The organism is Abyssisolibacter fermentans (assembly GCF_001559865.1).
GTDB classification, from domain to species: Bacteria; Bacillota; Clostridia; order Tissierellales; family MCWD3; genus Abyssisolibacter; species Abyssisolibacter fermentans.
Map to the genome: position 1 here is coordinate 57,672 of NZ_LOHE01000060.1, position 54,687 is coordinate 112,358.

Consider the following 54,687-nt stretch of genomic DNA (forward strand, 5'->3'; position numbering starts at 1 on the left):
TTATCTAATAGTGTTTCATTCATTTCTTCAATTTTCATATATGCATTAATACCTAAATTTTGCTGAATTATATCCTTAACCTCCAGCTTAACATCTTCTCTATTTGGAATAAAGCTATTAATTGTTATCATATCTCCCTTCGTTATTCCAAGATACTTTGAAAGATTTTCTGTAATAACTATCCCTTTATCTGGCAAGTTAATTTTTTTATTGTTCATATTTTCAAAATTATAAAAGCTAGTATCTTCTTTTACACCAATTATATTAACTACTTTACTCTTCCAACCGTTTTTTACTTCAAATGGAAACTCAATCTTTGGTTCAATGTAATCTATATCTATTATTTGCTCAAGTTCTCTTACTACATCTTTGTTCATGGGTTTAGAAAAGTTAATATTATATTCCATTCTTTGAAAATCCCCATAATGCTTTTCAAACATATGAAAGAAAGCATTAAATTGACAAAATGTCAAAAACAACATTCCAAAGGTTAATGAAATACCAACTAATACAAATAAAAATCGCTTCTTACTTCTAAATATATTCCTCATTACCATTTTCCAACTAAAAGAGAACTTATTCCAAAGAAACTTTATCCTCTCAATTAAAATTCTCTTACCCGATTTAGGAGCTTCTGGTCTCATAGATTCAGCTGGAAGTATTTTTAATATTTTCTTGCTCCCATATAAACCTGCTACTATACAAAAAGCACTTGAAAGCAATATTGCAATTATGGTATATCTATAGTAAAAATTCACCTTAAGTATTGGTATGTTAAAATACTGTAGATACAATTTTGTCATAGCCCCAGCTAATAACGTCCCTAGATTTGTTCCAATAATAGCTCCTATAATACCAATAGCTAAAGAATATTTTGTATAATGCATGATAATATCTATGTTTTTATACCCCAATGCTTTCAAGACTCCAATTGAAATTCTGTCTTTTTTCACCATTCTCGATATCATTACAGCAATTATCAGGGCTGCAATGCCAAGAAAAATAACAGGTATAACCTTCGACATAGATTTAAGCTGCTTTATTTCTTCTGAAATCATTCTGTTACTTAGCTGATTTTCTTTTACTATAATCCTTTTGACACCATAATCCTTTAGAACCTTTTCTAGTTTATCCTTAATTTTATCTATATCCTTTTCATCTTTTACACTTATAGTTACTTCATTGTAGTTGTTTCCAAAACCAAAGCTTTGTCTTGCAAACTCATCGGCTACAAAAGCAACACCGAATTTTTCTGGAAGAGGCAAAAGACTTTGTTCATTTTCCATAAGATATATATACTCTGGGCTGGCTACTATACCTGCAACCCTTAAATTGTATTGTTTTGCATTTATTTGTAGTTTTAATGTATCCCCAACGGATATATTTCTTGCTGTAGCAAATTGTTGAATAACTAATATTTCCTTATTTTTATTTTTTATTTCCTCTCCCTGTATCAAATAAATATCGTTTATTCTTTCATTACTATTTGGTACAGACACAACCCTAACAGTTACCTTTTCGTTATTATTCTTAACCTTTAATGGAACATCAGAAATTACTCTTCCTTGAGCATTTGTAATTCCATATTTGTTTTTTAAATCGTCAACTGCCTTACTGGATATTTTAACCACTTCAGCATTTATATCCGCAAAGTTTGTCATTTCATAATATTCATTTAATGTACTTTCTAAATTTAATGCTGACATTTTCATAGCTGTGTATACCAATAATCCTACTGCTATAACAACTATTATTGCTATAAACTGCCCATATGAGCCTTTTATAAGTCTAATCAATCTTGTATTTATTTTTTTCATTACCATTCAATCCTTTCAGGATCCATTGGATTTTTATTTTCTTTATTCTCTACGATTTTTCCACTCCTCATTCTGATGACTCTATCTGCCATTTGAGCAATAGGAGCATTGTGAGTTATTACTAAGATTGTTTTTTTATAATCTCTGTTTATTTTGCTAAGCAGTGAAAGTATAGCTATTCCTGTTTTGTAATCCAATGCTCCAGTTGGTTCATCACATAAAAGAATGAGAGGATTTTTTGCAACTGCTCTGGCAATTGCTACTCTCTGCTGTTCTCCACCACTTAATTGAGATGGAAAATGATCTTTTCTTTCTCCTAAACCAACATTTACAAGAACTGTATCTATATCGAGAGCATCTTTACATATTTCTGTTGCTAGCTCCACATTTTCTTTAGAGGTTAAATTAGCCATGAGATTATAAAATTGAAATACAAATCCTATTTTTTCCCTTCGATAATATGTTAGCTGTTTTTCGCTATATCCAGTAATCTCTTTTTTCTCTAGAAAAACTGTCCCTTTTGTAGGTTTATCCATTCCACCAAGGATATTTAATAAGGTACTTTTACCCGATCCACTAGGTCCAAGTATGACAACGAATTCTCCTTCATTTATATCAAAGGATACTTCTTGTAATGCCTTTACAGTTACTTCTCCCATTTGATAATACTTACTAAGTTTTTCTACTCTTAATAGTACCTTTTGATCCATTATTTATTACCTCCCCCCTTATTAGTCTCACCTAATCCTCTCTCTAAAAAATCTACATAATTTTCATAATTTTGAGTGATTTTTTCTATATCTAAATCCTCATCATTTTTAACAAAGCAATTAAAAAAGTTTATCATCGAATCATTTAATAGCCTATTTATAAATTTTTTGGATAAATCTTGTCTAAAATCTTTTTTTCTAAATCCTTCTTCTATAAGAGGTCCAAAATAATCTTTCGCATGACCTTCTTTTATTAACTTTTGCATTTCTTCATCAATAATTTCTCTTACTTCAGGATTTTTTTCCTCATACATACTTCTCCAAAATTGATAATATTTTGGATATTTTGTGCAAATTTCGATTCCTATGCTGCCCTCAAGCTTTAATATCTCAAAAAAATTTAACTCTTCATAATTAATATTGTTTTGAAGTTTCCATTTATCAATGTATTCATGTTCTATATTATGTAGGTTTCTAAAAAGGTATAAATAAAGCTGCTTCTTATTATTAAAATGATAGTAAAAAGACCCTTTACTTATCTCTGCTCGTTTTAAAATATTATTTAGTGAAGCATTATTATACCCCTTATCAATAAATTCTTCTAAAGCAATTTTAAATAAATTTTCTTTTTTTATCATATTAATCTTATCTTGCAATCAATTTCACTCCTATAAAATAACAGTAGACCGCGCAGTCTAGTATATATGATTTCATTATATATCCATGAATTTTATTTGTCAATAGTGACGCTATGATAATGTCAACTAGAATAATTTCACAATAGAAAAAATTATTTCTATAATTCAATGTTCAGTTTTATATCAATTTCTGTTAGTCTATTAAATGTATGATTCTATGAATCTATAATATTCTTATGCCTTGAAATTATATATAGGCTTAATGATATCAATAATATCAACTGAATCTTTTATATTTTTAATAATTTCATCTATTGGTTTATAAGCCATTGGTGCTTCATCAATAGTAGATTCTTTTACTGATGTAGTATAAATATCTTTCATACTTTCTTTATACTCATCTAAGTTAATATTAGCTATAGCTTTTGATCTACTCATTAATCTACCAGCTCCATGAGGTGCTGAATAATTCCAATCTTCATTTCCTTTTCCTAATGCAATAATACTACCATCTCTCATATTAATTGGGATTATAACTTTTTCACCTTTATAAGCTGATATACTTCCTTTTCTAATAATATTATCTTTAAAATTTATATAATTGTGTATAGTTTGAAAATACTCAAAATCTTTTAATGCTTTTTTAAAAACTTTATTTAATATTATATCTGCCATTATTTCTCTATTTAGATTAGCATATTCTTGGCATATTTTCATATCATGTAAGTATTCATTTCTCCATTCTTTTATTAAAAAACATAGTTCTTTTGGATATTCTGGTTGTAACATATCATATCTCTTTTTTAGTTCTATCAATTCTTTTTGTATTTCTTTTCTTCTTCCTTCTCGTTTATAGTTCTTAATAATTTCATCTCTTTTAATATAAAAATCTTCTTTACCACTACACAAATCAATAGCGATTTTTTGATAATATTCAGCTACTTGTTTACCTAAATTTCTACTCCCTGAATGAATAACTAAATATAAATTATTATTTTTATCTTTATTTACTTCAATAAAATGATTTCCTCCACCTAAAGTACCAATACTTCTTTCAATTCTCTTTGTATTTTTTAGTTCTCTGTAACAATGTAATTCTTGTAATTTGTGAAATTTTACAATTCTTCCTTCATGTACATTTTGACCACACGGAATATTGTGGTTAATTATTTCATCTAATTGTTTTAAATCTATATGGGTTTTACCCAATTTAGCACATAACATTCCGCATCCAATATCTACTCCTACGATATTTGGAATAACTTTATCTCCCAAATTCGCGGTAAAACCTATAACGCAACCTTTGCCAGCATGCGTATCAGGCATAATTCTTATTTTACTATTTTCCACAAAAGGTTGATTACATAATTTTATAATTTGTGAAGTAGTTTCATCGTCAATATTATCAGTAAATACTTTGGCTGTAGTATATTTTCCTTTTAATTCAATCATGTTTTCCTCCTTTGATTTGTAGAACATCATCAGCTATTTTCCCAAAATCTACTACTATTTTTTTAAGCTTATCATATTGTATATATAAAATTCAATTATTTTTATAAGAATTACTCTCTCGTTTTTATTAAAATATTTTAATAAAATGAGTAGGAGATATTTTAATGTTATTAAGTGGTATTTTATTCGTTTTATATTTTATATGGTAATATTTATTATTGTAATATATTATGTAGTAGTCATCTTTTAATTGATTCGTACATTATAAATTGTTTCATTAATCTTAATGGAGGTATTACTATGGATAAATATATAGAAGATAATATTTGTTATATTGTTTTTTTTTTTTAGTAAAAGTGCAGATTCCTTACAATTAGTTATTATATTTTGTACTAGTATTTTAAGCGCATTTTGTATGGCTTTAATTAAGACTATTAATAATATTAATCATAAATAAATATTTATATTTTTTAATATGATAATAGGGTATTATACTTACTTATTTCATTATTTCTATAACTTTTTCGTCTTTATGACTAATAAACGGTGTAATCTCCATGAAGTTTACACCGTTTATTATACACTCTTAGCTAATATTTTAAGTATAAAATTTTAATCTTGAAACCTGTTAACTTTTATATTCTGTGAGTTTTTTACTCAATCAAATAAATAACTTTAACTAATAAAGGCAATAATAATTAGTTTTTACATAATCATAATTACCCTTATTTCTATTTCATTCGATTTTCATTTATTCGAACTTATTTTACATTCCTGCAGTACACGGTTTTATAGAGTTTAGTAACTCATCAAATTCTTTTCTTGCATATAGTCTATGTTCATCTGAAATATCCATTTTATTGATAATCTTACTATCATATGCTTGCCTTCAAATGAAAACTTATAATCTATGATTTCACCATCATACCTACAACTGCTGTTTTTGTTTTGTTTCCTTTTAAAAAATATCTATGGAGATTATTCACTTATTTAATTTTATACAATCTTGATATAATAAGCTCTTTATCCTTTATTTCTGTTACGCTAAGTCAAAATTTCTTTATAACATAACTGATATTTATAATTAATTTTGTCATGCACTAAAAAAAGTACATTTCTATTTTTAAGCTCTGTCCTTTTTTGTTATATAAGACTGTTTTACATTTCCTCGTAACCTCATTTTGGTATGCCATATTTTAATGTGCAAATATTAAAGATATAATGATAAATAATTAAATCTACTACCAAGATATTCTTTTGTATTAGTCAATAATTCATCAGTTGAAAGGCTTAAATGGTTTATTGTATTTGAGTTAGTTTTTAAAAATAAGGGATATAATAAATTTAGACACAATAAATAAAATACATCAAATTCAAATTTCAAACTTTTTCTTAACTCTTTTGGCATATCCATCAACCGATCGCCTAATCTTCTAAATTGGTAAAAATAAAATGCGAAATATTTCCATATTTTATCTGATACTTCTTTTAATGATTCTTCTTCAAGATCATAAAAATAACCCTTCATTAAACTTAATATAACATCATATTGCAATAAGACATCTAATTGATATACACTTATTGCCTTAGGATAATACAATTTGTTTACATATCGATATAAATTACTGATAAAATCTCTTAAACCTTGAATTGCCTTCATCTTATCTGGGATTATCTCTATTCGTTTTGTTGAATCAAGATCTGTTAAAAGAATATTTTTCCTTTGAAAACAAAACTGTATGTTCTCCCATCCGCCTGAATGTATAAACAACCCTGATTCTGTTAAACCACGTACAGCTCTACCAAATTGCTGTCCTATTATCTTAGATAATTCTAACTTTCCCTCTTGCTTTTCTAGTGAGCTTCCTATACCAAAAATTTCTTTTATTTCTTCATAAAAGCTTTGTAGTTTTGCATCAACATACTTATAGTTCCACCCCAATTGAAGAAATCTATATGGTTCAGACGATGTAGAAAGACTTATTGCTACTCCTAATTTTTTATTATGGAAGTATAAATCTGGATATTCAATTACCATATACGGTAAAATCGAATACACATTATTTTTTTGTAAAATTTGAGCATTTTCATATTCTTGAACTGCTCTATGATGACATATGCCACCGTAAGGTGCATCTTCTGAATGAATTAATTTTATTTTTCCATCAATATCAAATCCAAAATGGGGAGCCTCTCTTAAATATGTTTTATCCGTTGGTGGTATTGGCACAACTTCAGCTTTTTTTGCATGTCTCCCATCAGGATTCCACACTCCAACTCCTTTTAATTTCGCTGCCTTTACATAAACTCCCTCTCCTATATTTATTGGTTGCTTTAATTTGTACCAACCCGTCCTACCAGGGGTGAAAAAGCTAGGCGTCTTCTGCCAACTAACTTGAGCAATAATATCATTATAATCTTCTTTTGATAACTTTATATTCTCATTGATATGAGTAATTTTATAATTTAATCTCAAGAAATCTCCTCCTAATAAATTTATAGATATTTATCGTTTAGAAAAACATGTCGTTTGAATCATCATTTACACCTAGTTCTTTAAATGATTTTTCAAGTACTGGTCTATTTTTATAAATAATATTGTTAAGTTTTTCAACTCTTAATGAAAGAAAAGATCGTAACTCCTTTTTATAATTATTATATTGACATATATCTAACCCTTCTTGGTAAAATAAGTAGGCTGAATCATCTAAATGTTTTCTGATAGAACTTATAATTCCTTTTTCTCTTTGATCTCCTATATCATTTTTGTTAAGTATCTTTTCTATTACTCTGTATTTGTCCCTTTCATTTACATATATTTTGAAATAGTCGGAAAGCGTTCTGTAAAAACATGCAACTTTTTTATCTTTAAAATAATTTTCATTACTGAAATCTTTAAATTCATCTTTTATTATTTTATATACCTTTCTTTTGTTGTCAAATAATTCTAGTTTTTTAACTAGCTTCTTATAAGATAAATTATTATCATGAAAAAATTCCCCGGATTTACGTAAGCCTTTAATAGTTGATAGAGGATTAAAGTTTATATACCCATACCTAAATCTATATTTAGAATTAAAATCAGTAGAAAACCCCTCTTTTTTTAGAATTCTAAAACAATTATTAATAACATCAATTGTATAATTTCTCCCGTATATCTTTAAATCTTCTTGGTTTACAGATTCTATTCCAACGAATATTCGTCTTAGTCCAGCCTCTCTAAGAGTTGAAACAATTTGTGAATTTATATATTCAGGTCTACACTGCATGAAAAATGTAATTAAAAGCTTTCTATGTGATAACATATCTCTAAGTTTTCTTGCCTTTTGTAATGCTAAATCTTTATTCAATGGTAAAAAATTATCATCAACGAACTCAAAGTCAGTAGTATTATATTTTTTATATAAAAATTCTATTTCATCTACAATATTTTTTACCGAACGAACCCTATAATTTCTACCTTGCTGCATTTTTAAATAATCAGGAGTCGAACAAAAAGTACATGCCATGTAACATCCTCTGCTCCCTTGAATTTGAGGTGATATGTATGTGCTTTTATATTGGTCAACAAATTGCTTGTAAATACCTCTATCTGGAAAAGGCAATCTATCAAGATTATCTATCAATGGCCTTCTTTCATTATATTTACATTCTCCATCTGATGATTTATACCCTATTCCATTTATATTTCTCCAACATCCGTTTTCTTGTATTATTTTAGATAACTCAAAAAATGTTTCTTCTCCTTCTCCTATAATGATTGAATCAACATTTAATTGTAGAAATCTATTTGGATTTGTTGTTGGTCCATAACCACCTACAGTAATATGCTTTTTATAACCAATCTCTCGTATCTTATTGACTGTTAATTCAATGTCATCATGATAATAATCACAAGATGTAATCCCTAAAATATCATATTTTTGAATTCTATTTTTTAGATAATGAATTGTACTATCCAAATCAAGCTTATAAATACGTGGATCAAATAAATCCACATCAAAACCATTTTTTTTCAAATATGCTCCTATATAGCAAATACCTAGTGGTTCAGTAATTTTATAATTCTTATATGCTGGATGTAATAATAGTATTTTCATTTTAATAAATCCTCTCATGAAATTCACGTTGTAATCTTGCTGCTAAATCAAATGGAAATTGTGGCTGATCAAGTACTGGATAATATATGTACTCTTTATTAGCCTTTTCAAAATCATAATTATATCCACTCATAAATTCCTTTACCTTTTTACCAGCCACTAAAATGTCATTAAGAGCAGGTGATTTAATATATTTTATATATTGACGAATCTCATTATCCAATTCTAAACCTGGCCACGGTTGGAAAATATGTAGAAATACTTTCGTCGCTTTTAATTCTTGTATGAAATTCATTGTTCTATTAGCTGATTCTAACGTTTCATAAGCAAGACCTATCATTGCATTAAGTGACAATTTAATATCAACTTCTCTAAGTCTTTTACTAGCATTTATAAAATCTTCATCAGTATCTGCTTTGTGAAGTAATTTATTTCTTATAACTTCAGACCCTGTTTCTAGTCCCATCTTAACCTTATAGCATCCTGTTTTTTTTAACAACTGTGCAATTTCGTCATCAATTGAATTGGCTCTAAGATTGCAAATATATGGCAAAGCTATTTTTTTCGAATATTCTTTCAAAAACTCCTTAACATAACACCGTTCGCTTGGACCCATAAACAAAGGATCTCTGAAATGTATTTTAGAAGCTGAGGTTTTTTTAATTAGTTGTTGTAAATTTTCTATTGCAGTATTGACATCTTGTCTTGGCTTTGAGGATAATCCAGTTATTCTTCGAATTTCCTTATTACAGCAAAAAGAACAACCGTATTCACAAGTAAAACTTGTCCAATAATCTAATTTATTAATTTTTTTACTTGGTGGCATAGCTTCGATAAAAATATCATAGTCCATATCAGATATTGGTTCTTTCGACCAGTTCTCTATTTTATATTCATTAGGATTATCTTTAAAAATATAATTAGTAGCAGTTTTTTCACCATTAATGAATTGTAATAAACCATCTACTCCCTCGCCTATACAAATGGCATCTATGCCTTCAATACTTAGTGCTTCTTTACTTGACAAAATAGGAAAAACCCCACCTAATAATATTGGTACATTAGTTATTTGCTTTAAAAATTTTGCTAACTTCTTCACTTGGCTTACTGCCATATGTGTTGCTGATATACCAATTACATTAGGTTGGAATTCAGATAATGTTTTCTTAAAAATTTCTTCGTCATAATAAAAATATGGTTGTAACTTTGTTTTGTGTCCATGCTTTTTCAAAGCAGCAGATAATACTGCTACTCCCGGATGTATATCTATGTCGAATTTGTTATAAAATGAAAAAAATAATATTCTCATATTAACCGCACCGTTCCTTCCATAGCGTCAAGTTCAACGTATTTATTTAAATAATTCGTTATATCTTTACCTTTTAAAGATATTGCTGGAACTTTATTTTCTCTTAGAATTAACGATAAGTGACACAAAGTAGATGCATTTTTAAATACAAAACCCTTTACTAAATCCTTAAATGGTGCCAAAAATAAATATGGCAACTCACTGTAGATAATAACATCTTCCTGTCTTGTCCATTCTTCAATTAGCATTTTGATTTCATTAAATATATTTATTCTGCTAACGTCAAATTTTTGATCCACAACTGATATGGAGCTGAACATGCTTAACTCTTTTATCGTTTCTTCGTTAATAGCTGGAAGTTGACGAAGGCGTCCCTTTCCTTTTCCATTTGATATTGTTTTTCCTTCATTTCCACTATTTATCGTATTCAAAACTGACATATCCGCTGCATATACTACATCATCCCATATCCACCACTCTACACTACATCTATTAAAGAACTCTGTGAACTTTAAAGTTTTCTCCGCTATCTCCCTAATTAAGGTATCCTTTAATGTCACTTGTTCTTTCTTGTTTGATGGAAAAGAATCTATTTTGTTTTGATCAAAAATATATAAATCTTGCACAGTAATTTCCTTGTTTATTACGTTGAAATCTTTATCAAGTATATATATAGTTGGTTGGATTCCTCCAGTATTTAATAAGAACATTTTCCCATTTACGCATTCAATTCTAATCGTCCCATCTTCATTAAGTTGTGATATTGCTGCTTTTTGATTTGGTAAATACTCACGTATACTAATGCAATACTGATTGTCCTTATATAAATTAGTGTATTCCTCGAATTTTTCAGGGATATTTTCTATTTTGTCATAGTTAACTAATTGACCACTTAAATGATAACTGACATATTTGGAATGATAGTCATGGAAAATTTCATCATAATTAAAATTCTTTAAATGTTTTTTACTAAATGAAAACATTTTCCATTTATTTGTTAGTATTTTATTTTTTTCACAATAATCAAAAAATTTAGCTTTCTTTAACCACTTAGGATAACGAGACTGTAACGAACCTAATAATTGGTATGTCTCTTTTCCTAGCTTTGACATAGAAAAAATACTGTATTTATCATGCTCAGCTTTATCACATAGATTAGTAATTGGTCTACACTGCAAAATGGATAATTTCTCATCTTTATATGTCCATTCAATATCAACAGGGAATCCATAGTATTCTTCTGCTTTTAAAACATTCTTTTTTAAATCGGTTAACAATCTATGGTTCAGTTTTGTATCTTTTCTAATATCCCCTACTTTAGACATTATAACAGAATGGCTTTTTTTCAAACCAGAAACTAAATTATCTCCAAGACCTTCATATGCTTCTATCAATATAACGCTCCTGTCATTTGAAATTGGATCAGCTGAAAAAGCTACTCCACTCCATTGACCATCTACCATCTCTTGAAAAATCACACTCATATAATACTTATCTGGATGAAAATCTTGATCATGAAGAATTAAAGTAGAATTTATTGAATAAATAGAAGCTATGACTTTTTTTAATTCTTTATATATGTCATTTTTACATACATTTAACGCTGTGTAAAAAACACCAGCAGCAGAATTTCTATCACCATCTTCCGTTGAGGCTGACGACCTCACTGATAATGGAAACTTAAGATCTTTTACTAAGTCATCAATTTCTTCTTTAAGTTCTTCATCTAATTTGTAATTACTTATTAATTTATATAAATTTTTAAAACCATCATGTACCCACGCACTCTTTACACTTAACATTTGTGCTTTTTCATATATTCCTATATGAATCAGGAATCTGTCAAAAAAATCCTTGTCTGTGGATTTAAATTTTGGAATGTTAAATCCTAATTTTTCGAGTTCTTTTAATCTATTTGCTTTATTTCCACAATACATTTTGCTACCCACCTATAAATCATTTTTGTCAAATTCGGTATGCTAAAAACTAGAAATTCCCATATACTTATACATTAATTTGCGTGTAATAACACTATTTTTATCTTCAACATATTCCTTTTTGTTCCAATCTTCTAAATTTAGCCTTTTTAGTTCTTCAACTGACAAATCTTTAAGCTTGTAATACGGTGTATACGTTGATGGTCTAATGATAACTCCATATTTTCTAAGAATTTCAATAGTATAATCAATATCACTAATCTTTTGTCCTTCAATTCCAAGCATAACAAATCCCTTCCACATAATAGGTATTTTAGCTATCTGTTTCATTTTTTCTTCAAACTCGTTTACAGATATCTTAACACCTTTACCATCATCTTTATAGAAGGTTTCTATACCAAATCCTAATCCATAACATCCTGCCTTAGCACACAATTTAGCTATTTCTATATCTAAAGATTGTAGACAAACAGTTCCCTTCCATTTAATATTCAATTTTCTTCTCAATATTTCTTCACAAAATTTTACTATCCATTCCTTGTCTTTAAATAAATCTGCTGAATGCAACTTAAACCTATCAAATCTATCCTTATATTTATCAATAAAGTCAACAGTCTTTAAAACATCTCTTCTTCTATCTGTAAACCCTTCTCTTTTTCCACATAAACAGTATTGACACTTATTACTACAGCCTTTTGATACATATATAGAACATGTGTAATACCCATTTTTGTATACCCTAGCAAATTTTTTATATTCATCAATAGGCAATAGCTCTATAGGAGGATATGCCCACTCATCAGGATGTATTCTAATATCTCCATTATAATCAGTAAACGTGCCATCTTCATGAACAATACTAACACCCTTTAATAAAGATTCGTCACCTTTTCTTAAATATTCAATATAACGATATATAACTGCTTCCTGATCTCCACTAAGATGTACAGCATCTATCGGTTTTTCTTTAAAGAAAACAGGAATAGTAAGGGTTGCATCACCATAAACAAAAGCTTTAGAATTAGGTGAAATATATTTTAGAGCATTAGCTAACTTGATAGTAAGCTTAGAATCAGGTAAATCAGTATAGAGTATAACTAAATCATATTTCTTTTCAAACATTCTATATATACTTCTCAAAGTATAGTTTAATATTGCACAGTCAACTATATCAACTTTAACAGAGGAATCATCCGTATACCTTTCAATAATATACTGACCTGTTTCCCCAAAATCTGTACACCTATCATGTAAATTTCTGTCATAGACTACTCTTGGAATTGACATAAGTAGTATTTTAAAATCCTTTTTATCTATTACCATACTCCCCTCCCCCATATATTCTGCTTTAATAACTCATATTTATGGTTGTTTCTTTCTAGTATGTAAATACAACCATTCTTACATGAATACTCTTTGATATCATTATCAAGCAACTCATCTAACAATATCCTCATAAATCCTCCATGAGTTATTATCAAAGCAGTCTCTCCATCTAAACTAGATAATTGTTTTATAACTTCTTTAGCTCTTCTTTTAGAAGACATCAATGTTTCTCCGCAAAATATTGAATAATCATAATCGTTTTTCTTTAGAATTTCGAACTCATCTTTATATCTGCGCTTTACATAATCTTTATTTTTACCTTCTAATTTACCAAGATTCAACTCCTTAACTAGCTTACTTATATAATAAGTTTTAGCTTTCGGTAAAATTTCAAGTATACAATTAGCAGTCTCATAGGCTCTTTTCAATGGAGATGATATGACTATGCTAGGTTTATATTTTTTTATCCTTTCGCCAATAAAGTAAGACTGCTTTTTACCTTTTTCAGTCAAGCCATATTTATCAATTGATCCTTGATATATTCTCTTTAGGTTTCCATAACTTTCGCCATGTCTTACAATTATTAATCTAAATATCATTATTATACTCCTAGAGTGAGTTATAATTATTCTTGTGATTTTAAAGCATTAATTTATTATATAATCCAAGTTTGACCTGAAATATTCATGAAGCTTCACACTAATATGCTGGGATTTTCTTATTTGCAAAGCTTCATCTATTATGAATGTGAACTTGGTAACACGGTGAGTATTCTTCTAAATCTTGATTAGCTAACAACGTACTTTAGATTGTATGTCTACTGAATTCAATACAGTCATCATTTACTACCATTTTTTTATGTTTGCTGTATATCTTGTTTATATGTATTAATACAGCCGCTTTGGGTTCTATATTTTTCTTTCTACTTTGCACCCAAGATACATTGTCCTCAAATATTTTTCCTTCCTTGTGAATAGTAGCAATACCCTTTAGCTGAAATGATTTATTCGTTTCTTCATCATAAATTGCTATTGTTACATTCTTGTTTTTTAATAAATTTCTCTCTGTTTTGAAAAATTTATTATTTGATATCAATATTGTTTCATCATCATATACCTTTATAAATGATACATAAATCAAGTTAACTGTACAATTTCCATCCTCATCTAAGTCTGCATCACAAGTACCTATTGGAACAGGTCTTTGTTTTTCTAATAGCTGTTTAATTTCATCAGTCATTTTCAATGTAATCAATCCTTTCATTAAAATATAATTTTACATTTTTATCATTTTTTATGATTTAAACACTTTGACGCATTTATGTAATTATGGGAATATTTAATCTGATTTTTTTATGTTGTAATTTTACATTAATTTTATTATATTGTCAATTATATATTATTTTAAATTATTGTAATTATTTTCATTTTTTTAATATTTCTATCTTATTTCTTAATGCTAATTAAACTTACTAAAGTGAATGATTATAGTTATTACATTAATACATTAAATTTCTTGTATAAGTATATTATTACATTTTGTTCTTAAAAGTGGATGTTAATAAAAAATTTTTATTAATAATCTAATTCGATAAAATTTTTTTATTGACATGATTTACTATTAGAAGTAGAATTTAATTATTATTATATTCTATTACTTTTAACATAATGTTTAACATTTAAATATTAACGTCTAATAGGTGAATTGTTTCTTATTCACATTTAATAAAATCGTATACCAAGTATCAAACTCTTAGGCTATTCAGTAAATTGTAAAATCACAAAATGATGTAAGTTTCTTTCCCAAAATTATTATCATTGGTTATAAAACATCAAAACTGTTAATAGATTCGCTTAAATTAATTTTCATATGAATGTTCCTTTTAGAGAAAACGTATTGTAGTACTAGGAGAGTATAGAAAGAATTTATATTATATATTGAAAATTCTTTTAATAACAAAAAGATTATAATATTTATAATAGTTGTGTAGTTTTGCACTATTATAATAATACTTATGCAAAGGAGGGAGAATATGAAAAAATACAATGCACCTAAAGCTAAAAGAATAAGTTTACCTGCAGCTTTAGCATCTGACGTTTGCGTTATACGATAACATTTATTTTAAAGAATGGATAAGCAATAGCTTATCTATTCTTTAAATATAGTATTTAATTATTTAAATAGATAGGAGTTGATATTTTGTCTGATTTTATAGATATTAAGCAAAAAAATATCTCAATTGATAAAAGAGAAATCCTAAATATATTAGATTATGAGAAGGATGACATAATATATCTAGGAGGATCCTTAATAGAAAGTAAAGTTAATAAGTATTCTAAAGGAATGGGAAATAGATTATCTGATATAGATGTATTCATAATTTCTTCTAATTTTGAGAAAATAGAAAGAACAGATGTAGCTTATGATATAGGAAATGTAAAAACACAATTTAAAAGACTATATGGAATAAGTATTGATATAGAAATTTTTTCTAAGGATGTTTTTTTAAATTTAATTAATGAGCTGAGTAACTACGAATTTGATAGTAATACAAGAACATTCAATATATTAAGTCTACCTAACGGATTCGATTTATTTAAATTCACATCATTTATACATAGATTTCTAAATGGAATCCCAATTTATAACGAAAATTTATTTTATGCTATAAAAAAGGACTTCAATGAAAATAGTTATTATCAATTAATGACAAGGATATGTATAAATAATGTTGACGTTAAATATGAAGATGTTATTGGTAATATAGAAAGTAAACAAGCAGAAGTTGCTGTAACCACTGCTAGAACTGTATTATTAGAAACTATGAAAGCATATATTTTTCATAAAAAAACTTCTCTTGATAGAGATAAATGGATACCTATAAAATTAAAAAATTTGGCTGAATATGATAAAGAAGCTGAAAAAATTTATACAAGATTTAAAAAATTATATTTTCAAGAAGTTCTTGATAGTGAGAAAAGTTTAATAAATAATGCTGAAAAAATTATTGATTTTTCAAATCAAATAATATCAAAAATAGGACAAGCTGGAGGAATATAATTAGAACTAAAATATATCAATGTAATATAGTAGTATATAGAGTTTGAACAATTAATAAAAAGAATATTTTATTTGGAAATAATAAATGTTTTTAATTAAACAACACACCTACTAAAGTAGGTGGATTTAGGCATAAATGCCTAAGACTGAAAGTCTTTTTTAGGCTTAAGCCCACTTAAGTTTTTGAGCTTAAGCCCAATAAATTTACTATTCTTCAACCTTAAAATCACTTTTTGTAACTGGTATTTCTCAATTTTCTATATAATTTTTCACTATCTCTTCTGTTACATTACATACTGCCCGCAAAAAATATCCTCTTGCCCATAAATGTTGTCCCCAATACCTTTTTCTTAACTCTGGGTACTGTTCTTGTAATAATCTAGACGATCTTCCTTTCAATTACTGTACTGTTTTACTTGGTGATAAATTTGGTAGACATGATACTAACATATGAACATGGTCTTTTCCTACACTACCTTTTATTATCTTTATATTTCTTGCTTCACATCCTTGTATTATTAAGTCTCTTAGTCTTATTGAAATTGGTTTTACTAATACTTCATATCTGTATTTTGTAACCCATATTATATGGTACTTAATATTATATATACACATATCATTTTCATATTCCATACTAATCACCTCTTGGTTAGTATGGCTCAAATCATTAAGGTTTAAAGCGTATACCGTTTAAAGACGATGGATTTAGACCACGCACTTAGAAATTAAACTATATTTGTTATATTTAAGTATGCTAATACTTGCAATTCTATCTTGCCTCAAATAATAATATATGAAGTCATACTCTTTTTTAAGGTTACAATAATAGTATCAGTTAATAATGCTAAAAGGTATTTTACAGAGAAGTGTATCATAACATAAACTATTATAAGAAATAGTTGTATGTAATACCGTTTATATACTAATCACTGTATATTTTATTAATATTAAAACAAATGATTTTTTGTACTCGTGTATAGTGTGTGTTATTTATTAGTATGATTTTCATTTTACCTAAGTTCAATGAATGGAGATTAGTACCAATAATGAAGCATACTCAGTGAGTATTACTAAAACATTGACAATAGCTACTCTTATAGTATCTTTTGGATAATCAATTAATTTAAACTTTTAAGTCATTCTATCTTACATGTATTTTTCACGAAAAAAGTAGCTTGGTTTAAAAGCATAATGATATTCAATTATATGGATAAAAGAAGTGTTATGTTGAAAATTCAGAAATTTTCCATGTTTAAATATTTCGTTTTTTAAAAAGAATCCATTATATGAAGTCAACAAACCGCCATATTCGTTAAGAATATATTCTTCTATACTTTCCGATGAAAATTCTGCCATTGAGTAAGAAGCTGTATATCCTGATTGGGAAAAAATGATGTTCTATCAATTGAAGCCAATTTTAGGCATATGTTTTTTATAGTTTCCCATATTTCGTAATAATTACAAGTGAAATCATTTTGAATCATTTCTTCAAACTCAAAACAAGATAAATCCAATATATTAGTGAATTGTTATTAGTATACTAATGTAAATTATAATCTCATATATTCAATAGTTATAATATATTATTTATTTTCATATTTAATTTTTTTAGTTCAAATTGATTATTAGTAATATCTCTATCGGTATTTACTATTACTAACTCGGTTGAAATTTGTTCTATTAATTTTTCATATGTTTTCTTACACTTCATGAGGTTTAATTTATCTTCTTTGATTGAAAGCTCTTCAGCTCTTTTTACAATTCTACTATATGCAACCTCTATATCTGTATCTAAATATACTATTAAATCAGGTCTTTTAACTAAACTAATTATCTTCCGTATCATGTCTAAATTATTAGTAAATAATTCAGCACAAGCTAGACAACATAAATAGTGTCTATGTGTTATAATCACATCGTGATTTAAATTCACAATTTTATTCATGCTGTTTAGTAAATCTAGAGCATAAGTAATACTTACTAATTCAGGTGTATACTTTTCATACATGACTTTACTACTTTTACAACTCCCTCCTTGCCTTAAACTATTATTATAAATTCCATTCTTCATTGGATCAGCTACATGTACACTCTTATTTAAGCTTAAAAAATAAGTGCTAATATAATTAATATAAGTGCTTTTTCCTGAACCATCTATCCCACATAAAGCAATTATTTTACTCATAGTCATCTCCTCGCTTTACACTTAAAAATTACTAGCTATATACTGCTTTAATACAGTAAAGGATTCTTTTATAATTATATTTTCCTCCTCACATTCAAACCAATCAAAATTTTCCGAATAAATTACTGCATTATCATATGTCAATTTCTTGGAGTCTAACCCGTATTTTTTAGAATTATTATAAACATATGATCCTGGCAACGGCGTCCAACTAAATAAAGATACTCTATCTATATAGTTTTTGTTCCTCTCTAAAAATCCTATTGTTTCTTTTGTTGTTGTCCAATTTTCGCCTGGAAATCCGTGAATCATAAATAATTTAGCTTTTAATCCATATTTTTTACATAATTTCAATGTATTTTCAGCCTGAATAATTGTATTTCCTTTATTCATATTTTTTAGCATTGTATCACTACCTGATTCAAGTCCAAATTTCAATTCAATACATGAAGCTCTAGCAATTGATTCTACTATATTTTTATTAATAGTGTCTACTCTAGATAACGCAGACCACGGCATCTTTAAACTTGCTATTTTTTCACAAATATCTTTTACTTTGGTCTCGTTAATTATAAAATTTTCATCATTAATAACAAATCCTTCTATTTCATATACTTCTTTTAGCATTAATAATTCATCGTATATATTTTGAGGACTTCTGTACCTATGTATTTTATTCAATCCTCCACAAAAATAACAGTTAAAAGGACATCCTCTACTGGTAAGAATATGTGTCATATTCAAATTCATTCGAGATAATCTATCCGGAAATATAAAATCTTCAATCGGAATTAAATGTCTAGCAGGAAAAGGAATACTATCTAAATCTTTTATTGGTTCACTAAACCAATCATCACTATTTACAATTTGATTTCTAAATATTACTCCCTTAATTAATTGTTGCTTTCTATTCAACAATTCATTTATAGTCAGCGGTAATGTTACTTCTCCCTCACCTAAAATTGTTGCATCAGCACTAAAATCATTTAATGTCTGGTATGGATATAAAGAAGCATGTATCCCTCCGGTAATAACAATACATTCTTTCTTGAATAAACTATTATTTCTACTATTTAACATCATTCCATAAGTACACGATGATGATAAACTATATAATACAATGTCATATTCCCTTAAATCAAATTTTCTATTTTTTGTCGTAATTTTTTCTATTTTCATGTTTACACCTTGATTTTCTAATACTGATGCAAGATAAAGTACTCCAAAAGGTGGAAACTCTTTTCTTTTTTCTTTAAATCTAGCTATTTCATAAACCTCTGGATAAAATATAATTGCTTTCATTTTTACTCCTCCAAACCGATATTAAAATATCAAGCTTTCCATTCGTTCTTTTTCAAGCTGTATTCGTTCCATATTCTTACTACACATTTGTTTATGTATTGTAAATTTTATCTTTTTATTCGGTTTATCTATCTCCCACTGTCCTATACATTCTCCATTCATTAAAATAGTAGCGTAAACTTCACCAATTTTATTGAAATAAAGAGCATAATTTCCAGTATATAACTTTCTTGTTTCATAATATGCTTTTAATGCGCAATCTTCATAAGCTAAAAACTTACACTCGTTTACCATTTTTTTTATTTTAACTAAACTATCTAGATGTTCGTTAAAGATTAACATTTGGATATTGGAATTCTTACCATAAATTATAGTTAAAGATTTTTTAATACTTTCGATAGCTTTATTAATTTTACCTGAACTTATGCCTGTCCACCAAATGATATCTTTTTTTGAAACTGGACCAAATGCATAAATATAATACTTAATCAATTCATTTATATATTCTTGTTCACTCTGTTTACTCAGCTCTAAATCAAAGTTAAATGCTTTTTGAAAAAGTCCAAATACTCTTTTCTCTTTATTGAATTGTTTACTTAAATTTTTTAGATATAAAATTCCACTTTCCCATAGAAATTTATTTATTAATTTTGCATCTATTTTATCAACATTAAATTTTTTCATAAATTTTTCTTCTAAATCATTAGGATTGATAAATGTATTTACAATAAATAAATTTTTAGCAAAATCTTTAAATAACTCTAATTTCACTGCATTGAATTTTTTTATTTTTGGCGGTATTCTTAATCTACTAGTAGCATGATGCAGTACTTCTGCATTTCTAATATTTGTGATATGTAAGGTTTTGCGAACACACCGTATAGTTACATATTTATTCGAATTATTTATATATTCATATAGCTTATTAACATGGCATGTTACCCCTTTACTTAATAAAGATAGATATGGTTTTCCAATTCGTGCAGCATGTAATCCAATAAAACAATTTATTAATTTATCTAATTCATCATATGTTCTTATATCAACAGAATTGTAAATATTTAATTTATTAAATCTATAATTATTGATATTTTCTTCTGCAATTTTTATGTTAATCACACCTCATTCTTAGTAATTAAAAAGTTTTTTATCATCAAAGTTTTATCCATTTAAATCTATGTTAATAGTTTACTTAATATCTCATCTATTATTTCAATGTAAACTTAACTCACCAAACTTTTCTTGCACTTTTCCTTACAATTTGTCTATCCTCCTTCAAAAAAACAATTATTACATCTTCAAAATAGTTTATCTTTGGCAAATATTTAATTTTTAAGTTTCCTATTTGTTATTTTATCTAAGAAATTTAGATTAATAATAGTATTTCAAAGAATAGATAAGCTTTCGCCTATCTATTCTTTGAAACATTTGTTCTACATGCAAACATCTGCTGCTAAAGCTGCTGGTAAACTGATTTTTTTAGCTTTTGGAGCATTATATTTTTTCATGCATTCTCCCCCTTTACATATAATAGAGTAGTTACGGAAACTTTTAAACCGTATCTTCTCTTATTTTTTCATATTTGTTTATTTTTTTATAATCCTTTAGATTAGAAATAGTCCTAAAATTCCTTTACGTATAACTGAAGCAACATAAGATTAGCTGACTTCTTTTGATAGACGTTCTTTTCCTCATAAATTTTAGAAACTTTTTTATCGCTTTGTTCATCTATTGAATTATATCTTCTTGATAACATAATCTTACCATTGCTGACTACGATACCATTTTATGTATATTATTGTATTATTGATATTATTCCCCAGGTATATTTTAGCATATTTCAGTATTATTTACAATTGTTTTCGTTAAATTTTGTAATTTATCCCATGTGAATTTTGAATTATCCACTATGATAGATGTTGACCGTTCTATTTTTAATAGATATGAAAATAACCTAATCGAAGATTCTTTAAATATTAATAAAATGCTACAACCTCTTGTATGGATTCCTATCCATATATAGATTGTATAATCTCTAGCATTTACTGATAAGTTCTTATACAAAATTTATTTTTTGTATCAGATGTTGAAAATTCAGAAGTTTTCCATGTTTAAAAATATCGTTTTTTAAAAAGAATCCAGTATTTGATGTCAACAAACCGCCATGTTCATTAATAATATATTCTTTTATACTTTCCGATAAAAATTCTGCCATTAAATAAGAAGTAGTATAACCCGGCTCCGTTACAAAAAAATGATGATCTGTCCAATTGAAGCTATATTTAGGCATGTACTTTTCTCTTATGTTCTCCCATATTTTATCATAATTACAAGTAACATCATTATAAATCATCTCTTCAAACTCAAAACAACAAATAAGGATAGGAATAGACAGACATTCTTTTTTATTAATAGTAGGATAGTTTTGATTTAAGTATTTTTTAAACCACTCAGGTGACAAAATTATTTTTTCGAAGAAAATTGCAACTGCCTCATTTAATGCAGCATTATAGGGAGTTCTATAAAGATAATTTAAATTAGAATCTATGTAATTAAGATTAACAGCATGACCTATTTCATGCATTATACATACTACTAAATTTAAAAATACTTCTTTCGAGTTGACAATAACATGTATTTCTTCAGGGACTGTAATAGGAACAGCACATGCTCTTGATATTTTGTTAGGGTCAGGCTCTAGATAAAATTTTATTTGAGAAAAATTTAATTCAATTCCAATATCGTTAAGGGTATCTTGAGCTAATTGAAATTGTTGATTAACAGAAAAGGGTTGATTAGGCAAATTAGAAGCAGAATTAGAATTTATAAAATTTAAATATTTTTTTTGTACACCAAGCCTATGATAATTAATTTTAGAAATTAATATATTTTTATCTAAACCGTGTTCAAAATATTTCAATTCTAAATAATTTTCAAAACCTATTTCCTGAGCAAAATCATTTCTTAACATTATAAGTTCTTTTAATAATTTTTGGTATCTTTCTTGAGAAATAGTTTTTCTTATTTTTCTTAACTCAAATTCTAATGTAGTTATTTTTGAACTTAAATTAGAATTAGTATTATATATAAAGGATTTTTTATTAATTTCAGTCAATAAAGCTGTTTCTGTAGGAACAAGAGATTTGGACAAACAATTAATAGAGTTTTTAAATGTTGAACAATTAAATAAATTTCGTATTTTGTTCTTCGCTGAAAGATAATCTTTTTCATCTCCTGTTAGATTATATTTGGATTCTGATTTATTTAAAGATTCTTCATATTGCTGTATTAAATTAATGATTGAATTAAGTGAGTACATATGTTTAACTCCTTTCTGTTCAAAACAAATACCTTTTTTCATACTATTTTTTCTATATTATACCATATAACTTCCTTTTTCAATACCTCCTAAACTCATTAAGATAAACCATATTTAATACTTTAGAATCCCGCTTTTCTTGTTCTTATATATAATTTTTGATTGTTACCCCGTTTAGTCCTACTGTACTTACATAGTAAAGCTCTGCTCTAAAATATCTACTTTCCAAATTTATATTTTAAGTTTGCATATTTATTTAATAACATCAATGCACTTTTACCTTTCACATACCCAATAGAAATTAATATACTTATTTTAGGTAATACTTACTAACATATGTATATGAGGTATTAAATTAATAAAAGCTCTCAATATTTATCTATGAGAGCTTTATAATTTAATATTCATATTAATATGTCTATAAGCTATTTATGCTTTTTTTGAACGCAGATTTCTAGTTTTTACATCAAATATAACTGCTGCAACAAGTACCAGTCCGCGGATGATGTATTGGTATGAAACTCCTACATTCATTAAATCCATTCCTTTAGTCAATGATGCCATAACCAATGCCCCAATAATCGACCCTGTTATTTTACCTACACCACCTGATGCTGATGTACCACCTACAAATGCTCCTGCTATTGCATCAAGCTCAAACCCCATACCAGCTGTTGGAGTTGCTGATTGCAATCTAGCTGTAAATAAAAGACCTGACAATCCCGCTAGCATCCCCATTGATCCAAATACAACAAATGTAATAAATTTAACACTAATACCTGATAGCTCCGCAGCCTCTGGATTTCCTCCTACTGCATAAATATGACGACCTAATGTAGTATTTTTAGTTACAAAATTATATATAACTACAACTATTGCAACTATTACAGCTGTCCAAGAAAAACCTTTAAAACAAGCTAATTTCCAAATAAAATACATTACTATTGCTGATACAAATATAAGCTTTGCGACAAAGATTGGCAATGTACTTACATGTAAATTATATTCGATTTGTTTCCTACGGTTTTTGATTTCAATAAAGATAAATAAAAGAACAGCTGCTATTCCAATAATCATAGTCAATACATGTATATTACTATTATTAAATATATCAGGAATATAACCATTTCCAATTGCATTAAATGCATCACTATCCGTGAAAATAGTAGCACTATTTGTTATTCGTATTAATAAGCCTCTAAAAATTGTCATAGCTGCAAGTGTAGCTACAAAAGCAGGTATCTTAATTTTGGCAACAAGAGTTCCTGTCCACAAAACTCCAATTAGAGCTCCCAAAATAAGTACCGCTGGAAAAATAATATATAATGGCAAGCCAACTTTAGAGCTTAGTATAGCTGCTATAGCACCTAAAAATCCTGCTATATAACCTACAGATAAATCAATATGTCGTATAACTATAACTAATGTCATCCCTACAGATAAAACTGCAATATATCCAGTCATATCAATAAGATCTGATATTACCCTTGGTGTTATAAATAATCCATCTGTAAGGGTTGTAAATATGATAATAATTATGGCAAGCGCAATGTACATACCATAATCTCTTATGTTATCCTTTATTGCTGATGTTAAATCCTTAAACATTTTAATCCTCCTATACTGTCGCCATTTCCATTATATTTTCTTGAGTAGCTTCTTCAATTTTCAATTCTCCTGTCATCTTACCTTCTGCCATAACATAAATACGATCACTCATGCCAAGAACTTCCGGCAATTCTGACGAAATCATAATTACACTTAAGCCTTTAACTACAAGTTCGTTCATAATGGTATAAATCTCATATTTAGCCCCAACATCTATTCCTCTTGTCGGTTCATCAAGAATAAGAATATTAGGTTCTACAAATAGCCACTTACCTAGAGCTACCTTCTGCTGGTTTCCTCCACTTAAATTACGAACCTTCTGCTGGATTGAAGGTGTTTTAATATTTAAAGATTTACGATATTTTTCAGCTACCTTTATTTCTTCATTTTTTTTAACAACAAAAGCATCTGCAATACTTTTAAGGTTCGCTAAAGTAATATTTTGCTTAACATCTTCAATTAGAATTAGACCGTTACCCTTTCTATCTTCTGATACATAAGCTAATCCATTTTTAATTGCTTTTTTTGGACTTTTTATTACTACTTTTTTATTATTTATCTTAAGTTCTCCTGATAATTGATAGTTTTTTGAATTTCCAAAAATACTATGAGCAAATTCTGTTCTTCCTGCTCCCATAAGTCCTGCAATTCCAACAATTTCACCTTTTCTAATTTTAAAGTCAACATCCTTAACTACATATCTGCCCAATTTCCTGTCAAAAGCAGACCAGTTGCTAACTTCCAGCTGAACATCTCCAAAATTCTTTACTTCTCTCTTAGGGAAAATATCGTTAATTTCTCTTCCAACCATATATTTAATTATATCTCGTTCATTTATTTCACCCTTCTGTGCACTGAGTGAACAAATAGTTTGTCCGTCACGAAGTACAGTTACCGTATCTGCAATTTGAATAACTTCTTTTAATTTATGAGAAATCATTATAGATGTTACACCTTGCTCTTTTAAGTCATTCAGTAATTTTAATAAATTTTCACTATCATCTTCATTGAGAGCAGCAGTTGGTTCATCTAATATAAGAAGCTTTACATCTTTGCTAAGTGCCTTAGCAATTTCTATGAGCTGTTGTACTCCAACTCCAAGATCTATTATCTTAGATGCAGGATGAACATCAAGCTTAACTTTTTCAAGCATTTTAGTTGCTTTAATTTTAGTACTATGCCAATCTATGACACCATTTTTCTTAATTTCATGACCAAGAAAAATATTTTCATATACTGTCATTTCTGGTACAAGCGCAAGTTCTTGATAAATAATTGCAATACCTTTGTTTTCACTATCACCTATTCCATGAAAACTTTGTACTTCTCCATCAAAAACAATATCGCCTGCATAATCTCCCTTGGGATATACTCCACTTAAAACCTTCATCAATGTTGATTTACCAGCTCCATTTTCTCCAACCAGACAGTGAATTTCTCCTTTCTTAACTTTGAAATTCACATTATCAAGTGCTTTTACACCTGGAAATTCTTTTGTTATATTTTTCATTTCTAATATATTCGCCATTTGAAAGCTCCTATCAAGTCTTATAATATATCATAATAGCGATAGGCAAATGCCCATCACTATTATGTTTAATAAGGGGTTTAATGTTTTAGATTAAATCTACAGTCCGTTGAATTCTGATGCTCCGTAATATCCTGAATCAATGATTGTTTCTTTTACATTATCTTGAGTTACTGTGATAACCTTAATATCTTTAGCTTTAACATCAATTTTACCATTATTATAAGAACCATTTGTTTCAATTTCTTTACCATCTAGAATGTTAGTTGCTGTTTCAATAGCACCTGTTACTAGGTTTCTTACATCTTTAAGAACTGTCATACTTTGTTTACCATCTATAACATATTGAATTGATGGAATTTCAGCATCTTGTCCAGTTATATAAATTTCTAGACCATCTTCTTTTGCAAATTGATCATAGATTGAACGTGCAGTACCATCATTTGGAGCTAATATAAACGTTTTCCCTTTTGGCGCAGCTGCAGTTATATGAGATTCTGCTTTTGACTTAGCAACCTCTGGTTTCCAATCTGTTGTAATCTGTTCTATGATTTGACCCATTTCTTCACGAGTTAATTTTGCTTTATCTTTGTATTCAACTGCCTTTGATGAGTTTTGAACTATAAATGTACCATCAGCAATTTTAGGCTGTAATTTGTTCCATGCACCTTCAAAGAATAAGAATGCATTATTATCTGTTGCAGCTCCTGCATAAAGGTATAATTTTTCACCTTTACTATCATCTAATTGATCTAATAAATATTGACCTTGAGCTTCACCAACTGAAACAGAATTGAATGTGATATAGTAATCTACTGCATCTGTATTGGTTACTAATCTGTCATAAGAAATTACTGTAATACCCTCTTCTTTTGCTGCTTCAACTGCTGCCGCTGCTGCTGCTCCATCATGCGGAGTTATAATAAGAACTTTAATACCCTTAGAAATCAAAGTTTCAACATTTTGCTTTTCTCTTGCTGAGTCACCTTGACTAAAAAGAATTTCTACAGACTTATCTGTACCTTCTAAAGCTGCTTTGAATCTTGCTTCATCTTGTACCCAACGTGGCTCTTCTTTAGTAGGAAGTACAATACCAATATCTACTAAACCATCTTTTTTATCAGTTTCTGTCGCACCCTGTGAATCATCTTTAGAATTGCTACATCCTGCTAATAAGCTAACTGATAATGCAAGCATAAGAAATAATACCAATAGTTTTTTCATTTTTAGCCTCCTATTAATTATATAAATTGTGTTTTCCTTAAAACTAGTATATATAATATATAAATTTTACTCCATGACTGAGAAAAGGAGAAATCTGTATTTTTTTAATTTTTTATATATTTTAAATTTTTAATCTCTAAAAATTTAATATTAAATTTATTCAGAGATTATTTTAACCTTAAATATGTGCTAAAAAATGAACGCCTCATAAAAGACTAACTATCTGGTCTTTTTATGAGACGTTCATTTATTTGAATTATACTTTAATTATCTATAGATATCTTCTCGTCTGTGAAAAGCATCCTCTATCACTGTTTCTTCTAATGTATTTATAGTAACTGGTAATACGTCCAATTTAATATATGGTACATCTATCATTCCATTGTTTATTACTTCTTCTGTATTGACATCTTTGCCATTTACTAAATCTATTGCAAGATCAACTGCTGATTCAGCCAATAGTCGAATAGGTTTATATATAGTAATATACTGTGTTCCTTCTACAATTCGCTGACAGGCACTAATCTCTGCATCATGACCAGCTACATACACACTACCTGCTAAACCTTTTTCAGCCAAAGCTCTGATAGCTGCTTCTGCTAAACGATCATTAGCACCAATAATTGCATCAACTTGAATATTTTCATTTAAAGCTTTTAATACGATATCATAAGCATATTTTTCTCTCCAATCGTTCGCCCATTTATCTTCAACAATATTAATGTATCCATTTTGAACAGATTCTTCAAGAACACTCATATAACCTTTTCTAAACATAGATGAATTGTTGTCATCTGGAGATCCGTTTATTATTATATAATTCCCTTTTGGTACTACGTCTGTCAAAGCTTTAGCTTGTAGTTCTCCTACCTTAACATTATCAAATGAAATATAAGCATCTATATTTGCATCGTTAATCAATCTATCATAAGCAATTACTTTAATTCCTGCTTCTTTTGCTTCACCTATTGCTTCACTAATACCATCTTTATCATATGGTATAACAACCATTACATCTACATTTTTATCTATAAGCAGTCGTATCTGTCTATTTTGCGTCTCATTGTCTTCATTAGCATTATAAACGATAACATCTATATTCTTTTCTTTTGCTTTTGCTTGAAAAATTTCTTGGTCTCTCTGCCAACGTTCTATGACAAGAGTATCAGCACAAAAACCAATAGTAATTTTCCCATCATCCTCCATAGTTCCCTTTTTATACAATTCATTAACAAAGAAGATAATAATACTCAAACAAAGAAATGTAGTTATAAAAACTATAAACATATTCAGCTTGTTTTTAAATAGTTTCATTATTACCCCACCTTTTTCAAATTATTTCACTAGCCACACCGATTCTTATCTATATTCTGTTGGTGAAACACCAACTAATTTTTTAAATAAACGGCTAAAATAGTTAGGGTCATTATATCCAATTTTATAACAAATTTCTTTAACAGAATATTTGTTAGTTTTCAAAAGCTCTTTTGCTATATCTATTCTTTTCTTACGAACATATTCAACAAAGCTCTGTCCTATTTCGTTTTTGAATATCTTGCTAAAATACTGTGGACTTACTGATACTTCTTTAGATATATCTATGAGATTTAGATCTTCATTTAAATGCTCATCAATATATTTTTTAGCATTCAATACAACTCTTGATATGTGTTTATCCTTTTTACTTTGCACCTGCTCAACAATATAGCTTACTTTTCTAAGACACCAATTTTGTATTGAAACAATACTATCTAAGCTATTTAATTCATTCAAGTAACTTGAATAACCAACGATTTCTTCTTGTAGGTCGTTTCTATAAGAACAACTCAGCACCATAACCATTAATTCAAGTATAGTATTTCTAACTTCGACTATGTCACCATGGAACTTCTTATTTACTTTGTTGAAAAACGTTTTCATTTCATTAACTAATCGCTCTTTATCCCCAATTTCAAGCAGTTTAATAATATGTGTTTCATCTTCCTTTATATCTATATAAGTATAATCATCATTGGAATTATTCTTTTGAGAAATATCATTAATATGAACAATATTTTCATCTGTTATGCGATTAAGACTAAACATTGCCTCCTCCAATGAATTTTTACATTTTTCAAGAGCATAACATGAACCGATACCAATATGAATATTACTATCTACTAGTTTTTTTATCGAATTATATATTGAATCTGCTATCTCAAATGCTTTTATCCTCTGTTCATATTCAGACTCTGTTTGATTCTCATAAACTAAAACTGTAATTTGATTTATTATCATTGGTCCTACAATACATTTACATTTATATTTAATAGCACTTTGAACCTTAGGGTAAATGGATTGTCCAATTATCCCTGTACCTATTTTATCATGCAAATTTTGATGTTTTCCTTCTCCAAACTCAATAACCATCACATAGCCTTTTCTTTTCTTTGCTTCAAAAAGATCTTGATATTTAATTAATTCGTCTCGATAATCTGTATTTAGCAGTAGTGAATAAATAAAGGCATGCTCTAATATTGGTATTATCTTCTTTAGTTTTTCTTTATTTTCAATCTCACGAAGTCTTTGATTACGTTCTACCAAAATATCATTTTTAATACTGTTTAATACATCTGTTACCTTTTTAGGATTTATAGGTTTTAAAATATAATCGCATACTCCAAGTTCTACAGCTTGTTTGGCATATTCAAATTGTTCATATGCTGATATAATCACAAACCTAGTATCTATATGCCGCTTTTTTATAGCTTCTATTGCTTCTATCCCATTAATACCAGGCATCTTTATATCCATCAGTACAATATCAGGGTTATAGTTCTCACAAACAGCTATTGCTTCACGCCCTGAACTAGCGGTTGCTACAACCTCTATATCCTCCAAAGTATCTTCAATTAGAAATTTCAGTCCATCCAAAACAATTTGTTCATCGTCTACAATTATTAATCGATACATATTACCCTCCATTTAAGCTTCATGTGGCAAGCAAATTGTAATTTTTACGCCTTGATTTAATCTGCCCTCCATCCTAAATATATCACTCCTGTGAAAATATAGCTCTAATCGATCCCGTACATTTCGTATACCAATTCCTACCTCTTCATTTTGACCTAATTGACTATTGCTATTCCTACTTAATATCTTTTCTATTAGTGAGTTTTCTATCCCTCTTCCATTATCTTCTACAATGACACAAACTTCATTGAGTAAATATCTAGTAGTTACCTTAATAGTACCGCCTTCTTCCAAACCACTTAGTCCATGTATATATGCATTTTCCACTAATGGTTGAAGGATGAGTGGTGGTACCCTTTTATCAAATGTCAAAGGATCAATATCTAATTCAAATCTAATCCTATGACCAAATCTCACCTTTAGCAGGTCATAATAATCAGATATATTTTTTACTTCTTCACCTAATGTACATGTGGAATCCATTTTTTGAATATTATATCTGAAAAGCCTAGACATACTTTCGAGAAATTCTCCAGTTCTAGTTGCTCTTTCCATTATAGATAATTGAACACCAGCATTAATCGTATTAAATAGAAAATGTGGATTAATCTGAGATTGTAGAGCATATAATCTTGCATTATCTAAAAGGTGCTCCATTTTAACATTTTTGAGTTGCTGATCTTTAAGCTTGGTTTCTGTCTCTGCGATATTTTTTACCTCTGCTATATATTCCCTTATATTATTTTTCATCTTATTAAATGCAATTGCCAATAGTTTAAATTCATCATCAAACTCAAGATATATATCTTCAGTATCAAAATTTCCCTTTGATATTTCTTCAGCTACATGTGTCAACTGACTAAATGGTTTTACCATTCTCGCTGTAATTAAATATACTATGAGTAAAGATATTATTATTAAGCTAATAACAATTATATAAGTTATAGTTTGTAAAAGATGAGTCTGATTTACAAGTTCAAGATAGGTCTTTGAATTCCTTGATAGTTGTATTGAATTGAGTTTGTCTATATATTCAAAAATAAAGTTTTTTATGGTTTTGCTTTTTTCGTAGTTTATATAGTATTTAGATACATTTCTCTGCCTTTTATATGAGATTGCGTTTTGAGCTTGGTTGATATATTCCTCTGAAAGATTTTTGATATTTTTCATGAGAACATCTTCTGTACTATAAATATTATCATAATCTCCTTCTAATAAATCGAAAAACTCTTGTCTTTTTTTATTATAATCATTTAATCTTGTTGAGCTCTTTGAGCTTAAAAAACCTAATAAATCATTATCTAATTCTGAAATAACAGACTGTATATCTGATAGAAAAATATGCTTTTCAAACATGGCTTCTATTTGTCCTTTATATCTTTCCATAATAAATAATGAGTACACACTGAGAATTGTCATAAGTAATATAACACCTAATGAATAAACAATTAAATTATTCTTAATAGAGCTTACTCTATTCATTTTGGTCATTTGAATCACTCATTTCGCTTATATAATCAAGTATATTTGTTTCATCTACAACTCGTATATCTGTATTAATGTAACTTGAAACAAACTTATTTGTTCTATACTCAACAAATGCCTTTATAGCTTCTCTTCCAATATCTTCGTAATCTGTGACTATAGAAGCTTCAATCACATTTCCTTTTTTAATATATTCCATTATCTCAGTATCATTACCATACCCTACTAATACTACATCATTAACAAGATTATTATCAATCAGAACCTGAACCACACCTAGTGTATTTTCGCCACTTGTGCAAAGTATACCATTTACTTGGTTATTATTTAGTAATATCTCTGTTGCCACTGTTTCTGCACTAAGTACTCCTTGTTCTGTATATTTTATAATTTCAAGAGTAAGATTAGGATAAGACTTCAAAACTTCTTTTAATCCAAGCATCATCATTTCTTCCTGAAAAGTTCTATCCTTACCATAACTTCTCTGATCAATCACTGCAATTTTTCCTTTACCATTTAATAGTCTAGCAAAGCTTTCTCCTGCTAGCTGACCAATATCATATCTATTAACTCCAACATAACAAATTCTTGGACTCTTAGGAACATCTTCTTCAATTGTTATCACAGGTATGCCAATGTCACTAATTTCTTTAATTTTCTCAATTATTCCCTCATCATCGATAGCATGCACAATAATACCATTCACCTTTAAATATTTTGCTTTATCAAGAGCAACTATAACGTCTTCATAATAATTAGACCTGTCTATTTTATTTATCTCAACAGCTATATTAAACTCAGCAGCTGTATCTAATATTCCCTTATTAAATGCTTCATCATAAGCCTGATTTGAGTCATCTATAATAACCATAATATGAGCCTTAGCCTTTTCCTTAGAAGCCCATAGGTATTCATCTTTTGATGACCTAGCGATTTCGTTTGATATAACAACTCCAGCTATTAATGAACCCATTAACACTACTATCAACACAAGAAGAAATCCGTAAATAAGTCTTTTTTTATCCATTTTTAAACACTCCTATTCACTCTTACCCTTTTATTGTACATTGGTTTATTAGTAAAAAGGAAACAATTTTATAGACAAATTTAATAAATAATAGCATATATTTATTATATTATATAAACACATTACTTTCATTGAAAAAATTTTGGATTATGCTTTTATTATATTTATTAAGTACATACTTATACATGTCATATTGTTAATAATATAAATTCTAATATTTTATGTTTTTAATTATAAAAGACAATAATGATAGGCTTATCTTCTTTTATATTAGGTAGTACTATTCATTCAAGTTAAAGGACAAAAACTTAATTCAAACTCATTAATAGTTTTATTTTACATATTATTGCATATATGTTATGATGTGCTTAGAATATTGGTACCTTTTGATTACTCTATATAATATTAAGCTTTTTATGTAATGAAGTATATTTTCTTTAGGAGTTGTATGATATGAAAAAAATATTAATTGTTTTAGTTGTTTTGTTTATATCAAGCTTTCTCATTAGTTGTACTACTGAAGATAAAAATATAGTTAAACTTTCTACTATATTAAAACAAGATTCAAAGCTTTATAAGAAGCTAATGATAATGGATGGTACTACAGGAGATAAAGAAGAAACTGAGGATCAAAAAATTATAAATATATTTATTGATGACATAGAAGATTATTCTTTAATAGAATTTAAAGATGATTTTCTTAATGGGTATAAATATTTACAACTGTAAGGAATGTAACAGAAGAGATAGTGAAAAATTATATAGAAAATGAAGAAATACCAGTAACTAAAAGTAATTTTAAGGTTGAAGAATAGTAAAATTTATTGGGCTTAAGCCTAAAGAAGACTTTCAGTCTTAGGCATTTATGCCTAAATCCACCTACTTTAGTAGGTGCGTTGTTTAATTGACTCTTATTAAACCTAAATGGAAACACTAAAGGTTTATCATCGATAAATGATTTATATTTTATTCCGTTTAAGTATTTATCTAACAACGATTTTTCTGTTATACTTATTTCCTCATAATATTTCCCAAGTGCCTGAAATCACTACTCACTTTGACACTATTAGCAATTTGGGTAAACGCAGTAAATGGATCATTTGATTTTGATTTTTTTTCTATACCATACAGCTTCTCTATCATCTACATTTGCAGGAGTAACAATAAAATCTGTTATGAATCCTTCAAATGTAGATACAACATGAAGCTTAAATCCATAGTATGTTTCTCTTTTTGACGGACAACGACCATACTCAGCTTCTGGCTTAAATGTTTGTGGAAACAAGCCCTTCCAAACTTACAAACTGGTATTGGCATGTTATCCACAATGCGATAATTGCTAAGCCAGATATTGAGCCAAGTTTCTTTCGAATTTCTTTTGTGATTAAATATAGATTTCTACGAGTTCTATTAAATCTTGTTCTATCACCTATACATGGGTCTAACTCTAATTACGCTTTACAAAATTAAACCATGCATTTTCAAAATCGATAGTCATTAATTCACCAACTATACTTATGGTAATTATTTCACTATCTGAAAGTATAGCTTTGTCTGAATTACGGCGTTCTGCTACATTTGTTGGAGCAATTTCATGGTAAATATCGTCAATTATATCGAAGGTTACTGTAATAAAATTTTTCAAATCTTCGATTTTCTTGATATCATATTTATTGAACTCTAACATATGTTTTTCTCCTATCTTTTTTTTGCCGATTGCAATGATAGGTTAACATAATTATTAGGGCTTTTATATTTGTAAATTTCAACTATCACAACGAGTTAAATTATCCGTTAAGTATTCATAATTACATTATCATCATCTAATGTTTTCTTTTCTAATATCTTTTTAATTATACTTGTATTTTTCTCTAAATAAGGAGAGGTTAACATTTCATTATGGTCACCAAAACATCGGTATATTTTATAGTCTTTACTGGTAAATTGATCCCACATTTTATAAACTTTGCTTTCATCCATACTTGTTGAAACTAAAAAGTGTATATTTGCACTTACAGTCCCAAAATTATATAAATTATTATAAAAATTTTGATATTTATTTATTTTCTCTACTATTTCTTCTCTAAATATTTCTTTTTCCTTTTTAGTCAATATATACTTTTTACCTTTTTCAATATTGTCCATTAAATATTTTTCGAGCATATCATCTTCATATTGAAAAACTACCTCATTCTCATCTCTTCTATAACAATCGAAGAGAATAATATCACAAACCATATGTCCTCTTTTTTCTAATTCCTTAGCAACTTCAAATGTTAATGCTCCCCCTGCTGAATATGCTAATAATATATAAGGCCCTTCTTTTTGAATATTTATAATATCATCAACGTACTTTGTTATTATATTTTTACTATCTATAAAATTAAAAGCATATATTGAGAAGTCATCTAAAAGATCTGCTAATTTCCTAAATACTATACCAAAACCCAAAACACCTGGAAAACAGAAAATTTTCTTAGGTTTCATATTATTTAACAATACTGGTTTTTCAAAATATCCTTCGTATTTGTTTAGGGCATATAAAATATACTTTGCAAGTTCATTTATCGTTTGGTTACCAAATACTTCTTGTAATGGTATCTTTGTATCTAATTCTTCAGATATTTTAGATAAAATTGTAACAGCTTTTAATGAATGTCCTCCAAGTTCAAAGAAGTTATCATTTATTCCTATTTTTTTCTTTGTAGATAATACTTGTTGCCAAATACCTACTAATATTTCTTCTATTTCATTTCTAGGTCCTACATATTTTTCTACAGATTTAACATTTTCATCTATTTCAAGTAAGCTTTTTCTATCTATCTTACCATTGAAAGTTAATGGAATTTTATCTATTTGTATAAAATATGATGGAACCATATATTGAGGTAATTCACTCAATAAATATTCTCTTAATTCTCTTACCTCTATACTTCTATCACTTACTATATATGCACATAGATATTTATCACTTTCTCCCTTAGTAATTACTACTGACTCTTTTATATCTTCATGCTTTAATAAAATACTTTCTATCTCCTCTAGTTCAATCCTATATCCTCTTATCTTTACTTGATTGTCTATCCTTCCTAAAAATTCTATGTTTCCATCAGGTAACCATCTTGCAAGATCACCTGTTTTATACATTTTTTCCCCTTCAATGAATGGGTTTTCTACAAACCTATCTACTGTTAATTCTGGTCTGTTTAGATATCCTCTTGCTAAACTTAATCCTGATATGCACAATTCTCCAGATATTCCCAATGGTTGTAAATTGTTATATTTATCTACAATATATATTTGGGTATTTAATATAGGTGTTCCTATATTTATTTCTGTTTCATTTGTTAAGTTTCTCACTGTTGACCAAACTGTCGCTTCTGTAGGACCATATAAATTATATATTCTAGTTTGTAAATTATTTTTTATACTTTCAAATAGTTCTTTAGATAAAATTTCTCCACCTATCATTAATTCTTTTAGCTTTTTCAAGTGGGTCCAATGATTTCCATTTTCAGTTAACAACTTAAGTCTTGAAGGAGTTACAATTAACATATCAACATTGTTCTCAGCAATGAATTTCTTTAATAGTTCTGGAGCGTTGAGCTGATCTTTACTGGCTAATAAGATTCTCAATCCATTAGCTAAAGGTACTAATATTTCATTGGTAAATAAATCAAAAGATATCGTATTCACTGCTAATATGGTTTTATGTTCTAAGAATTCAATTTTATTTGTTATACCCTTTGTTAAATTCAAAAAATTAATATGTTCAATTTTGACCCCCTTAGGCTTACCTGTTGACCCTGAAGTATATATTATATATGCTAAATCATTATGTTTATTTATATTATCTAAGTTTCTACTATCTCCAGTATAGCTCCTTTTATCTTCTAAATTAATTATTTCACCTTTAAATTCAACTTTATCCATTAATCTGCCTTGGGTTAGCAAAATATCAGCAGTACTATCTTCGAGCATATATATTATTCTATCCTTTGGAAGATTAGAATCTATTGGAAAGTATGCTCCTCCAGCTTTCAATATTGCCATTATTCCTATTATCATCTCTACAGATCTTTCTGTCATTATTCCTATTATGGTGTCTGATTTTACACCTTCTTCTCTCAATAATCTTGCTAATTGATTTGATTTATTATTTAGTTCTTTATATGTAACATACTTGTCTTCAAATACTATTGCTATGTTATCAGGTCCTCTTTCTACCTGGTCTTCAAACAATTGATGTATTAACTTATCCTTTGAAAATTCTGTCTCTGTATTGTTAAAATCATGTAGAAGTAGCCTCTTTTCTTCTTCTAATAGTATTTCTATTTCATTTAGCACACACTGTGTATTTTTTATTATCTCATATATAATATTTACAAAATGCTTCTTGAATCTTTCCATTGTTTCTTTTTTGTATAGTCTAGTACAATATCCTAAGTTAAAATTTATCCCTTCTTCTGTTTCAATTGCAGTTAATGTAATATCAAATTTAGATGTTTTATTTTTAATATTATATGGCTTTATCTTTAAACCTTCTATTTCTAAAGGTCTTATATCTATATTTTGTACCACAAACATCGTATCAAAAAGTGGGGTTCTACTAAGATCTCTTATCAGAGGTAATTTCTCTACTAAGTCTTCAAATTGATAGCTTTGATTTTCATATGCTTTAAGTGCATTTTCTTTTACTTCTAGCAATAGTTCCTCAAATGTCTTAGTTCCCTCTGGATGATTTCTCATTGCTAATGTATTTACAAACATTCCCACTAAATTCTGAATATCAGCATGAGTTCTACCTGTTATTGGAGTTCCAACAATTATATCTTCTTGTCCTGTATATTTATAAAGTAATATATTATAAGCTGCTAATAATACCATATATAACGACGTTTTATTCTTCCTTGCAATTTTATACAATTTATCTGCAACTTCTTTACTAACTTTAAAGTTAATACTCTCCCCTTCAAAACTCTTCTGAGGTGGTCTTGGATAATCTGTTGGCAAATTAAATACTGGTATATCCCCTTTGAATCTATCTAACCAGTATTGTTCTTGTCTTTTAAACAACTCTGTACCTAATACCTCTTTTTGCCATACAGAGTAATCTTTATACTGTATTCTTAAACTTGCAACTTCTTCTCCTCGATATAATTTTGTAAATTCTTCTATTAAAATTTTTATAGTCATTCCATCAGAAACTATATGATGAATATCAATCATTAATACATGTCTATCTTCTAACAATTTAACCAGCTTTACTCTAAATAAAGGCGATTGACTTAAGTCAAATGGTCGTATGAAATTTTCTACTAGTCCATCTAGCTCTTTTTCCTCAGTATTTGTATAATTTATTTTGAATTCTATTTCTTTACTTACTTTCTGCACAACCTCTCCATTGAGAACTGCAAAACTAGTTCTTAATGATTCATGTCTCTTTATTAATTTTTTAAATGCTTCATTAAACTTTTCTTTATCTAATTTTCCCTCTAATTCTAATACTGTCGGTATATTATAGCTAATATTTTCTTTTTCTAATTTATCTAATACATATACTCTCTTTTGAGCAGATGAAGCAGGATAGTAATTGCTTTTCTCTACTGATTCTATAGGAATATATCCTACTTTTTTAGCATTGTTTATGTATTCTGAGAGTTTCTTTATTGTTTGTAATTTGAAAATTTCATGTAATGGTACCTCTATATCTAATTCTTTGAATATTTTTGCTGAGAGTGTAATAGCTTTTAATGAATGTCCTCCTATTTCAAAAAAGTTATTATTTATACCTATTTCCTCCTCTGTTAATAATACTTCTTGCCATATTCCTACTAATATCTCTTCTATCTCATTTTTAGGCGCTTCGTATTCAGCTATTAATTTAGAATTTGCTTTTATTCCAATTAATGCTTTCTTATCTATTTTGTTATTAGGAGTTAATGGTATTCTTTCTATTTGTAAAAAAGTTGTTGGTATCATATAATCTGGTAATCTTTCAATAAGATATTCTCTCAGTTTAGTTATATTTAATTCTTTATCAGAAACAATAAACGAGCATAAGTCTACATCATTATTTTTATTAGGTTTTACTATTGTAACTACTTCTTTTATATCCATATGCTTAATGAGATGATTATCTATTTCACCTAACTCTATCCTAAAGCCTCTAACTTTTACTTGATCGTCTAACCTACCTAAAAATTCAATATTTCCATCTGGTAGCAATCTTGCTAAATCACCTGTCCTATACATTCTTTCATAAGGTATAAATGGGTTTTTTATAAACTTTTCTTCTGTCAAATCTAATCTATTTAAATAACCCCTAGCCAAACCTTCACCTGAAATACATAATTCTCCTGGAACTCCTATAGGTTGCATATTAGTATATTTATCAGCTATAAAAATTTTAGTGTTTGATATAGGTCTACCTATAGGAACAAACTTATATTCAACTTTCTCATCACTTACTTTCCACAAAGTTGCAGTAATACTTGTTTCAGTTAGGCCGTACGCATTTATATACTCTACCTTATCTTTCCATCTATTTACTAACTTTAAATTAGATTTTGAGCCTGCTGTAATTAACATTCTCAGTGTCTTGATATTATCTGGATTTATATTGTTTGCATATAGAGGAGGCAAAGATGCAATTGTTATTTCATTTTTATTTAAGAACTGCTCAAATTTATTATAGTCTTCAATTATCTCCTCAGAAACAATATGTAATGTTGCTCCGGTTAAAAGTCCTTTGAATATTTCCCAAACTGACCCATCAAATGAACTCCTATGGAATTGTAGAACATTATCTTTTCCGGTTACATTAAGATGCTTTTTAAAAAACTCTCTTAAATTAACTATTCCCTTATGCTCTATCATTACTCCTTTAGGTTTATCTGTTGTTCCTGATGTATAAATTACATAAGCTAAGTCATTTGGATTAGATATATTTATAAGATTAGTAGTATCTTCCTTATATATTGCTTTGTCCTTTAAGTCTATAATCTGATTACTAAATACTTCTGTATTGAGTAGATTCTTTGTAGTTAATAATATATCAATATCACTATCTTCAATAATAGCTTTTTTTCTTTTTATAGGGTATTTGGAGGAGATAGGTAAATATGCTCCACCTGCCTTTAAAATTCCTATAATTCCTATTATCATATCTAATGATCTTTCGAGCTGTATTCCTACTATTTTATTAGACTTAACTCCTTTAGCTCTTAATAGTCTTGCTAATTGATTTGCTCTTTCATTTAATTCTTTATATGTCAAATATTGCTCCTTATAAACTACAGCTATATTGTCAGGAGTCTCTTCTACTTGTTCTTCAAATAATTCATGTATTGTCTTTTCACTAGGATAATACGTCTCTGTGTCATTGACGTTGTGCAATATTTGTTGCTTTTCTTCTTCCGATATAATTTTTAAATCTTTAATCTTAACAAATGGATTATCCATCACTTCTTTCAATATATTTAAGAAATGTCTATACATTTGTTTAATAAAACACTTTTCAAAGTGTAAAGAGCTGTATTCAACTTTCCCTTTTATATATTTCTCTTCTTTTGTTAAAGAAAAAACCATATTACTTGTATCTTCTATTATAGAATTCTCATCATGAATATTTGTAAAAATGCACATTACATCAAATAAGGTTAATTTATTACAATCTTCTAAAACGTTTAGATGTTCAACTATTTTAGTAAAAGGATAATCTTGATTTTCATAAGCTTTTAAGGTTGTTTCCCTCACTCTGTAAAGACAATCTTTAAATGACATTTCATCATCTATATTATCTCTTAAAGCCACAATATTGTTATAACATTCATCATAGTTTGATTTGTATACTGGTGAACCTATTGTAATATTCTCTATGCCAGTATACCTAAATAATAAATTTTTCAAACATGATACTACTATTAAATAAAGAGATATATCAGAATTCTTACTCATCTTAATCAATTTAGTAAACAAGTCGCCTGGTATTATAAATTCAATAAAATCTTTTTCTTTACTATGAGATTCTAATTTGCCAGAGTATAATAAATTTGAATTAGGCAAACATCCTGATAACTGGCTTACCCAATAGTTTTTTTGTTTAGTAAATTTTGTACTAGTAAACAATAGGTTATCATTTACTTCTTTCATATTTCCTCACACTCCTTTCCCGTTATTATATAGAAAAATCGGCTTGATATTTATTCAATATCTCTTCTTTACAATTTTGGGGCTTAATTTTACATGCCATTTTCATTTTACTTATTGCTTCATGACTGCACTCATTTATGTCAGGATTTTGTAATTTCTCTCTTATACCCATATTAAAACCATCAATAAAATCCTTTATTTGTTCTATACTTAACCCTCGCTGTTGTAAACTGTAAACAGCTCTATTTTCAAAATTATATTGCGGTATCCAAGTAGAATTCCTAATTGTTAAAAATATTTTATCTATCCAATCACATGCCTCTTTCCAATTCATCGTACTATGAGACCAATTAAATTGAGTGCCTTCAATCTTATATTTTTCTCTTTCTTTCCAAATTGGAGTAAATGTGTCGCAATACCAAAGCTGCGTTCTATAAAAAGTTGTCTTATTTTCTTTAATAAAATTGATTGTTTCTTGAATCGTCTGATCTGTTTCTCCAGGAAATCCAATTATGTACGATGCCTGAGTCATAATATCATATTCTCTCAATAATTCAATTCCTTTCTTATATTTTTCCAAAGTAGCTTTTTTGTTCATATTTGCAAGAATTTTTTCACTTCCTGACTCTATTCCAAGCAAAACACCTTCGCAGCCACTTTCTTTCATCAACTCAATTGTTTCTCTGTCAGCAAACTGACACCTGAAATGAGAATTCCATCTAAACTTATATTTTTTTCTAATCATCATTTTTAAAATTTCTTTAAATCTGTTTTTTGGAACATTAAATGTATCATCAATAAATTGTAAACTCTGAACAGTTTCAAGATTTGCAATAGAATCTAATTCTTGCTCAACAGTTTGTATATTCATTGTCTGATACTTACCTGCATGCTCAGGAAATCCGCAAAATTTACAGCTAAAAGGGCATGATATAGAGGTTCTAGTAATAGCAAATTCTTCTATCCTATCAGAAAATAAATTCCAATCTATTAAATTTTCTTTCAATTTATTATCTTCCTCTTTATGGTGGTTAAAAATATACTTATTTCCTTCTCTATAAATAATATTATCTATTTGATTAAACCTTAGATTATTTTTTATTGCTTCAATCACTTTAAACAAACCATATTCACCTTGAGAGTTGTTAATATAGATATCAGCATTTAAGGATCTAAAGAGATAGTTTAAAACATCTTTATCCTTTGTACATTTAACTTGTGTAGCTATAAACGGACCTCCTACTACAATCTTTGCTGTAGTATTATATTTTTTTATTAATGATATAATTTCTAAAATTGGAAAAGGTGAAACATATAATGTTGTTGGAATAGCAATTACTCTAATGTTATTTTTTTTAAGTTTTTCTATTAGTTCATCTTTTTCATATTGAAATGAATTTACATAATCAAAGGTAAATCCTCTTTTCTTTAAATATGAACTTAAATAGACAATTGCTAAACTTACGCTCTCTCCTAAGTTTAATGGTCCCATTGTATCTTCAGGAGCCCGAAATAAATTATAAAATTCTGAAGCAGTATATTTTCTACCTTTATATTGTAAAAAATTAAAATATAAATCTCTATAAGCACCTGAACTAACTCCCATATTTCGAACTGTACTTTCATATTTTTCAAATTCCATCTCATTATGCCCAATAAATAAACAATCAATATTTTTATACATTTTCTCTCTCCTTTAACTAATTAATATTGTGTAATTTTTCAATTATTATTAACACTATACCGAATCAACTTATTTTGAATTTCTTACTTGAAAATTTTGATGAGTTAATTTTTAAATTTTTAGTTAATGTCAAATTCTGCACTTAAATAGTTTTTTTGATTTTCACTTATATTCTCTTTCTCATGTTTAATTAAAGACTGCATATTATCTTGTTCAGATATAATATCTATATCACTTATTAATACTGTAGGGTTTTTTACAATTTCTACTAAAATTTTTATATAATACTTACTTAATTTCTCTATTGTCTCTTGTTTAAATAATTTTGTATTATATACTATAACAAGGTCTATACCATCATTAACATTTGAAGCATAAAAAGTAATATCTAATCTAGATGCTTTGAATTTAAAAGGATATGATCTGATTATAAATTCATCTATTTCTATATCTACAATATCTGCAATTTTTTGCAATGAAAACATTGTTTGGAAAATTGGATTTCTACTACCATTTCTTTTTACATTTAACTTTTCTACTAAATTTTCAAATTGATAATCTTGATTATCATATGCCTTAAGCGCATTTTCTTTTACTTCCTTTAAGAAGTCCTTAAATGCTTTGCTCCCATAAACATAATTCTTCATAGCCAACGTATTAACAAACATTCCTACAATACCCTCCAAATCAGGATGAGCCCTGCCTGCTATTGGAGAACCTACTATAATAGTTTCCTGATTTGTGTATCTATACAGTAATACATTATACGCTGCAAGTAGTACCATATATAAGGTTGCTTTATTTTCATTAGCCAAGTTTTGTAATTCATCTGAAAGTTGCTTATTTATTTTAAACTTCATACTCGTCCCAACTAAATTTTTTGTAGAAGTTCTAGCATAGTCAACGGGAATATCTAATAAATGTATTTCATCTTTAAAAACACCTAACCAATATTCTTCTTGTTTTTTTAACTCTTTTGTAGATAACATCGCCTTTTGCCATACAGAATAATCTTTGTATTGTATTCTTAATTTCGGAAGTTCATCTCCTTTATACAATTTCGTAAATTCCTCAATTAGTATTTTTACAGTTATTCCATCTGAAATTATATGGTGTGTATCAATCATCAACACATATTCATTTTCTGACAATTTGACCAACTTTACTCTAAATAAAGGAGCATTGCTTAAATCAAATGGTTGTACAAAATTTTCTATTAACAAATCTATTTCTTTTTCTTCAACTTCTAAATACTCTATTTTAAAATCCACCTTTTCATGTATCTTTTGCACAAGTTCACCATCTATAATCTGAAAACTAGTCCTTAAAGACTCATGCCTATTTATTAATTTTTCCAATGTTTTCTCAAACCGTTTTTTATCTACTTTCCCTTCTAATTCTAATATTGTCGGCATATTATAACTAATATTGTCTTTCTCTAATTGATCCAACACGTACATTCTTTTTTGACCAGACGACAAAGGATAATTTTCTTTTACTACTATAGGATCTATAGGTAAATAAAAGCTCTTACTTGCATTATTTATATACTCTGCAATTCCTTTTATTGTTAAGTTGTTAAAGATTTCTTGTAAAGGCACTTCTACGTCTAGTTCTTTATATACTCTTGATTTAAGAACCATTGCAGTTAAGGAATGTCCCCCAATTGTAAAAAAATTGTCATTGACTCCTATTTTTTCTTTTGTTGATAATATTTCTTGCCACATTCCTACTAATATTTCTTCAATCTCATTTCTAGGACATTCATATGCTACTTCTGATTTAATATTTACTTCCATTTCAAGTAAAGCTTTCTTATCAATTTTCCCATTTACTGTTAAAGGAAGTTTTTCTAATTTTACAAAGTATGGTGGAATCATATAATTTGGCAATTGTCTTAATAGATATTCTCTTAACTCTATTGAAGTTATATTCTTGTCAGAAACTATATAAGCACAAAGATACTTGTCATCAACTAAACCATTATTATAATCTTCATAAAGATTATCTTTGACTATTACAACAGCTTCCTTAATGTCATCATGTTTTATTAGTATATTTTCTATCTCTCCCAGTTCTATTCTATATCCCCTTATTTTTATTTGATTATCAATTCGACCTAAAAATTCTATGTTACCATCTTGTAGCCATCTTGCATAATCACCAGTTCTATATATCCTTTCTCCTTGCATAAATATGTTTTGAACAAATTTCTCACTTGTTAATTTCTCTCTATTAATATATCCCCTTGCTAATCCAACTCCTGCTATACATAACTCTCCCGGTACCCCTATTGGTTGCAAATGCAAATTATGATCTACTATGTAAAACCTTATATTATCTATAGGCTTTCCAATAGGTATTGTTTCAAGTTTTTCCGTGGTTAAACAATTAAAGTATGACACATCTATTGTAGCTTCAGTAGGTCCATACAAGTTAATTAACTTAATTTGTTGCCCACCATTAAATATTTTGTTGAAACTATCTAATTGCTTTAATGTTAGAGCCTCTCCACTGCAAAAAACACGTTCTAAACTACTGACTTTATTACTATTATTTTTTCTTTCAACATAGCTTAAAAAAGTATTTAACATTGATGGTACGAAGTGAATTGTAGTTATCTCATTTTTCTCTATCACATCTACTAATGTCTCAGGATTTTTTTCTTCTCCTTGTTGTAAAAAGCAAATAGAAGAACCATTTATAAACCACCACAGCAGTTCCCATACCGACACATCAAAGGTATACGGAGTCTTTTGAAGTATTCTATCATTTCTATTTATCGGATAGGTTCTTTGCATCCAGTTTAATCTATTGATTACTGATTTATGCTCAATCATAGCACCTTTAGGTTTTCCTGTTGAACCTGATGTATATATGACATACGCTAAATCAGTGGGTTTATTAATATTTTCCAGATTTGTTCCTTCAAACTTTTCATAATTTGAATCATTTAAATCGATTGTTTCTCCTATACCAATCATATTCTTATACTTATCTTGAGTTAATACTAAGTTAACCTTACTATCTTCTATAATATATTTTATTCTAGCAGTAGGATAACTAGGATCAACAGGTAAGTAAGCACCACCTGCTTTTAATATCGCCATAATTCCAACTATCATCTCAACTGATCGTTCTAGCATTATACCTACTATAGTATCTGCTTTTACTCCTTTTTTTCTTAATACTCTAGCAAATTTATTTGATTTCTCATTTAGTTCTCTGTATGTAAGATATTTGCCCTCAAATACTACTGCTATGTTATTCGGTGTTTTCTTAACCTGCTTTTCAAATAATTCATGTATTGTAATTTCTTCAATGTTTTCTACACCATCATTAGACATTGATAAAAGTTTCTGCTTCTCTTCAAATAAAATAATTTTATCTTTATTTAAAACTTCCTCAGGGTTATTAATAAACTGTTCTAATATTTTTTCATAATATCTACATAATTTTTTGACAACTGCATCACCTATTATTAGATCATCATACACAGTAGTAATTCTAAATCCTTCAAATGTAGTATCAATAGTAAAGTCAAATAAACTGTTAGTTATTGCATTTCCTTTTACATTTAAAGTCCTATTAGAATTATTTTGCTCTAAGTCATTATAAACATAGAAATCTACATAATTAAAATATACGTCAAATATTGGATTTCTATCTTGAGTTTTTTCGCCAATATTTTTTATTATTTCTACTAAAGGCATTGCATCGTATTTTTTTAGTACCTCCATTTTTTGATTTATTAACTCAATATACTCTGACCATTTTATATTGTTTATATTCTTTATTCTTACAGGGACTGTATTTAAGAAACATCCTAAAATTTTATCCCCATCTTCACAAATTGGTCTATTATTTGTAACTAATCCTACAACTATATCATCTTGGTATGAAATCATATTTAACATATAAACATATGCTCCAAAACATACGTTTTTTGCAGACGTATTATATTGCTTAGCTCTTCTTTTTAATTTTACAAGAACTTCTGTTGGCAACTTATGCAAATAAGTTTTTCTTGTATTTGATTTGCCCTTTTTCCCAAATATTTTAAATAAATCAAGTCTTTTGTAACCATCAAGATGATTTTTCCAATAATTTACACTTTCAGCGTTTTGTTTTTCAATAACTTGCTGTACAACATAGTCTTTATAAGTATTTTTTAGCTTCTCAGGTACAAAATCTGGATCAGATTTCAATTTTAAATATGTATTATGCAATTCTGTTACAAAGGATGAATCACTCCATCCATCAAAAATTGAATGGTGAGATATTAATAATGCAAAAATATTTTCATTACCAATGTCAAATGTCTTTATTCTCCATAGTGGCGCTTTTTTAAACTCAAAAGATCTCTGCTTGTCTACATTTAAGAAATTCTGTATATATTTTTCTTGGTCATTTTTTTTCATATTTGAAATATTATAATGCTCAAAATCCGGACTAATATTTTTATATACTATTTGAAGTGGCTCTTTGTACTCATCTAAATTAAAACCGGTCCTTAAGATAGAGTGTTTTTCTACCATCAAAGTTAGTGCATTTTTAAATATATTTGTCTCAAAATTATTGTACTTCATTTGAAATGTCATTTGATTATGATATACACAACTACCTGTATTTTTCATAGAATGAAATACCATTCCTTTCTGTATTTCACTCATAGGATATATATCTTCAATATTTTCTTGTAATTTATTATCTATATTTATTCTATTTTTTATATCGTTTATTTCTTTTAACACATTTTCAAATTCATAATTTCTACAATCAATTTTGTTTTCTAATATTATTTTAGCTAGTTTCTCTATTGTTTTATTAGAATATAAATCTGTTATTTTTAAGTCTACGTTAAACTCAGAGTTAACTAAAGATATCAATCTAATAGCTTTAATAGAATCTCCGCCTATATCAAAGAAGTTACTTTTTACACCTATTTGATCTACATTTAATGTTTTTTTCCATATCTCAACTAACTTTTCTTCTATTTCATTATTTGGAGATTCAAACTGTATATCTGTATTTATGTTAGTATGATATTTTAATAGTTCTTTTCTATCAATCTTACCATTTTTAGTTAAAGGTATTTTATCTAATTCTATAAAATAAGCTGGTATCATATATTTAGGTAGATATTTTGATAAATAATCCCTTAAATTCCCTATACTAATATTATTCTGCCTAACAAAATGGGCACATAAATATTTATTACCATCATTTTCTTCTCTAACAATTACAGTAACCTCTTTTATACTTTCATGTCTAAGTAATTGGCTTTCTATTTCACCTAATTCTACTCTATATCCTCTTATCTTTACTTGTTGATCAATTCTTCCTAAGTATTCTAGTTCCCCACTATTCAATAGCCTAACTAAATCTCCAGATTTGTATAATTTTCCCGAAAGTCTATATTGATTAACTACAAATTTTTCTTTATTTAAATCAGTTCTATTCAAATAGCCTCTTACAATTCCTTCTCCTCCAACACATAGCTCTCCTGGAACTCCAATTGGTAGTATATTTAAATCATTATCCATTACATATGTACATACATTGGGTAGTGGCTTTCCTATATTACTAATATTGTTAGCTATTTCATTATCATTTATCTCTTTAAAGGTACCATGAACTGTTATTTCAGTTATACCATACATATTTATTAGTCTTGTATTATGATACTTTTCTTTCCATTTTTTTAATTTATATGGGCTTAATTTTTCTCCACCGAATATTACATATCTTAAACTTAAGTTTCTTTCATCATACTCCAGTTCATCATTTATTAGATTATAGAAAGCAGACGGCACCTGATTTAATACGGTTACTTTCTCTTCTCGCAATACTTTCAGGAATCTTTTCGGATCTTTTGTTGTCAATTTAGGTATTACTATTAATTTTCCTCCGTATAGCAATGCACCAAACATTTCCCATACAGAAAAGTCAAAACAATACGAGTGAAACATTGTCCATATATCTTCATTACAAAAATCAAACATTTCTCTACTACTTTTCATAAGTTGAACTACATTTTTATGCTCTACCATTACTCCTTTAGGTTTTCCTGTTGTTCCAGAAGTAAATATTATGTAAGCTAAATCTGTAGATTTATTAAGAATATCTAAATTTTTGTAGTAGTCATTATCTGACTTATAAGTTAGTTCATCAATCATAATTATTTTTCGTCCGAATTTATTTACATTATTCTCATTGTTTGGTATAAAGGATATTCCCTGAATCTCCTTTAAAACATCTTCACAAGGAAGATTACCATTGTTTGATATTATTTTTCCAATCAATTCACTTGTTGTCTCTTCTCCTTCACCTAAAACAACAAAATCAATATTTTTATCCTGCAAAATCGTTTTATAATCACTTGTTCCATAAGGTCCTCCAGCAAAAATAGGAATATCAAATCCCCATTGTCTAATCATTGCAACTATCTTATGGAAGAAATCTTTATAGTATGTTAAAGTTCTGATTCCGATTATATTGGGTTTGAATTCTTCTAGTAGCCTTTTTAGATCTTCATAACTATCAAAATCAACTCTTGCTTTTGCAATTCTACCATTAATTTCATTACCATATTTTTCATTTAAATAAGTCATCAAATACATAAGACCTAGCGGTGGCTCGACAACATCATATAACATATCACTTTCATCACTAAAGTATTGTGATGTGTCTAATAGCAACACTCTTAGTGCATCATTTGAGCATTCTTTTTCAGGGAAGCACTTGTTAATTTTTTTATTTAAATCTGGAATCACAAAACTATTTTCATCTATAAATTCAGCATTTAGTTCTTCTTTAGTAATTCCTGTGAACTCAAGTAAATCATTAAAACTACTAATTTCAACTGGTAAGTAACTATTATATTTTTCTACAAGCTCATTTTCATTTAAGACTTTCATTTGATAAGGTAGAACATGTAATAACCTCTCTTTTAATAAAAAGTATTCATTTAAGAAATCTGATTGATACTGCAAGGTAAAACTTTTATCAAAAGGTAAAGTATCAGGTAAATTATGATAAGCCAAACTAGTAGAATTAATGATTGCATCTTTTGATATTCCATTTGCTAGAGCTAGTTTCTCCATATCTGTGTTAGGATATATTTTTAATATATGAAGATATGGAAAATGTATCCATTTATGTTTCTTAATAAAATCAAGAGTTAATTTGGCTTCTTCTTCACTTTCAGTAGGAAAACCATGCATTATAAATATCTCTAAAATTACATGCGGATATTTCTCGCAAATATATTTAATATTTTCACTTAGTTTATCAATGTTTAAATTTTTGTTGATGAATTTCTGTAGCCTTTTTGAAGCAGTCTCTAAAGCTAGTCCAAAACTTACAGTTCCAGCTCTAACCATTAAATCTATATATTCTTTTGTTAAAATATCACCCCGTAAACCTGCTGGAAAGTATATTTGTATATCTAAATTATTTTCTATAATCAGTCCAAAGAATTTATTGCTATTTTTAACATTTAAGTTAAAAATATCATCGACGAAAGCAAATCTACGTACTCCTAACCTATAGTAGAGCATAACTTCTTCAAAAATATTTTCAGCAGACCTTGTATAATGGCTTTTAGGCCAAATTTTATGACAATATGCACAATTATAAGGACAGCCACGAGTTCCCTGTAACGTAATGATATTTTTTACCATTGTTAATCCAATACTTTTACTATATTCTTCATAATCGACTAATGATCTATCAGGAAATGGCAACCCATCTAAATTGGTTATTTGAGGTCGTGGATTGGTTGTATATGGCTCTATTACAGCCGCTTGGATATTCTGTAAAGCAGTAAAAGAATATTTATCCACTACTTCATTCTTCGTTAGTATAAGTGATACTTGACAATCATCTAACATTGATTTAATCCTACTTTGAGGAGTATCAATATCAATAGGTAAATATGCTCCCCCTGCTTTTAATACTGCTAATATAGATACAATCATATCAATAGAATTATCCAATATTAATCCTACTACTATATCTGATTTCACACCTTTTGTTCTTAATATAGAAGCTAACCCATTAGCTTTATTATTTAATTCTCTATAAGTCAATCTGTTATCTCCAAACACTACTGCAATATTATCTGGAGTTCTTTTAACCTGCTCTTCAAACAACTCTTGTATTGTCGTATACTTTGGAAATTCTACTTTTTTTCCTGTTACTTCATCTATAATATGGCATTTTTCTTCCTCGGTCATTATTTCAACTTTATCTATATTAATATCAACATTAAAAATAACTTTTCTAAGTAATTGCATAAAGTGAGTAATTATCCTATCAATAGTAGTGTCTTCATATAGTAATGAATTATATTCTAATACTCCTTCAATACAATTTTCTAATCTTGTAAAAGAAAAGGTCATGCTTGGATTAAATCCTTCAATGTTTTTTTTATCTTGAATATTTTCAAGTAATATTGCAATATCAAACAATGATGATTCATAATTAAATTCTAGGTTAGATAGATGTTGCATAAGTATCTCAATAGGATAATTTTGATTTTCTATAGCTTCATCAATAGTCTTTTTAACATTTAATACTAGATCTTTAAATGTCATATTATCATCAATTTGATTTCTTATGGCTAATGCAATATTTGCATAAACTCCTTCAGTATTTTTATTATAAACAGGTGCGCCAATTATACTATCATTATTATTAGTATATTTTTTGATCAGTAAAATTAGCCCTGTAACTAAAAGTATATATAATCTATGGTCTGATTCATTACTTAACCACATAATTTTTGAAAAAAGCTCTCCATTTAATCTAAATTTTTTTATGTCTGTTTTATAATCACTAATTTTTGTTTGTTTAAAATCATAGGGAAAACTAGTTTCTTTTAATTCACCTGATAGTTTATTGATCCAGTATTCTTTTTCGTTATTATATTTACTTGCAATAGCTAGTAGATCTACTATATTTTTTCTAGACTCCATTGTTTAAACCCCCGTTCTATGAAATATTTATAGTTTTATTTAAATGTAAATATTGTCTTAAATACAAAATATATTTTAATTTTTAGGAAGTATATAAAATTTTCAATTTATTAGTTTTCTACAATTTCTAATAATATTGTTAACTGTTATGTTTTTGAAACAAGGGAATCAATCAAGATATGACTAATCACAACATTTCATCTTGACTGATTCTTAGTACGCTCCTAAAAACGATAAATTTATTTATATACTCATCTCATTAAATTCACTAAAACATGATAAAAAAATTATACTTACTTAAAATCTAAAGTCACCTTTATCATTTAATAAAACGCTAGGAATAAACGATAAAATATCATTATTCAGAACAATGTCCTCGATTTTTATATTATTGTTTTTAACTATTTGATTTAAAATTTCAATATAGTGTTTTGTGATTTTTTCAGCAGTAGCCTTATTAAACAATGTAGTAGAATAATTTAATACCATTCTTATTATATTATCACTTTCATTAGCCGACAGAACTAAATCATACTTTGATAATTTATAATCGAATTTATAAGGCTTAATTTCTATTCCATTAATTTCTATTTTTTCTATATTTATATTCTGGACTTCAAATATTGTATCGAATAATGGGCTTCTACTCATATCTCTTATCATTGGTAATTTTTCTACTAAGTCTTCAAACGGATAGTCTTGACTTTCATATGCTTTAATTCCGTTTTCTTTTACTTTTGTTATTAATTCTTTAAATGTATAAGTTCCAATTATATCATTTCTCATTGCTAGTAAATTCACAAACATTCCTACTACATTATGTATGTCCGCATGAGACCTACCTGTTATTGGCGAACCTACAACTATATCTTCTTGTCCTGTATATTTATAAAGCAATACATTATAGGCTGCAAGTAATACCATATACAATGACGCTTTATTTTCCCTTGCTATTTTATATAATTCATTTGTCACTTTTTTGTCAACTTTAAAATCTATCCTCTCTCCTTTATAACTTTTCATAATTGGTCTTGGATAATCTGTTGGCATATTAAGTACTGGTATATCACCTTTGAATCTATCTAACCAATATTGTTCTTGTCTTTTTAATGCTTCTGTAGATAACAAATTTTTCTGCCATGCTGCATAATCTTTGTATTGTATTTTTAAATTTGGGAGTTTTTCTCCTTTATAAAATTTTACTAACTCTTCAACTAAAATTTTTGTAGACACTCCATCTGAAATAATATGGTGTGAATCCATCATTAGTATATACTTATTCTCTGATAAACTTATCAACGCCACTCTAAATAGAGGAGCTTTTTTTAAGTCAAATAGTCGTACAAAATTTTGTATTAATCCATCTATTCCTTTTTCTTCAGCCTGTATATATTGTATTTTAAAATCTACTTCTTCATTAATCTTTTGTACAAGCTCACAATCTACAATTTCAAAGCTGGTTCTTAAGGACTCATGTCTATTTATTAACTTTTTAAATGCTTCTTCAAATCGTTTCTTGTGTAATTTCCCATTTAATTCCAGAACCGTTGGCATATTATAGCTCACCATAGCTTGATCCAATTGACTCAATACGTACATCCTCTTCTGAGCAGATGATAAAAGATAATACTCTTTTTCTTCTATAGGTTGTATACTTGAATACTCGCTCTTCTTTGCATTATCTATATATTTTGAAATCCCTTTAATTGTTGGATTCTTAAAAATTTCTTGTAAAGGCACTTCAATGTTAACTTCTTTATATAGTCTAGATTTAAAAATCATAGCCTTCAATGAATGTCCACCCAAATTAAAGAAATTGTCATTTATTCCAATCTGTTGTTCCGTCAATAATACTTCTTGCCATATTCCTACCATTATTTCTTCTGTTTCATTTCTAGGTCCTTCATATTCCTCTTCCGGTATAACATTCACTTCCATTTTTAATAATGCTTCTCTATCTATCTTCCCATTTGGAGTTCGTGGTATTCTATCTAGCTGTATAAAAGTTGTAGGCACCATATATTCAGGTAATTCTATTGATAAATAATTTCTCAGTTCTGATATTTTACTTCTTTGCTTACCAACTATATATGCACATAAATATTTATCTCCACTTTTATCTTCTCTTGCCATTACTACTGCTTCTTTTATATCATAATTCTTCAGTAATTGATTTTCTATTTCTTCTAGTTCTATTCTATGTCCTCTAATTTTTACCTGATGATCTATTCTTCCTAAGATTTCAATGTTTCCATCCTCTAACCATCTTCCTATATCCCCTGCTCTATACATTTTTTCCCCTGAAATAAAAGGATTATCAACAAATTTTTCTTTTGTTAATTCTATTCTCTTTAAATAACCTCTCCCTACACCATCTCCTGATATATATATATCCCCAGCTACTCCTATAGGTTGTAATTTATTTTCTTTATCAAGTATATATATTTTCGCATTTGGCATTGGCATACCAATAGGAATGTTCTGAAGTAAATCTATATTTTCTTTTGAAATTTCATATATAGTTGAATCTACAGAACATTCAGTTGGTCCATAAACATTTATTATTTTCACTGAATCTGAGTTTAGTTTATTCAAGAAATTCTCTACCACTTTATGTGGTAAAATATCTCCACCTATAACAAATCGCTCAATATTAAGTTCTAAATTATTATCTCCAATGCCCTCTAACAACATATTTATATGACTAGGTGTCCCATCAGTAACATCTATTTTGTTTTTTCTATAAAACTCGAGTAATTTTATACCATCTAATCTAATATCTTCTGGAACAATGTACAAACTATATCCATTTAGTATAGCTGCAAATATCTGTTGTACAGATGCATCAAATATATAGGGTGCAACTATGCTTACCCTTAAATCATCATT

Annotated in this window: 29 protein-coding genes and 3 pseudogenes (1 of these 32 cut by a window edge); 2 read left to right on the top strand and 30 right to left on the bottom strand. The window is 27.9% G+C overall.

Going from position 1 to position 54,687, the window contains the following annotated elements:
* The 11 genes from AYC61_RS10630 to AYC61_RS10680 all read right to left on the bottom strand — a co-directional run.
* Positions 1-1,817, bottom strand: the 5' portion of a protein-coding gene (locus AYC61_RS10630; RefSeq protein WP_066501567.1) for an ABC transporter permease. 535 nt of this gene lie to the left of the window's left edge; the window shows 1,817 of its 2,352 coding nt (coding positions 1-1,817); its start codon is at positions 1,815-1,817; its stop codon lies off the left edge, out of view.
* Positions 1,817-2,527: an ABC transporter ATP-binding protein gene (locus AYC61_RS10635; protein WP_066501582.1), complete on the bottom strand. Its 711-nt coding sequence runs from the start codon at positions 2,525-2,527 to the stop codon at positions 1,817-1,819. The genes AYC61_RS10630 and AYC61_RS10635 overlap by 1 nt, the downstream gene beginning before the upstream one ends.
* The gene (locus tag AYC61_RS10640; protein WP_066501585.1) at positions 2,527-3,183 is read right to left on the bottom strand and encodes a TetR/AcrR family transcriptional regulator; all 657 of its coding nucleotides are present in this window, start codon (positions 3,181-3,183) and stop codon (positions 2,527-2,529) included. The genes AYC61_RS10635 and AYC61_RS10640 overlap by 1 nt, the downstream gene beginning before the upstream one ends.
* A gap of 216 nt (positions 3,184-3,399) precedes the next feature.
* Positions 3,400-4,617: an RtcB family protein gene (locus AYC61_RS10645; protein WP_066501589.1), complete on the bottom strand. Its 1,218-nt coding sequence runs from the start codon at positions 4,615-4,617 to the stop codon at positions 3,400-3,402.
* 1,210 nt (positions 4,618-5,827) lie between these two features.
* Positions 5,828-7,093, bottom strand: a complete 1,266-nt coding sequence (locus tag AYC61_RS10650; RefSeq protein ID WP_066501590.1) for a hypothetical protein — start codon at positions 7,091-7,093, stop codon at positions 5,828-5,830.
* A 37-nt stretch (positions 7,094-7,130) separates the two neighbouring features.
* On the bottom strand, positions 7,131-8,717 hold the full coding sequence (locus tag AYC61_RS10655; RefSeq protein ID WP_066501592.1) for a B12-binding domain-containing radical SAM protein: 1,587 nt from the start codon (positions 8,715-8,717) through the stop codon (positions 7,131-7,133).
* Between the two features lies 1 nt (position 8,718).
* Complete coding sequence (locus AYC61_RS10660) at positions 8,719-10,026, bottom strand: B12-binding domain-containing radical SAM protein (RefSeq protein WP_066501596.1); 1,308 nt, start codon at positions 10,024-10,026, stop codon at positions 8,719-8,721.
* Positions 10,023-11,963 (bottom strand): PEP/pyruvate-binding domain-containing protein, encoded by a 1,941-nt coding sequence (locus tag AYC61_RS10665; protein WP_066501602.1) that lies wholly within the window; start codon positions 11,961-11,963, stop codon positions 10,023-10,025. Before AYC61_RS10665 ends, AYC61_RS10660 begins: the two co-directional genes overlap by 4 nt.
* A gap of 42 nt (positions 11,964-12,005) precedes the next feature.
* Positions 12,006-13,286 (bottom strand): B12-binding domain-containing radical SAM protein, encoded by a 1,281-nt coding sequence (locus AYC61_RS10670; RefSeq protein WP_066501608.1) that lies wholly within the window; start codon positions 13,284-13,286, stop codon positions 12,006-12,008.
* Complete coding sequence (locus AYC61_RS10675; protein ID WP_066501610.1) at positions 13,280-13,888, bottom strand: histidine phosphatase family protein; 609 nt, start codon at positions 13,886-13,888, stop codon at positions 13,280-13,282. Before AYC61_RS10675 ends, AYC61_RS10670 begins: the two co-directional genes overlap by 7 nt.
* Before the next feature lie 205 nt (positions 13,889-14,093).
* Positions 14,094-14,552, bottom strand: coding sequence for a pyridoxamine 5'-phosphate oxidase family protein (locus AYC61_RS10680; protein WP_082759910.1), 459 nt, complete (start codon positions 14,550-14,552; stop codon positions 14,094-14,096).
* A 936-nt stretch (positions 14,553-15,488) separates the two neighbouring features.
* On the opposite strand from AYC61_RS10680, the gene AYC61_RS10685 reads away from it, so the two are divergent.
* Entirely contained in the window at positions 15,489-16,349 is an 861-nt protein-coding gene (locus AYC61_RS10685) for a hypothetical protein (RefSeq protein ID WP_066501614.1), read from the top strand.
* 249 nt (positions 16,350-16,598) lie between these two features.
* On the opposite strand, the pseudogene tnpA reads toward AYC61_RS10685, so the two are convergent.
* From tnpA to AYC61_RS10745, 14 genes and pseudogenes are all read right to left on the bottom strand, one after another.
* A pseudogene (gene tnpA / locus AYC61_RS10690) lies at positions 16,599-16,982 on the bottom strand (IS200/IS605 family transposase).
* A 940-nt stretch (positions 16,983-17,922) separates the two neighbouring features.
* The gene (locus tag AYC61_RS10695; RefSeq protein ID WP_066501620.1) at positions 17,923-18,534 is read right to left on the bottom strand and encodes a nucleoside/nucleotide kinase family protein; all 612 of its coding nucleotides are present in this window, start codon (positions 18,532-18,534) and stop codon (positions 17,923-17,925) included.
* Positions 18,535-18,555: 21 nt separating this feature from the next.
* Entirely contained in the window at positions 18,556-19,836 is a 1,281-nt protein-coding gene (locus tag AYC61_RS10700) for a B12-binding domain-containing radical SAM protein (protein WP_066501625.1), read from the bottom strand.
* A 21-nt stretch (positions 19,837-19,857) separates the two neighbouring features.
* The gene (locus AYC61_RS10705) at positions 19,858-20,955 is read right to left on the bottom strand and encodes a DNA glycosylase AlkZ-like family protein (RefSeq protein WP_066501634.1); all 1,098 of its coding nucleotides are present in this window, start codon (positions 20,953-20,955) and stop codon (positions 19,858-19,860) included.
* Between the two features lie 711 nt (positions 20,956-21,666).
* Complete coding sequence (locus tag AYC61_RS21570) at positions 21,667-21,900, bottom strand: hypothetical protein (protein ID WP_162265460.1); 234 nt, start codon at positions 21,898-21,900, stop codon at positions 21,667-21,669.
* Entirely contained in the window at positions 21,893-23,155 is a 1,263-nt protein-coding gene (locus tag AYC61_RS10710) for a gluzincin family metallopeptidase (RefSeq protein WP_066501638.1), read from the bottom strand. Before AYC61_RS10710 ends, AYC61_RS21570 begins: the two co-directional genes overlap by 8 nt.
* Positions 23,156-23,303: 148 nt before the next feature.
* Positions 23,304-23,512, bottom strand: a pseudogene (locus tag AYC61_RS21865) (transposase); the annotation flags it as partial.
* A gap of 72 nt (positions 23,513-23,584) precedes the next feature.
* The gene (locus AYC61_RS10715) at positions 23,585-24,763 is read right to left on the bottom strand and encodes a sugar ABC transporter permease (RefSeq protein WP_066501643.1); all 1,179 of its coding nucleotides are present in this window, start codon (positions 24,761-24,763) and stop codon (positions 23,585-23,587) included.
* A gap of 10 nt (positions 24,764-24,773) precedes the next feature.
* Positions 24,774-26,291, bottom strand: a complete 1,518-nt coding sequence (locus tag AYC61_RS10720; protein ID WP_066501644.1) for a sugar ABC transporter ATP-binding protein — start codon at positions 26,289-26,291, stop codon at positions 24,774-24,776.
* 99 nt (positions 26,292-26,390) lie between these two features.
* Positions 26,391-27,515, bottom strand: a complete 1,125-nt coding sequence (locus AYC61_RS10725; RefSeq protein WP_066501648.1) for a sugar ABC transporter substrate-binding protein — start codon at positions 27,513-27,515, stop codon at positions 26,391-26,393.
* Positions 27,516-27,782: 267 nt separating this feature from the next.
* Complete coding sequence (locus AYC61_RS10730; protein ID WP_066501651.1) at positions 27,783-28,829, bottom strand: substrate-binding domain-containing protein; 1,047 nt, start codon at positions 28,827-28,829, stop codon at positions 27,783-27,785.
* Positions 28,830-28,874: 45 nt separating this feature from the next.
* Positions 28,875-30,467 (bottom strand): response regulator transcription factor, encoded by a 1,593-nt coding sequence (locus AYC61_RS10735; protein ID WP_066501656.1) that lies wholly within the window; start codon positions 30,465-30,467, stop codon positions 28,875-28,877.
* Between the two features lie 12 nt (positions 30,468-30,479).
* A complete protein-coding gene (locus AYC61_RS10740; protein WP_066501664.1) occupies positions 30,480-31,958 on the bottom strand; it encodes a sensor histidine kinase in 1,479 nt (492 codons plus the stop codon).
* Positions 31,942-32,979, bottom strand: coding sequence for a sugar ABC transporter substrate-binding protein (locus AYC61_RS10745; protein ID WP_066501673.1), 1,038 nt, complete (start codon positions 32,977-32,979; stop codon positions 31,942-31,944). The genes AYC61_RS10740 and AYC61_RS10745 overlap by 17 nt, the downstream gene beginning before the upstream one ends.
* 453 nt (positions 32,980-33,432) lie before the next feature.
* Here AYC61_RS10745 and AYC61_RS10750 point away from each other — a divergent pair, with 453 nt between their 5' ends.
* Positions 33,433-33,708 (top strand): hypothetical protein, encoded by a 276-nt coding sequence (locus AYC61_RS10750; protein WP_066501680.1) that lies wholly within the window; start codon positions 33,433-33,435, stop codon positions 33,706-33,708.
* A gap of 394 nt (positions 33,709-34,102) precedes the next feature.
* Here the strand turns inward: AYC61_RS10750 and AYC61_RS21870 are convergent.
* The 5 genes and pseudogenes from AYC61_RS21870 to AYC61_RS10780 all read right to left on the bottom strand — a co-directional run.
* Positions 34,103-34,666: pseudogene (locus tag AYC61_RS21870) on the bottom strand (IS982 family transposase); the annotation flags it as partial.
* Between the two features lie 107 nt (positions 34,667-34,773).
* A complete protein-coding gene (locus tag AYC61_RS10765; RefSeq protein WP_066501691.1) occupies positions 34,774-41,133 on the bottom strand; it encodes a non-ribosomal peptide synthetase in 6,360 nt (2,119 codons plus the stop codon).
* A 25-nt stretch (positions 41,134-41,158) separates the two neighbouring features.
* On the bottom strand, positions 41,159-42,817 hold the full coding sequence (locus AYC61_RS10770) for a PhpK family radical SAM P-methyltransferase (RefSeq protein WP_066501699.1): 1,659 nt from the start codon (positions 42,815-42,817) through the stop codon (positions 41,159-41,161).
* A 119-nt stretch (positions 42,818-42,936) separates the two neighbouring features.
* The gene (locus AYC61_RS10775) at positions 42,937-51,798 is read right to left on the bottom strand and encodes a non-ribosomal peptide synthetase (protein ID WP_066501702.1); all 8,862 of its coding nucleotides are present in this window, start codon (positions 51,796-51,798) and stop codon (positions 42,937-42,939) included.
* A gap of 297 nt (positions 51,799-52,095) precedes the next feature.
* Positions 52,096-54,687 (bottom strand): condensation domain-containing protein (locus AYC61_RS10780; protein WP_156456437.1); only part of this gene is annotated, 2,592 nt, incomplete at its 5' end.

Coding starts and splice junctions, on each gene's coding strand:
- AYC61_RS10635 (WP_066501582.1), bottom strand. CDS start 2,527: ATGGATCAAAAGGTACTATTAAGAGTAGAAAAACTTAGTAAGTATTAT.
- AYC61_RS10645 (WP_066501589.1), bottom strand. CDS start 4,617: ATGATTGAATTAAAAGGAAAATATACTACAGCCAAAGTATTTACTGAT.
- AYC61_RS10655 (WP_066501592.1), bottom strand. CDS start 8,717: ATGAAAATACTATTATTACATCCAGCATATAAGAATTATAAAATTACT.
- AYC61_RS10660 (WP_066501596.1), bottom strand. CDS start 10,026: ATGAGAATATTATTTTTTTCATTTTATAACAAATTCGACATAGATATA.
- AYC61_RS10665 (WP_066501602.1), bottom strand. CDS start 11,963: ATGTATTGTGGAAATAAAGCAAATAGATTAAAAGAACTCGAAAAATTA.
- AYC61_RS10670 (WP_066501608.1), bottom strand. CDS start 13,286: ATGGTAATAGATAAAAAGGATTTTAAAATACTACTTATGTCAATTCCA.
- AYC61_RS10675 (WP_066501610.1), bottom strand. CDS start 13,888: ATGATATTTAGATTAATAATTGTAAGACATGGCGAAAGTTATGGAAAC.
- AYC61_RS10680 (WP_082759910.1), bottom strand. CDS start 14,552: ATGAAAGGATTGATTACATTGAAAATGACTGATGAAATTAAACAGCTA.
- AYC61_RS10695 (WP_066501620.1), bottom strand. CDS start 18,534: ATGAGTAAAATAATTGCTTTATGTGGGATAGATGGTTCAGGAAAAAGC.
- AYC61_RS10700 (WP_066501625.1), bottom strand. CDS start 19,836: ATGAAAGCAATTATATTTTATCCAGAGGTTTATGAAATAGCTAGATTT.
- AYC61_RS10710 (WP_066501638.1), bottom strand. CDS start 23,155: ATGTACTCACTTAATTCAATCATTAATTTAATACAGCAATATGAAGAA.
- AYC61_RS10715 (WP_066501643.1), bottom strand. CDS start 24,763: ATGTTTAAGGATTTAACATCAGCAATAAAGGATAACATAAGAGATTAT.
- AYC61_RS10720 (WP_066501644.1), bottom strand. CDS start 26,291: ATGGCGAATATATTAGAAATGAAAAATATAACAAAAGAATTTCCAGGT.
- AYC61_RS10725 (WP_066501648.1), bottom strand. CDS start 27,515: ATGAAAAAACTATTGGTATTATTTCTTATGCTTGCATTATCAGTTAGC.
- AYC61_RS10730 (WP_066501651.1), bottom strand. CDS start 28,829: ATGAAACTATTTAAAAACAAGCTGAATATGTTTATAGTTTTTATAACT.
- AYC61_RS10735 (WP_066501656.1), bottom strand. CDS start 30,467: ATGTATCGATTAATAATTGTAGACGATGAACAAATTGTTTTGGATGGA.
- AYC61_RS10740 (WP_066501664.1), bottom strand. CDS start 31,958: ATGACCAAAATGAATAGAGTAAGCTCTATTAAGAATAATTTAATTGTT.
- AYC61_RS10745 (WP_066501673.1), bottom strand. CDS start 32,979: ATGGATAAAAAAAGACTTATTTACGGATTTCTTCTTGTGTTGATAGTA.
- AYC61_RS10750 (WP_066501680.1), top strand. CDS start 33,433: ATGAAAAAAATATTAATTGTTTTAGTTGTTTTGTTTATATCAAGCTTT.
- AYC61_RS10765 (WP_066501691.1), bottom strand. CDS start 41,133: ATGAAAGAAGTAAATGATAACCTATTGTTTACTAGTACAAAATTTACT.
- AYC61_RS10770 (WP_066501699.1), bottom strand. CDS start 42,817: ATGTATAAAAATATTGATTGTTTATTTATTGGGCATAATGAGATGGAA.
- AYC61_RS10775 (WP_066501702.1), bottom strand. CDS start 51,798: ATGGAGTCTAGAAAAAATATAGTAGATCTACTAGCTATTGCAAGTAAA.